Source organism: Fodinicola feengrottensis (genome assembly GCF_010993775.1).
Classification (GTDB): Bacteria; Actinomycetota; Actinomycetes; order Mycobacteriales; family HKI-0501; genus Fodinicola; species Fodinicola feengrottensis.
Window position 1 is genome coordinate 1 of the sequence record NZ_WOTO01000036.1, and the last position, 54,235, is coordinate 54,235.

The 54,235-nt window shown below is 66.2% G+C and carries 71 protein-coding genes, 2 tRNA genes and 8 pseudogenes (1 of these 81 cut by a window edge); 26 read left to right on the top strand and 55 right to left on the bottom strand.

All coding sequences use genetic code 11. From position 1 onward, the window contains the following. The 26 genes and pseudogenes from GNX96_RS29270 to GNX96_RS29385 form a co-directional block, all read right to left on the bottom strand. Positions 1–764 (bottom strand): DnaB-like helicase N-terminal domain-containing protein (locus GNX96_RS29270; protein WP_163571161.1); only part of this gene is annotated, 764 nt, incomplete at its 3' end. 91 nt (positions 765–855) lie between these two features. Beyond that, positions 856–1,086, bottom strand: coding sequence for a hypothetical protein (locus GNX96_RS29275; RefSeq protein ID WP_163571163.1), 231 nt, complete (start codon positions 1,084–1,086; stop codon positions 856–858). Positions 1,087–1,350: 264 nt separating this feature from the next. Beyond that, entirely contained in the window at positions 1,351–1,815 is a 465-nt protein-coding gene (locus tag GNX96_RS29280) for a hypothetical protein (RefSeq protein ID WP_163571165.1), read from the bottom strand. A 30-nt stretch (positions 1,816–1,845) separates the two neighbouring features. Then, positions 1,846–2,694 (bottom strand): DNA adenine methylase, encoded by an 849-nt coding sequence (locus GNX96_RS29285; RefSeq protein WP_279581777.1) that lies wholly within the window; start codon positions 2,692–2,694, stop codon positions 1,846–1,848. A gap of 64 nt (positions 2,695–2,758) precedes the next feature. Then, entirely contained in the window at positions 2,759–3,529 is a 771-nt protein-coding gene (locus GNX96_RS29290) for a hypothetical protein (protein WP_163571167.1), read from the bottom strand. A 25-nt stretch (positions 3,530–3,554) separates the two neighbouring features. After that, entirely contained in the window at positions 3,555–4,112 is a 558-nt protein-coding gene (locus GNX96_RS56025; RefSeq protein WP_279581778.1) for a hypothetical protein, read from the bottom strand. Positions 4,113–4,196: 84 nt separating this feature from the next. Continuing rightward, positions 4,197–4,562, bottom strand: coding sequence for a hypothetical protein (locus GNX96_RS29300; protein ID WP_163571169.1), 366 nt, complete (start codon positions 4,560–4,562; stop codon positions 4,197–4,199). A 57-nt stretch (positions 4,563–4,619) separates the two neighbouring features. Beyond that, positions 4,620–5,387 (bottom strand): GGDEF domain-containing protein, encoded by a 768-nt coding sequence (locus GNX96_RS29305; protein ID WP_163571170.1) that lies wholly within the window; start codon positions 5,385–5,387, stop codon positions 4,620–4,622. A 45-nt stretch (positions 5,388–5,432) separates the two neighbouring features. Then, a pseudogene (ssb, locus tag GNX96_RS29310) lies at positions 5,433–5,880 on the bottom strand (single-stranded DNA-binding protein). Between the two features lie 29 nt (positions 5,881–5,909). Further along, positions 5,910–6,407, bottom strand: coding sequence for a Pycsar system effector family protein (locus GNX96_RS29315; protein WP_163571172.1), 498 nt, complete (start codon positions 6,405–6,407; stop codon positions 5,910–5,912). A gap of 57 nt (positions 6,408–6,464) precedes the next feature. Then, on the bottom strand, positions 6,465–6,809 hold the full coding sequence (locus GNX96_RS29320; RefSeq protein ID WP_163571174.1) for a hypothetical protein: 345 nt from the start codon (positions 6,807–6,809) through the stop codon (positions 6,465–6,467). Positions 6,810–6,859: 50 nt separating this feature from the next. Then, positions 6,860–7,255 (bottom strand): hypothetical protein, encoded by a 396-nt coding sequence (locus GNX96_RS29325; RefSeq protein WP_279581780.1) that lies wholly within the window; start codon positions 7,253–7,255, stop codon positions 6,860–6,862. Between the two features lie 146 nt (positions 7,256–7,401). Then, positions 7,402–7,878 carry a hypothetical protein gene (locus GNX96_RS29330; RefSeq protein WP_163571179.1) on the bottom strand — a complete coding sequence of 159 codons (477 nt, stop codon included), beginning with the start codon at positions 7,876–7,878 and terminating at the stop codon, positions 7,402–7,404. Further along, positions 7,856–8,935: a P-loop NTPase family protein gene (locus GNX96_RS29335; RefSeq protein WP_279581781.1), complete on the bottom strand. Its 1,080-nt coding sequence runs from the start codon at positions 8,933–8,935 to the stop codon at positions 7,856–7,858. The genes GNX96_RS29330 and GNX96_RS29335 overlap by 23 nt, the downstream gene beginning before the upstream one ends. Beyond that, positions 8,854–9,471: a hypothetical protein gene (locus tag GNX96_RS56030; protein WP_279581782.1), complete on the bottom strand. Its 618-nt coding sequence runs from the start codon at positions 9,469–9,471 to the stop codon at positions 8,854–8,856. Before GNX96_RS56030 ends, GNX96_RS29335 begins: the two co-directional genes overlap by 82 nt. Before the next feature lie 95 nt (positions 9,472–9,566). Beyond that, the gene (locus tag GNX96_RS29340; RefSeq protein WP_163571183.1) at positions 9,567–9,863 is read right to left on the bottom strand and encodes a hypothetical protein; all 297 of its coding nucleotides are present in this window, start codon (positions 9,861–9,863) and stop codon (positions 9,567–9,569) included. Between the two features lie 50 nt (positions 9,864–9,913). Beyond that, the gene (locus GNX96_RS29345) at positions 9,914–10,342 is read right to left on the bottom strand and encodes a hypothetical protein (protein ID WP_163571185.1); all 429 of its coding nucleotides are present in this window, start codon (positions 10,340–10,342) and stop codon (positions 9,914–9,916) included. A gap of 10 nt (positions 10,343–10,352) precedes the next feature. Next, positions 10,353–10,745 (bottom strand): hypothetical protein, encoded by a 393-nt coding sequence (locus tag GNX96_RS29350; protein WP_279581783.1) that lies wholly within the window; start codon positions 10,743–10,745, stop codon positions 10,353–10,355. Positions 10,746–10,788: 43 nt separating this feature from the next. Continuing rightward, a complete protein-coding gene (locus GNX96_RS29355; protein ID WP_163571188.1) occupies positions 10,789–11,217 on the bottom strand; it encodes a hypothetical protein in 429 nt (142 codons plus the stop codon). Continuing rightward, positions 11,217–11,804, bottom strand: a complete 588-nt coding sequence (locus GNX96_RS65095) for a WhiB family transcriptional regulator (RefSeq protein ID WP_390624170.1) — start codon at positions 11,802–11,804, stop codon at positions 11,217–11,219. Before GNX96_RS65095 ends, GNX96_RS29355 begins: the two co-directional genes overlap by 1 nt. Further along, positions 11,788–12,324 (bottom strand): RRQRL motif-containing zinc-binding protein, encoded by a 537-nt coding sequence (locus GNX96_RS56040; RefSeq protein ID WP_279581784.1) that lies wholly within the window; start codon positions 12,322–12,324, stop codon positions 11,788–11,790. The genes GNX96_RS65095 and GNX96_RS56040 overlap by 17 nt, the downstream gene beginning before the upstream one ends. A gap of 26 nt (positions 12,325–12,350) precedes the next feature. After that, the gene (locus tag GNX96_RS29370) at positions 12,351–12,647 is read right to left on the bottom strand and encodes a hypothetical protein (protein ID WP_163571191.1); all 297 of its coding nucleotides are present in this window, start codon (positions 12,645–12,647) and stop codon (positions 12,351–12,353) included. Beyond that, positions 12,644–13,141: a hypothetical protein gene (locus GNX96_RS29375; RefSeq protein ID WP_163571193.1), complete on the bottom strand. Its 498-nt coding sequence runs from the start codon at positions 13,139–13,141 to the stop codon at positions 12,644–12,646. Before GNX96_RS29375 ends, GNX96_RS29370 begins: the two co-directional genes overlap by 4 nt. Next, positions 13,138–13,884, bottom strand: a complete 747-nt coding sequence (locus GNX96_RS29380) for a DUF2637 domain-containing protein (RefSeq protein WP_163571195.1) — start codon at positions 13,882–13,884, stop codon at positions 13,138–13,140. The genes GNX96_RS29375 and GNX96_RS29380 overlap by 4 nt, the downstream gene beginning before the upstream one ends. A 91-nt stretch (positions 13,885–13,975) precedes the next feature. Then, a complete protein-coding gene (locus GNX96_RS56045) occupies positions 13,976–14,104 on the bottom strand; it encodes a hypothetical protein (protein ID WP_279581785.1) in 129 nt (42 codons plus the stop codon). Between the two features lie 14 nt (positions 14,105–14,118). Next, positions 14,119–14,373: a helix-turn-helix domain-containing protein gene (locus GNX96_RS29385; RefSeq protein ID WP_163571197.1), complete on the bottom strand. Its 255-nt coding sequence runs from the start codon at positions 14,371–14,373 to the stop codon at positions 14,119–14,121. A gap of 129 nt (positions 14,374–14,502) precedes the next feature. Between GNX96_RS29385 and GNX96_RS29390 the strand changes: the two genes are divergently transcribed. The 5 genes from GNX96_RS29390 to GNX96_RS29405 all read left to right on the top strand — a co-directional run bounded on the left by GNX96_RS29390 (position 14,503) and on the right by GNX96_RS29405 (position 18,566). After that, positions 14,503–14,877 carry a GntR family transcriptional regulator gene (locus GNX96_RS29390; RefSeq protein ID WP_163571199.1) on the top strand — a complete coding sequence of 125 codons (375 nt, stop codon included), beginning with the start codon at positions 14,503–14,505 and terminating at the stop codon, positions 14,875–14,877. Positions 14,878–15,142: 265 nt separating this feature from the next. Beyond that, on the top strand, positions 15,143–16,006 hold the full coding sequence (locus tag GNX96_RS29395; protein ID WP_279581786.1) for a helix-turn-helix domain-containing protein: 864 nt from the start codon (positions 15,143–15,145) through the stop codon (positions 16,004–16,006). Between the two features lie 37 nt (positions 16,007–16,043). Next, entirely contained in the window at positions 16,044–16,373 is a 330-nt protein-coding gene (locus tag GNX96_RS56050; RefSeq protein ID WP_279581787.1) for a hypothetical protein, read from the top strand. Continuing rightward, the gene (locus GNX96_RS29400) at positions 16,370–16,906 is read left to right on the top strand and encodes a flavoprotein (protein WP_163571201.1); all 537 of its coding nucleotides are present in this window, start codon (positions 16,370–16,372) and stop codon (positions 16,904–16,906) included. Before GNX96_RS56050 ends, GNX96_RS29400 begins: the two co-directional genes overlap by 4 nt. A 100-nt stretch (positions 16,907–17,006) precedes the next feature. Beyond that, positions 17,007–18,566 carry a hypothetical protein gene (locus GNX96_RS29405; protein WP_163571203.1) on the top strand — a complete coding sequence of 520 codons (1,560 nt, stop codon included), beginning with the start codon at positions 17,007–17,009 and terminating at the stop codon, positions 18,564–18,566. A 66-nt stretch (positions 18,567–18,632) separates the two neighbouring features. Here the strand turns inward: GNX96_RS29405 and GNX96_RS29410 are convergent. Further along, positions 18,633–19,824 (bottom strand): annotated as a pseudogene (locus tag GNX96_RS29410) (ISAzo13 family transposase). 117 nt (positions 19,825–19,941) lie between these two features. Beyond that, a complete protein-coding gene (locus GNX96_RS56055) occupies positions 19,942–20,706 on the bottom strand; it encodes a tyrosine-type recombinase/integrase (protein ID WP_279581788.1) in 765 nt (254 codons plus the stop codon). A gap of 350 nt (positions 20,707–21,056) precedes the next feature. On the opposite strand from GNX96_RS56055, the gene GNX96_RS56060 reads away from it, so the two are divergent. Continuing rightward, positions 21,057–21,290 (top strand): hypothetical protein, encoded by a 234-nt coding sequence (locus GNX96_RS56060; RefSeq protein WP_279581789.1) that lies wholly within the window; start codon positions 21,057–21,059, stop codon positions 21,288–21,290. A 331-nt stretch (positions 21,291–21,621) separates the two neighbouring features. Here the strand turns inward: GNX96_RS56060 and GNX96_RS29420 are convergent. The 3 genes and pseudogenes from GNX96_RS29420 to GNX96_RS65100 all read right to left on the bottom strand — a co-directional run. Next, positions 21,622–21,697 (bottom strand) — tRNA-Arg (locus GNX96_RS29420). 26 nt (positions 21,698–21,723) lie between these two features. Continuing rightward, complete coding sequence (locus tag GNX96_RS56065) at positions 21,724–22,038, bottom strand: hypothetical protein (RefSeq protein ID WP_279581790.1); 315 nt, start codon at positions 22,036–22,038, stop codon at positions 21,724–21,726. Between the two features lie 29 nt (positions 22,039–22,067). Next, positions 22,068–23,264, bottom strand: a pseudogene (locus GNX96_RS65100) (cytochrome c oxidase assembly protein); the annotation flags it as partial. Between GNX96_RS65100 and GNX96_RS56075 the strand changes: the two are divergent. After that, on the top strand, positions 23,224–23,535 hold the full coding sequence (locus GNX96_RS56075) for a hypothetical protein (RefSeq protein WP_279581792.1): 312 nt from the start codon (positions 23,224–23,226) through the stop codon (positions 23,533–23,535). The pseudogene GNX96_RS65100 and the gene GNX96_RS56075 overlap by 41 nt on opposite strands. Positions 23,536–23,852: 317 nt before the next feature. Here GNX96_RS56075 and GNX96_RS29430 read toward each other — a convergent pair whose 3' ends face one another. The 5 genes and pseudogenes from GNX96_RS29430 to GNX96_RS29445 form a co-directional block, all read right to left on the bottom strand. After that, positions 23,853–24,158 (bottom strand): hypothetical protein, encoded by a 306-nt coding sequence (locus GNX96_RS29430; protein WP_163571205.1) that lies wholly within the window; start codon positions 24,156–24,158, stop codon positions 23,853–23,855. Between the two features lie 294 nt (positions 24,159–24,452). Continuing rightward, positions 24,453–25,092: pseudogene (locus tag GNX96_RS29435) on the bottom strand (DedA family protein). Positions 25,093–25,245: 153 nt separating this feature from the next. Then, the gene (locus GNX96_RS56080) at positions 25,246–25,398 is read right to left on the bottom strand and encodes a hypothetical protein (protein ID WP_279581793.1); all 153 of its coding nucleotides are present in this window, start codon (positions 25,396–25,398) and stop codon (positions 25,246–25,248) included. Further along, positions 25,395–25,775 (bottom strand): hypothetical protein, encoded by a 381-nt coding sequence (locus tag GNX96_RS29440; RefSeq protein WP_163571207.1) that lies wholly within the window; start codon positions 25,773–25,775, stop codon positions 25,395–25,397. The genes GNX96_RS56080 and GNX96_RS29440 overlap by 4 nt, the downstream gene beginning before the upstream one ends. Continuing rightward, the gene (locus tag GNX96_RS29445; RefSeq protein WP_163571209.1) at positions 25,772–27,079 is read right to left on the bottom strand and encodes a hypothetical protein; all 1,308 of its coding nucleotides are present in this window, start codon (positions 27,077–27,079) and stop codon (positions 25,772–25,774) included. Before GNX96_RS29445 ends, GNX96_RS29440 begins: the two co-directional genes overlap by 4 nt. A gap of 250 nt (positions 27,080–27,329) precedes the next feature. Between GNX96_RS29445 and GNX96_RS29450 the strand changes: the two genes are divergently transcribed. After that, on the top strand, positions 27,330–29,825 hold the full coding sequence (locus GNX96_RS29450; RefSeq protein ID WP_163571211.1) for a penicillin acylase family protein: 2,496 nt from the start codon (positions 27,330–27,332) through the stop codon (positions 29,823–29,825). Here GNX96_RS29450 and GNX96_RS29455 read toward each other — a convergent pair. Continuing rightward, positions 29,750–30,094 (bottom strand): antitoxin, encoded by a 345-nt coding sequence (locus GNX96_RS29455; protein WP_163571213.1) that lies wholly within the window; start codon positions 30,092–30,094, stop codon positions 29,750–29,752. The genes GNX96_RS29450 and GNX96_RS29455 overlap by 76 nt on opposite strands. Positions 30,095–30,277: 183 nt before the next feature. Between GNX96_RS29455 and GNX96_RS29460 the strand changes: the two genes are divergently transcribed. After that, positions 30,278–30,445, top strand: a complete 168-nt coding sequence (locus tag GNX96_RS29460; protein ID WP_163571214.1) for a hypothetical protein — start codon at positions 30,278–30,280, stop codon at positions 30,443–30,445. Positions 30,446–30,449: 4 nt separating this feature from the next. Here GNX96_RS29460 and GNX96_RS56085 read toward each other — a convergent pair whose 3' ends face one another. The 6 genes and pseudogenes from GNX96_RS56085 to GNX96_RS56100 all read right to left on the bottom strand — a co-directional run. Next, complete coding sequence (locus GNX96_RS56085) at positions 30,450–30,656, bottom strand: MscL family protein (protein WP_279581794.1); 207 nt, start codon at positions 30,654–30,656, stop codon at positions 30,450–30,452. After that, complete coding sequence (locus tag GNX96_RS56090; RefSeq protein WP_279581795.1) at positions 30,635–30,853, bottom strand: large conductance mechanosensitive channel protein MscL; 219 nt, start codon at positions 30,851–30,853, stop codon at positions 30,635–30,637. Before GNX96_RS56090 ends, GNX96_RS56085 begins: the two co-directional genes overlap by 22 nt. Before the next feature lie 28 nt (positions 30,854–30,881). Beyond that, entirely contained in the window at positions 30,882–31,397 is a 516-nt protein-coding gene (locus GNX96_RS29470; protein ID WP_163571215.1) for an RcpC/CpaB family pilus assembly protein, read from the bottom strand. A 163-nt stretch (positions 31,398–31,560) separates the two neighbouring features. Next, a complete protein-coding gene (locus GNX96_RS29475) occupies positions 31,561–31,905 on the bottom strand; it encodes an FmdB family zinc ribbon protein (RefSeq protein ID WP_163571216.1) in 345 nt (114 codons plus the stop codon). Between the two features lie 73 nt (positions 31,906–31,978). Next, complete coding sequence (locus GNX96_RS56095; RefSeq protein WP_279581832.1) at positions 31,979–32,209, bottom strand: 5-formyltetrahydrofolate cyclo-ligase; 231 nt, start codon at positions 32,207–32,209, stop codon at positions 31,979–31,981. Beyond that, positions 32,125–32,520 (bottom strand): annotated as a pseudogene (locus GNX96_RS56100) (hypothetical protein); the annotation flags it as partial. The gene GNX96_RS56095 and the pseudogene GNX96_RS56100, both read right to left, overlap by 85 nt. A 170-nt stretch (positions 32,521–32,690) precedes the next feature. Here GNX96_RS56100 and GNX96_RS29485 point away from each other — a divergent pair. The 11 genes from GNX96_RS29485 to GNX96_RS29530 all read left to right on the top strand — a co-directional run bounded on the left by GNX96_RS29485 (position 32,691) and on the right by GNX96_RS29530 (position 41,278). Next, positions 32,691–33,545 (top strand): hypothetical protein, encoded by an 855-nt coding sequence (locus tag GNX96_RS29485; RefSeq protein WP_163571217.1) that lies wholly within the window; start codon positions 32,691–32,693, stop codon positions 33,543–33,545. A gap of 543 nt (positions 33,546–34,088) precedes the next feature. Then, on the top strand, positions 34,089–34,760 hold the full coding sequence (locus GNX96_RS29495) for a GGDEF domain-containing protein (protein WP_279581796.1): 672 nt from the start codon (positions 34,089–34,091) through the stop codon (positions 34,758–34,760). A gap of 276 nt (positions 34,761–35,036) precedes the next feature. After that, entirely contained in the window at positions 35,037–35,975 is a 939-nt protein-coding gene (locus tag GNX96_RS29500) for a UTP--glucose-1-phosphate uridylyltransferase (protein ID WP_163571220.1), read from the top strand. Positions 35,976–36,009: 34 nt separating this feature from the next. Continuing rightward, the gene (locus tag GNX96_RS56105; RefSeq protein WP_279581797.1) at positions 36,010–36,591 is read left to right on the top strand and encodes a MoeA family protein; all 582 of its coding nucleotides are present in this window, start codon (positions 36,010–36,012) and stop codon (positions 36,589–36,591) included. After that, positions 36,588–37,259, top strand: coding sequence for a molybdopterin-binding protein (locus tag GNX96_RS56110; protein WP_279581798.1), 672 nt, complete (start codon positions 36,588–36,590; stop codon positions 37,257–37,259). Before GNX96_RS56105 ends, GNX96_RS56110 begins: the two co-directional genes overlap by 4 nt. 6 nt (positions 37,260–37,265) lie before the next feature. Beyond that, positions 37,266–37,880: a GNAT family N-acetyltransferase gene (locus GNX96_RS29510; protein ID WP_163571221.1), complete on the top strand. Its 615-nt coding sequence runs from the start codon at positions 37,266–37,268 to the stop codon at positions 37,878–37,880. A 313-nt stretch (positions 37,881–38,193) separates the two neighbouring features. Beyond that, on the top strand, positions 38,194–39,123 hold the full coding sequence (locus GNX96_RS56115) for an ABC transporter ATP-binding protein (RefSeq protein ID WP_279581799.1): 930 nt from the start codon (positions 38,194–38,196) through the stop codon (positions 39,121–39,123). After that, positions 39,032–39,922 carry an ATP-binding cassette domain-containing protein gene (locus GNX96_RS56120; RefSeq protein ID WP_279581800.1) on the top strand — a complete coding sequence of 297 codons (891 nt, stop codon included), beginning with the start codon at positions 39,032–39,034 and terminating at the stop codon, positions 39,920–39,922. The genes GNX96_RS56115 and GNX96_RS56120 overlap by 92 nt, the downstream gene beginning before the upstream one ends. 356 nt (positions 39,923–40,278) lie before the next feature. After that, the gene (locus tag GNX96_RS29520; protein ID WP_163571223.1) at positions 40,279–40,668 is read left to right on the top strand and encodes a hypothetical protein; all 390 of its coding nucleotides are present in this window, start codon (positions 40,279–40,281) and stop codon (positions 40,666–40,668) included. After that, complete coding sequence (locus GNX96_RS29525; RefSeq protein ID WP_163571224.1) at positions 40,665–41,153, top strand: hypothetical protein; 489 nt, start codon at positions 40,665–40,667, stop codon at positions 41,151–41,153. Before GNX96_RS29520 ends, GNX96_RS29525 begins: the two co-directional genes overlap by 4 nt. Before the next feature lie 51 nt (positions 41,154–41,204). Beyond that, positions 41,205–41,278, top strand: a tRNA-Ala gene (locus GNX96_RS29530). A gap of 350 nt (positions 41,279–41,628) precedes the next feature. Here the strand turns inward: GNX96_RS29530 and GNX96_RS29535 are convergent. Beyond that, a pseudogene (locus GNX96_RS29535) lies at positions 41,629–41,949 on the bottom strand (N-terminal phage integrase SAM-like domain-containing protein); the annotation flags it as partial. A 548-nt stretch (positions 41,950–42,497) separates the two neighbouring features. Between GNX96_RS29535 and GNX96_RS56125 the strand changes: the two are divergent. After that, a complete protein-coding gene (locus GNX96_RS56125) occupies positions 42,498–42,746 on the top strand; it encodes a hypothetical protein (RefSeq protein ID WP_279581801.1) in 249 nt (82 codons plus the stop codon). 16 nt (positions 42,747–42,762) lie between these two features. Here the strand turns inward: GNX96_RS56125 and GNX96_RS56130 are convergent, their stop codons facing one another. Next, positions 42,763–43,338, bottom strand: a complete 576-nt coding sequence (locus GNX96_RS56130) for an aromatic-ring hydroxylase C-terminal domain-containing protein (RefSeq protein WP_279581802.1) — start codon at positions 43,336–43,338, stop codon at positions 42,763–42,765. 88 nt (positions 43,339–43,426) lie between these two features. Then, positions 43,427–44,340: pseudogene (locus GNX96_RS65105) on the bottom strand (FAD-dependent monooxygenase); the annotation flags it as partial. A 260-nt stretch (positions 44,341–44,600) separates the two neighbouring features. Between GNX96_RS65105 and GNX96_RS56140 the strand changes: the two are divergent. Both GNX96_RS56140 and GNX96_RS65110 read left to right on the top strand, forming a co-directional pair. Then, entirely contained in the window at positions 44,601–44,996 is a 396-nt protein-coding gene (locus GNX96_RS56140) for a hypothetical protein (protein WP_279581804.1), read from the top strand. Then, the gene (locus GNX96_RS65110; RefSeq protein ID WP_390624171.1) at positions 44,920–45,198 is read left to right on the top strand and encodes a hypothetical protein; all 279 of its coding nucleotides are present in this window, start codon (positions 44,920–44,922) and stop codon (positions 45,196–45,198) included. The genes GNX96_RS56140 and GNX96_RS65110 overlap by 77 nt, the downstream gene beginning before the upstream one ends. On the opposite strand, the gene GNX96_RS29555 is transcribed toward GNX96_RS65110, so the two are convergent. The 8 genes and pseudogenes from GNX96_RS29555 to GNX96_RS29585 all read right to left on the bottom strand — a co-directional run bounded on the left by GNX96_RS29555 (position 45,103) and on the right by GNX96_RS29585 (position 50,445). After that, on the bottom strand, positions 45,103–45,570 hold the full coding sequence (locus GNX96_RS29555) for a nuclear transport factor 2 family protein (protein WP_163571228.1): 468 nt from the start codon (positions 45,568–45,570) through the stop codon (positions 45,103–45,105). The genes GNX96_RS65110 and GNX96_RS29555 overlap by 96 nt on opposite strands. Continuing rightward, a complete protein-coding gene (locus GNX96_RS29560; protein ID WP_163571230.1) occupies positions 45,567–46,460 on the bottom strand; it encodes an alpha/beta hydrolase in 894 nt (297 codons plus the stop codon). Before GNX96_RS29560 ends, GNX96_RS29555 begins: the two co-directional genes overlap by 4 nt. Continuing rightward, positions 46,457–46,801, bottom strand: a complete 345-nt coding sequence (locus tag GNX96_RS29565) for a helix-turn-helix domain-containing protein (RefSeq protein WP_163571231.1) — start codon at positions 46,799–46,801, stop codon at positions 46,457–46,459. The genes GNX96_RS29560 and GNX96_RS29565 overlap by 4 nt, the downstream gene beginning before the upstream one ends. After that, the gene (locus GNX96_RS29570; RefSeq protein ID WP_163571233.1) at positions 46,762–47,322 is read right to left on the bottom strand and encodes a hypothetical protein; all 561 of its coding nucleotides are present in this window, start codon (positions 47,320–47,322) and stop codon (positions 46,762–46,764) included. The genes GNX96_RS29565 and GNX96_RS29570 overlap by 40 nt, the downstream gene beginning before the upstream one ends. A 48-nt stretch (positions 47,323–47,370) precedes the next feature. Further along, positions 47,371–48,507, bottom strand: a complete 1,137-nt coding sequence (locus GNX96_RS29575) for a CBS domain-containing protein (protein WP_279581805.1) — start codon at positions 48,505–48,507, stop codon at positions 47,371–47,373. A gap of 17 nt (positions 48,508–48,524) precedes the next feature. Beyond that, positions 48,525–48,809: pseudogene (locus GNX96_RS65115) on the bottom strand (restriction system modified-DNA reader domain-containing protein); the annotation flags it as partial. A 95-nt stretch (positions 48,810–48,904) separates the two neighbouring features. After that, positions 48,905–49,522: a hypothetical protein gene (locus tag GNX96_RS29580; RefSeq protein WP_279581806.1), complete on the bottom strand. Its 618-nt coding sequence runs from the start codon at positions 49,520–49,522 to the stop codon at positions 48,905–48,907. Continuing rightward, positions 49,519–50,445, bottom strand: coding sequence for a ParA family protein (locus GNX96_RS29585; protein WP_452124493.1), 927 nt, complete (start codon positions 50,443–50,445; stop codon positions 49,519–49,521). The genes GNX96_RS29580 and GNX96_RS29585 overlap by 4 nt, the downstream gene beginning before the upstream one ends. A 583-nt stretch (positions 50,446–51,028) precedes the next feature. On the opposite strand from GNX96_RS29585, the gene GNX96_RS29590 reads away from it, so the two are divergent. Together GNX96_RS29590 and GNX96_RS29595 are read left to right on the top strand one after the other, a co-directional pair. Further along, entirely contained in the window at positions 51,029–51,904 is an 876-nt protein-coding gene (locus GNX96_RS29590; RefSeq protein ID WP_163571237.1) for a hypothetical protein, read from the top strand. Between the two features lie 429 nt (positions 51,905–52,333). Next, a complete protein-coding gene (locus tag GNX96_RS29595) occupies positions 52,334–53,323 on the top strand; it encodes a hypothetical protein (protein WP_279581807.1) in 990 nt (329 codons plus the stop codon). Positions 53,324–53,469: 146 nt separating this feature from the next. Here the strand turns inward: GNX96_RS29595 and GNX96_RS29600 are convergent, their stop codons facing one another. Then, positions 53,470–53,934, bottom strand: a complete 465-nt coding sequence (locus tag GNX96_RS29600; protein WP_279581808.1) for a TetR/AcrR family transcriptional regulator — start codon at positions 53,932–53,934, stop codon at positions 53,470–53,472. 57 nt (positions 53,935–53,991) lie between these two features. On the opposite strand from GNX96_RS29600, the gene GNX96_RS29605 reads away from it, so the two are divergent. Then, a protein-coding gene (locus tag GNX96_RS29605) for a nuclear transport factor 2 family protein (protein ID WP_163571239.1) crosses the window boundary here: on the top strand, positions 53,992–54,235 show its 5' portion. It continues 191 nt past the right edge of the window; 244 of the gene's 435 nt are visible here — the first part of the coding sequence; the start codon lies at positions 53,992–53,994; the stop codon falls past the right edge of the window.

A 54,235-nucleotide genomic window follows, 5' to 3' on the forward strand; every position in this document is an offset into this window, starting at 1 on the left:
AGCTCCACAAGCGCTGCCCTCGGGCGGCGAGCAGTGGGCGCTTTCAACGCCTTTAACACTGGGCTTTTCCTTGATCCGGGCGGCATCGCGGTCATGGTGAACACGTTGACGTGCTCGATCCAGTCGGGTCGGATCTGGATCTGCACCCGCCCACCGGCCGCCGTGGACAGCACCGATAGCGCGAGCGAGCCGGGCAGGTCGACCGGGACCTGGAAGAAGTCCGCGACCGCGGTGACATACTCCCCGAGCCAGTCCGGCAGCGCCTCGGTCGGGAACACCGGCAGAGCCTGCTTTTCCGGCAGTGGCAACGGTTCCGGCCACGCGCCGGTCGGCGCATCGGCGAGCAGTTCGCGGCCGGTGGCCAGCAGGTCGTCTGTGTCCCGACCAGACGTTGCGGCGTCGGTTATGCGGGTGCCGAGCGCGATCATCGCCCGGCGCCGGGTGTGATCGGTCAGGATCTTCGCGTAGTAGCCCGCTTGCGCCGGCACTACGGCACTCCGGTGGATGCCATGAATGGCCCCGATACCGCCGGCGCGGTCCAGTTCGCCGGCCGAAACCAGGTGGTTGACCAGGGCGACCGGTTCGGTGGGCTGGCCGGCGGTGTGCAACTGCGTGAGCGCGGACCAGATCACCGCGTGCGACGGCCGGTAGAAATCCTCGCCTGTCAGCTCGGTCAACTCGTCCAGCACGGCGCCACTGAGCATCACCGCACCCAGGACCTTCTCCTCAGCGTCGGCGTCGTGCGGCGGCATCTGCTCAGCCACGTCGCTCTCCCCCACCCTTTCTCGCGCCCATGATCATGCTCGCTCGCCGGCCGTACGCCGCCGTTTCCTTGAGGCGGCAAGGAAACCGGGTTCAAGCCGCCGCTGACGGCCGTAGTCGACCGCCCTCGGGCAGCGGCGGCAGCGGCGGCACCGTGCCGGCTGGCGCGAGCAGGTGCGCCGGGACACCGGACGCGTCCGCGACCCGCTGGCGCTGGTTGGTATCGGCGAGGTCGACCACGGGCTGGGCGTTGCAATGGCCGCACTGCTGCGATCCGTACGGCAGCCCGACGTACAGGTGCGCCGGGCAGAAAAAACCGGCCACACCCCCGATTACTGCCCGGGTAGTCACCACACAGGTGGAACAGGCCGCGGTGAATCGGGATACTGCACGCCGGTTCGGCGCAGACACTGACCACCTCAAAACCCGCCAGGCGCCCGTCAGGCATCTGGAATCGCGGCCGGTCCCACCGGCAAAACTCGCACACCTGGTCGGTGTCGGTCGGAGCGTTGTCGTTGCACATATCGAATTTCTCCTCTTTCGGGCGGCGATCACTTGCGGGTAGAGGTGGCTGTTCCGACTCTTTTCCTATCCAGCTTGAAAAGATGACCAAAGTGCGGTCGGGAAGTAGTCCGCCTGGGTGGGATCCGCTAGCCGTTCGTCGGGACCTGACAAGTCGAACCAGCTCCCGAAGTCATCGACCAAGCGGCAACGCGTGCACTCGGCGTTGAACGTCGAGTGGTCACGGCACAGTGTGAGTTCCCGGACGTACGTGTAGCGGAAGTCGTGCGCGTCGGGAACGTCGTCGTCGCTGAGTCCCAATGCAACGGCCCGGTCGTGCATTGCTGCCGTGATCTCAGCCATGGTCGGTGGGCCCAGGATGATGAGGTGGTCGCCATCCTCTCCGAGATCGAGGTACTTCAGTCCGTTTTTGGTGGTAGAAGCGCCCTTGACCACGTTGGTGGGATAGATCGAGGTGGGTTCGACTTCGTCCGGTAGCGCGGTTTCCGATACAGCGGTGGAAAACTCGGAAGCGATGATGGTTTTCGACATCAGTGTTGATCTCATTTCCGGTTGTATGAGTTAGGCGATCTGGTCGAACAGGCTGGCGAGCTGGTTACCAAACAGGCTCGGTGTGCTGATCTGACGGTTGCTCCACAGCACTTCGGTGCGGCGGCCGCCGGCGCCGCCTTGCGCGGTGACAGCGTGGAATTCGACGCGGTCCCAGCCCGCGTACAGCTGGTCGTAGAGCGGCGATGGGTAGCCGGACAGGACGACGCAGGCCCGGGCCGTGGTCAGAAGGGCAGCCAGCTCGCGGTGCGAGGCGTCACTAGTCATCTCGTGCCGGTACTTCACGCTGTTGCGCGCCGATCCGAGGTACGGCGGATCCGCATAGATCAGCACGTCCTTGTGAGCGCCGTACGCCTCGATGATCTCCAGAGCCGGCCGGCACTCCAGGCTGACGGCATGAAGCCGCTCGGCGACCGCGGCCATTCGCTCGACGTAGCCGGTGAGGTAGCCCGGCATCGAGGTGCCCGATCCGGCCGGATCGAGGTAGAGACGCCAGCCGGTGCGCGTGAAGCCACCGGTCCACCCTTGCGACAGCAACACCCAGATCCGCCGCGCCCGCTCGATTTCCTCGTCAGCACTGTTGAGGTCGTACGCCGCCTGGTGCTCGGCGCGGCCATGCGGTGTGAGTGCACAGGCACGAACAAGCTCGGCGGTGCGGTCACGCAGGACCCGCCAGAACAGCATCAGGTCGCCGTCGAGATCGTTGACCGTCTCCATCGCCGCCGGCCGCTTGGCCAACAGGACCGCCAGCGAGCCCGCGAACGGCTCGACGTAGTGCTGATGCGCCGGCATCCGCTCAGCGATCCTTGCGGCAATCCGGGTCTTCCCGCCGTAATACGCGAACGGTGGCTTGACGTTCACCGCGCCACCTCTTCAGCCACGCCGGAGCTGGATCCGCCGGCCCCGCAGAACAGGTCGGTGAGCCTCAGCACGAGCCACCACCGAGGCCCGCGTTTGGTGCGGCAACGGGCTGATTGATCGGTGGAAGAGTGAACGCGACCTGGTCGGGCACCCGTTCGCGACTGATCACGGCGATAGCCCCGACGAACCGACCAGCGCCCACGATCAACGGCATCGACCGGCTGGAGTCGTTGCTGTGACTGCCCGCCGCGCGGAGTTTGACCGGGCCGGTGAGCTTGTCGAACCTGGCCAGATATTCCGGCGAGACGTACGCGTCGAGCAGCGTGCCGACCGCGGTAGTACGTGCCGCGCTTTTCTCCATGATTGCCCGGAAATTCGGGTACGTCGCGGGGCGGGCGTAGTTGATCGGCGACCGGTAGCGTCCGGCGTTGACCTCCAGAATCCATTCGGTGCCGCGCCCGGCGTCCGGCGCGGTGTCGGGGTGAACGGCGTCGAGGGTGAGCTGGTGCACGTCGGGGTCGGCGGCCAGTCGGCGGATCAGGCGCAGGTCCAGGTGGGACAGCGTGAGTTGGTACGGCGCGCCGGTGGGTTGGCTGTCGCGGGCCGGTTGGAGGTGGTAGGCGCCCATCGTGAACCGGTCGGTGGCATAGAGCCACATGTCGGTGCCGGTGAACTGGACGAGCGCGTGCGTGAGGATGGGAAGGTCGTCCTGGTCGGGGCTCAGATGCGGAGTGATCACGCTAATCGCGTAGCGGAGCTGGGTGGCGTCGACAAGGAAGGGCATGGTCAACGGGCTCCTGTCTGGCGGGGGTGAGAAGGTGGCGGTGATCAGCACGTCGATGACGTGGGCGGCGCGCTAGCTACCACTTGCGTAGGCCGGCGAACTTACGGCGGGCGCCGATGGCCTGCTTAAGCACTCGCTGTCTCAGCTTTGTCTGGCTCAGGCTGTTCACGCGGGTGAGTCCCAATTCGGCAGCGATCGCGAGCAGGCTCGTCCGGTTCAGGTGCTGGGCGTCCAGGAACGCGGCGCCCGCCTCCTCGGTGTCTGTCGCCCTCAGATGCGCGGCGATGGTCGCCGCGGCGGTGTCGGGCTCGCTCGCGGTGATCGGTGGCGCGGTTTTGGAGTTCTCGTTGTCGTGTCGGTAGAACTCGGTTTTGGCTGCGTTGGGGGTGGTGTTGACGGCTTCTTCCATCGTTTGGTGGCGTCGGTTCAGGTTGTTCAGGGTGTGGTGGGCTACGTGGATGATGCTGTTGGTGGCCTCGAAAACGTCCATGAGGTTGCTCACCGTTTCGGTGTCCAGGTCGTTCGCGGACAGCGCTGCGGCCATGGTGTCGGCGGCGTTGGCGAATTCCAGTGCGGTGGTCGCGATGGCGTGTAGTACTGCGCGAGTTTCGGTGATATTTGGTGCGCAGCTCATGTGTTCACTCCTGGTTTTGTTGTGGGTGGAGGGAAGGTGTGCCGAATGGGGGCGTGGGCCGTGTACGGCCCACGCCGACGGGGGTTAGGGCTGGTGAGAGTTGGATTCGGTGGCGTGCTCGGCGGCGTCGGTGAAGTAGCGGCGATAGCGCAGCCAGCGGCGGAGTTCGCCGCTGCCAAGGGCCAGGATCATCACGCCGAGGGCGACACCGCCGGTGATGATGGCGATCCGCAGGACCAGGTCGCGGGCGATGGGGCCGGGGCCGGTGGCGTAGTAGAGACCGAGCAGGGCCAGGGCGCCGATGACGACCATGCCGGTGATGTCTGAGACCGCGCTGGTGATTTTGGTCAGCACGTACTGGGTGCGGGTGACCTTCATGACCCGGACGAGCTGGACCTCATCGGTGTACGGGTCGGCGTTGTCGTCGGTGCCGATGGTTGGGGTGTTCATATGTGCTCTCCTGAAAATGTCGTGGGAATTGGTGTGCGGGTGTGAAAAGTTGCGGGCTCAGGCGGCTGTCACCTGCCGGAATTGCAAGGGCGTGCCGGGACGGCGCTGGTCGCGGCGCCGGATGTTCGGCCGGTAGGTGACAACCGGCTCGTCGGCGTCGGTCGGTTGGTGGGTGACGGCGAGGTCCCGGTTTCGGGCTCGGTACATCGCATCGTCGGCGCGGGCGAGCAGGGCCTGCCAAGTGACGTATTGCGGGTCGGCGACGGCGATGCCGACGGTGATCCGTACGACGGGACCGCCGGCGGCCTGGGTGAGGCGGGTCAGGGCGGTGCGGCCCGCCCACGCCAGCCGGGTGGCCCACGCGTTCGGGTCCTGGTCGGTGGGTGCGGCGAGAATGGCCGCGAACTCGTCGCCGCCGATACGCGCGACCGTGCCGTACGAGTTGAGCAGGTCCTCCAGGACGTGCGCGGTGGTGATCAGGGCGCGGTCGCCGGCGGCGTGGCCGTGGGTGTCGTTGATCTGCTTGAACGCTTCGATGTCGATCAGCAGGCACACCAACGGCCGGCCGAACATTGCTCGGCACGTTTGCGCTGTGTCCCGGGCCGCTGCGTCGAACGCGGCTCGATTTCCCAGTCCCGTCAACGGGTCGGTAAATGCCCGCTGATTCGCGTCGGTGACCTCGACGTGCAGATCTGCGATGGTGCGGGCTGTACGGGTCAGGTACCACCCGGTCGCAGCTGCCGCGGCGCTGCCGGCGGCGAGGCCGGCGACCGTCGCGAGAACGTCGCTGTGGAGCAGGGTGTGAGTTGTGCCCCGGATGTTCATGATGGCTGTCCTTTCGTTGTCTCGTAGGCGGATCAGAAGGGCGGGTTAGAACGGCGGTTCGTTATCGACCGGTTCGCTGGTCCACGGGTCATCACCAGCCGCACCGCCACCGGTGGTGTGGGGGTTTGGTGCGGGTGACTTTTTTGGTGGTGGCGGTGGCGAATTTCAGGGACGGGCCGAGGTCGTCGACGGCGAGCCCGTAGGAGCTGCGTTTCTCACCGGTCGCGGTTTCCCAGTGCGACTGCTCCAACCGGCCGGAGACCACGACGCGGCTGCCGCGGGTGAGGGACGCGGCGATGTTCTCGGCGATCTCGCGCCAGGCTTTGCAGCGCATGAACAGCGGGTCGCCGTCGACCCAGTTGCCGGCCTTGTCACGGCGGCGTTTGTTGTGCGCGACGGTGAACACCGTCCACGCGGTGCCGTTGGGGCTGAACCGCAGTTCGGGATCCTCGGTCAGATTTCCGACGATCACCATGGTGGGGTCGATGGACATGCCGATCTTTTCCTTTCTCTGGAACGGATTTAGAGGACCGTGGTGATGCCAGCGAGGGCAACGACAGCGACGGTGGCGATGAGCAGGTCGACACCCGCGCGGATGAGGCGGTATTTCGACCGGGCAACGCCAGCGAGGTAGATCAGCTCCGCGGCGGCGTGTTCGTCCGCCTCCCGGGCGTACCGCTCGGCGATCCGGGGTAGGTCGATGGGATGGACGCCGGCGTACGGGTCCGTCAACTGCTCGACGGTGGCGCCGGCGTGGCCCAGGACTCCGCCGGTGCCGCCGAGCCGGGGCCGGATCGCGGCGGCCAACATTCCCGCGGCTGCAGCGGTGATGGCCCCGGCGACGGCGGTGAGCGTCGCGGCGGCCGTGGGTGGCTTCAAGGTGAGGATGGCCAGCAGGACGGTCAGGATGGTGCCGGCCAGGCCGAGCAGGGCGGCGGCTTTGCCGTCCGCGCGAGTCAACTCCGTACGGATGGTGGCCGTGTCGCCGGCTAGCTGCGCCCGGTGGTCGATGGACTGCACGAGATGGTTCCTTTCGATGAGAACGCGGAAAGTCGGGGTGGGTGGTTGGTTGGGTGGTCAGGCGGCCCGGAGTGGGGCGTCGGTGGGCTGGTGGTCGCCCGGTGTGGCTGGGTAGGTCGGGTCGTAGGTGAGGACCTGGCCGACGAGGTCGAACTGCGGGTGGCCGGTGCCGCGGTACGGCGTGCAGGGGTGGTAGGCCAGTGCGGCGCCGGCCGGCCGGTCGGCGGTGTCGCCGAGCCGGACCGCGGCGCTCTGTTGGATGGTGAAGTCGTCCGCGAAATACCAGCGGGCATCCAGTGGCCCGCCGGAGCAGACGACCAGGGGCTTCTGGATCGGCCACCGTGCAACGCACTGGACTGGAGCGCGGGTGGTCTTGCGGTGAATGGTTCTGGTGGTGGCCACGGTGGTGGTCTCCTTACTGGTCAGTCCGGTGACATGTGGGGGTGTGTGACTCATGTCTGGGTGGGGCAGTTTTTGTTGCTCAGCAATGGGTGGCAGTCCCAGACCACGTCTTCGACGCTCTCGGTGACGGTCACTGTGGGAGCGGCCGGGTCGGGGATTTCCTTTGTCACTTCCCGGATCCCGACGACGCGTCGGGTGCAGACCTCGGCGCGGTCGGCGATGACCAGGACGTGGAGGCCGTGAAGGGCGCCTTTCAGGTCGAACGCGACACCGCGAACGACTTTGTGCACCGGGCCGGGTAGTGCCCGTGCGATGTCGGCGAGAACGTTCCGCTGATCGGTGTCTCCGGCGAGGATCCAGGTGAGATGTCCGCCGAACGCGCTGCGGCCGCTGTACGGGAGTGGCACTTCGGGGTGTTTGTCGAGCAGGTCGGCTAAAGCCCTCAAACCGGCCGTGTACTCGCTTCGCTGACTCAAGGAGCTGTTTTCTGGCATGGCTTCGCTCACCCTTCCTTTCAAGGAATGTGTGCAATAGCGGGGAGAATGCGCGGTGCTGGCTCTGTTCCGAGATAGGGAAGACTCGTACCGCAGGGCTATGCGGCGGTGTCCTCTTCGGTGGTGTCCGGGTCGGTGAGGATGTAGCGGCCGTGGCCGCTTTGGCGGACCCGGCCGTCGGTGATCAGCTTGGCCAGCGCGTCGCCAACCGTACGCAGGGAATGTCCGCTGACCCGGTTGACGGCTTGCGCGATCTCGCCCTTTTTCATCTCCTCGCCGCGCTCGGTCAACACCTGGAGCACCACATCGGCCGCGGTGCCACCACCGGTGGCGTTGTCGGTGGTGTTGAGGGCGTCGGTCGTGCCGGCGGTGCGGTTCATAACCGCGGCGACGGCGGCGGGGTCGGTGAGGTCGTTGAACGCATCGACGACGGCGGCGAAGTCGTCGAATGCTGTTTTGCGGTCGGCTCGGGTGGCGTAGTCGGGGCCGGCGGCCATGACCGAGAGGTTGTCCAGCTGGACTGGGGTGCCGTGGGTGGCCCATTGGAACGGGTCATCGACGTAGTGGGTGCGCATTGGTGCCGGTCGGGAGGAGGCGCCGAGTAGGTAGCCCATGCCGCCGGTGGGTTGGCCGTTGGGGAACGTACGGGGCAGTCGGTGTGGGTCGACGGGGATGGTGCCGTTGAATGCCATGCCCCGAGAGTGGGTTGGCGGTGCGGAACACGATCACGTTGCCGCTGGCCAACGAGTCGCGGATGGTGGTTGACCCGCCGAGTTGGTCCAGGAGCGGGACCTGCACGATCAGCCGGAGCCGTACGCCGCATTTGCGGGACATCTTCGCGATGTCCTCAACCAACTCGCGGGCCTGCTCCAGGCGCAGCAGTTGGTGGGCTTCTTCGATGGTGACCGACAGCAGTGGGATGTCCGGGGTGGGGTCGAAGTGGGCTTTGCCGCGGCGCTTTCGGCCTTTGTCGTCGGTCCAGGACATGGTGGCGAAGTACGCGTTGCGGGTCAGCATCACCCGGTGCACCGCGCGGATCATCCGCATGCCTTCTTCCAGGTCGCGGGCTGACCAGGGCACGTTGTCCATCCAGTCCGGCAGTGACTGGCCGCGCTGCGGGTCGATCACCCAGGACACGATCAGTCCGGACGCCCGCTCGTACGCCAGCAGCTCGTCGACCAGGCGTGACTTGCCGGACCCGATCGCGCCGGCGATCAGGTCGTGCACCGCGCCGCTGCCGGGCTGGTAGAAGCGGTACAGCGCCGGCTCACCATCGGCGTAGATCCCGATCGGCGCGATCCCGGTCGCCGGGTCGAACTCGCCCGGGCCGGGCCACGGCAGCGTGTCGTGCAGCGGGTTCTGCGACAGCACCATCAGCCGGGCCTCGGACGCTCGACCGGACGCGGTCGGCTCGATGACCAGGGAGCCGGGTTCGGCGTCGTACGCGGACATCACCATCTCGGTCGCGCTGATCGCGTTCTGCGTCGCCAACTTCCCCGGCGGCAGCTTGATCACCCCAGCCCAGCCGTTCTTGATCGACGCGACATCGGTCAACTTCGCGCCCGGCAGGGCATAACCCGACGCGCCGACCCGCTCGTTGAAGATCTCGACCACCGAGCTGTCCGCGACCACCTGCACGCCCCGGATGCGGTGATGCCACCACCACGGAAACGCCACCGCCACCCCACCGAGCCACAACACCGCGGGCATCGGTCGCCCAACGCCGTACCCGGCGGCGACCGCGAGCCACCCAGCGGCTGCCAGGAGGGATACGACGGCGTACAGGCGCTCGGCGACCCGGTCCAGGTGCAACCACCGGCGCCCGCCCACCACAGCAACCCGGCGGCGATCGGAGCGATCACCAGCACCGACCTGGTCGCATCCGGCCGGCCCGCAATCACAGCACCGGCCAGCCAGGTCAGCACGATGCCCAGGATCGGCGCGAGCTGGCGCCGGTACCGCCACACCAACCGGCGACCGGTCCGCATCGCGCGCTTGCCGCGGGCGGGCTTGCTACCGCCCACCAGCACCATGGCCTGCCCGCCGGACATCTGCCCGGAGAACATCGAGGCGAAGTCCTGGGCGGTACGGCGGCCCTCCTTGTTCACGGCCTTGGCGATCTTACGCACCTGGCGGCGGTTCGCCTTTCCCAGTGGCTTGCCGATCATCGGGGTCTCACCTCCAAAGTTTTAGGTCCGTCTAACGAGAATGGGTGGCCGGCCTCGCCGGGTGCAGTGGTCCGGCCGGCCTCCCTGTGCGGAATCTAGGAGTGCTTGTAGAAGTCGGTCTTGGCCGCGTGCGGGGTGGCGTTGACCGCCTCCTCCATCGCGCCGTGGCGCTGGTTCAAACCAGCCAGCGCCTTGTACGCCGCCGACCGCAACCCGTTCGTGGCCTCGAAAATCTCCATCACCTCACCGATGGTGTCCGGATCCACGTCCTGAGTCGCCAAACCGGCGGCCAACTGATCCACCGTCTCGGTGAACCCCTGCGCCTGCTTCACTATCGCGTCCAACGCCTCACGCGTCTGAGCGATGTTGTTCGCCTCACCCGATACCGCCATGGTCAACTCCTTCTCGTCGTTCTTGGCATGCGTTGGCTGGTGCTCACCGGTCAGAACGCCGGCCGGTGTTTTCGCTGTCGTCTCCGGTCTCTTTTTTCCTCCTCCGTCGGAACGCCGCTGTGGCTTGCGTCCCACTCGGCAGCCGCGGCCTGCTCTTTCTCCTGACGGCGGGCCGCGAACTTGGCATGCTTCTTGCGGCCTTGCTCCCACCCATCGGCCCAACCGGCACGAATCGACTTGCCAGCCGATCGGCTGAGCCGAGTCGTAATCTTCAACGCGGTCAGGGCGCCCGTGCCAGCCGCCAGAGCCCAGCGCACCGGCGACAACCAGCTGTGCGAGCGGCGGATCTGAGCGGCTTTCCGACTGGCGTCCCGCTTGACCTTCGTGATCCCTTGCCGGATACCTGACCGGGTATCGGCCAGCAACTGCTTGCCGGCACCCATCAAGGCCCACGCCAGACACGCGCAAATCAGAATCATCACGCACCACCTAGAAAATCGATCCGATGAAACCTGACAAAAGACCAGCGATCATCGCGATCGCGCCGGTCAACGTCGCGCCGACGGAGCCCGGAATTCCCTGTGCCAAGATGGGCAGCACCAGTCCGATACCGGCCGTTCGCGTCTTTGCGCCCTTCTTGGGCCACATGTCGTGGATGTAGATGACCGTGAGTACCAGCGAGAGGACGAACGGAACTGCGATCCCAACTACCGTGGCGGTAACGTGGCCGACCATCGTCGATGTCCAGCTGACCGCCGAGGTCAAGATGTGACCGCCGATACCACCTGTAATGGCCGTGCCACCGACAAGCGTCAATGCGGCCGTAGTCTTCTTGAAGATCTTGAGGTAAAACAGCACTCCCGCCAGTGCGAGGGCGATCACCCCACCAATCGTGCTGAGAACCATCTCGAATACCCGACCTTTCCTAACTCGCCAGCCAGACAACGGCAATGACAAACAGACCGAACAACAAACGCATCGGACGCTGCAAAACCCACGCCAGCGCGTACAAGAGAACCGACGCAGGAATCCCGATTCCGATCGCATAAAGCCGCCCCAAAGCTGCGAGAACCGGCGAGTCGTCACCAGCCCACGGCGCAGCTTTCGCGTAACCAGCAAGGTCAGCTATCGATGCTGGCGCTTCGCGCCATAGCGATACCTGGACAGTTGCCGCCATGCGCTCTCGATCGGCGATCAGTGCACGCCATCGCGCAATACGCTCCGTGATCCAAACGGGCGGTATCCTCGCGCGCGTGCCCGCACGACGCGGCTCCGCGTTGGGCGCCGAGTCGACGGCCGATAGTGCTGCCGCATCTTCGGCTGCCTCATCACGCTTAGTGAACTCCACACTCATCAGGCCACCTTCGTTTTGTTGCTTGCAAGGGACTCGGTCGTTGCGATGAGGTCTCGGCAGATCGTCTGAGCGGCTCGATCCGCGTCCTCCTCGGGAAGCCTTTTCAGCGTCGCCTGGAGATATTCGAATGCGGCAGAGAGCTGCTCGGTGGGCGCCGTTCTTGACTGAATCCGATCCCGAAACCACGCCTGACGCCGAGATTCTCGGTCGCGTGCTCCCTTTTTCATTCGATTCCCCTTATGCCGCAGCCGAACGGCTGTTTGCCGCGCGAATTTTCTGCCTCTCTCGCTAACTGATTTACCGCCCCAGATCCCAAACGGCTCCCGATTTTCCACCGCCCATTCGAGACATTCGCGCTGGACAGGGCATATTGCGCAGATACGCTTCGCGTCTCGGAAAGACCCGCCCTTTTCGGGAAAGAAGATCTCCGGATCGACCTGCGCACATATGGCTCCATCTACAAACGGCGGGATAGTGACCGCTGTGCGTACCGGATCGCTTCCCTTGCGCGTCCTTGGCACGATCACACCGGTTACCGCCGGAGTGATGCGGTGGAGAGTGATCGCGGGCTTACGCAGCTTTGGCACTGGATTTCCCTTCGTAGCAGTCGATGCATCTGCCGCCGTAAACCAGCGGAAGTACGTATCCGGCATCTCGGCGGCAGTCGCAGCACGTACGTCGAGCCGCGGTTGCCTTGCTGATCGCGGCGAGCTGCGCTGCGGTTGGCTTGCGCTTTGGGACGCAGAGGTCGATCCGGTACAGCCACGCGAAAAGTCGGTCGCCGCCGCGGCGGATCGCACCAGCAGGTTCGTGCCCGCCGGGAGCGAGTCCGGTCTCACGGAGCTGGCGACGTGTCGCGTACCCCACCGGAGCGCATCTCCAGTCCCAGACTGGAAGCCCACGCCAAATGTTGGCGCTTTCCAGCTCCACAGCCAGGTACGTACCCGGACGCGCCGTTTTTGGCTGTTGAGCTGCGGAATTGTTGCGTACTCGCTCGGTCGTCACGTCGTGCCCGAGAAGGCGCGCGTTTCGCTCGATCTCGCGAACCTGTGTTGCCGTCAGGCCGGTGGACTCCGACAACGGAATCCGGCCCCACCAGGTACACACCCGGTACAGCGGTTCGGTCTGCGGGTTCATGCGGCACCGCCGACGCTGGCATGGGCGAGTTCGGCTTCGACGGCGGCGTGTACGGAACGGACCCGGGTCAACTTGTCCAGGGCCGCGAGGTACGCGCCGTCGTCGAGCACGGGCCTCTCTCCGGCAGTAGCGCCGGGTCGTACCTCGGCCTCCTGCCGAGTGAGGTCGACAACGACCTCGGTCTGAGTCCGTGCGGACTCGGCGACCCGCATCAGGGTTCGCAACGTGGCGGTCAGTTCTCGCTCGGCCCAGGCATGCCGTGCCTCGATGGCCGGCCGGCTGTCCGCGCTCATTGTTGGGCCGCCGCGGTGCACCAGTCGGCGAACAGCGTGACGCCCTCGGCGTCAAAGCTGCTGAGGTCACCGACTCGGAATGGAACTCGAACGGTGCTGAAGGTGCCCAGCAGACGGACCCTGGTCAGCTCGGAGCTACTCATCACAGAGATCGCGTCGACCTGCGGGGTACTGGATGGTCCGGCCGCCAGCCACTGGTCGTAGGCGGCATCGTCAGACGGGGCTCGGTGATCGCGCTCGTATCGCTTCCACGCCGATCGGTGCTGGTCCAGTGTCACCAAGGTCAGCGCGAGCTCGTCGAGGTCCAACCCGAGTCGCCCTTGACCGTCCCTGCTCACCAGGTCCGGAACGCGAGCGACCAGCCGCGCCAACATCGGGTGGCGACCGAGCAGCCACAGCGCCGCCGCGTACGGATGACCGGCAGGCGGAGTGGGAATGGCTGTGGTGTTCGGCCAAGCAATCAGGTCGGCACGCGGCCGGCGGTTTCTGGTCATGAGGTGGGTCCTCCGTTCGGGTTACGCAGCAGGTCGGCTTCGGCCAGTAGCCGGCGGGCGCGGTCGGCGCCGATGCCCAGCGCTGTCTTTGCGGCACGCACGGACACCGAGCCGTCGGCGTCGCGAGGGGTCAGGGTTGGATCGGCGAGGATGACCAGCAAGTCGGCATCTGAGCGCGCGATGACCGCTGCCGTCTTCGCCCGTCTCGGGCGGGTTGTCTTGGGCCGCTTGCGCAGCTGCACGTTCACCGGCGCCGTGACCTTGGCTGCGGCGGCGGCGACAGCTGGTGTGGAGTCCGGGACCTCGACCGGGCCAGTGCCGGCGGCCGGGGTCCCGGAAGACTTGGACGCCTTCTTGGTCGCCATCTGCGGGTGGCGTAGACGGTGCAGCAGGCGCATCAGCAGTTCGTACGAGCCGATCAGTGACAACGGCGGCCATGCGGCGATGACGGTCGCGGCGATCGGGTGGTGCCAGCCGTGCAGCACGTTGGCGGCCACACTCACCGCCGCGCCGGCGGTCACCAAGACATAAGCGAGCCAGTCGCGGCGGCGCCCCGCCAGCGAATCGGCGAGCAGCACGACAGATCCCGCAATGACCAGGCCATCGACCGAGAGCGGGAACAACGGCTGGCGCCACGCCGGCTCACCGTTAACGGCGGCCCAGTCATGCATGTGTCCGAAGCTGATCGCGCCGGCAATCAAAGCGACGCCGGCAACAGAGATCACCGATGCCGCAACCAGCACGATGCGATCAACGGCGACCTGATCGCGGTCAACAGGCGCCGACTGCGGGCGGCGATCGAACCAGCGCCGCCGAGCCCGCTCGGGCGCGGTCTCAACTGCCGCCGGTTTGACGACCGGCGCGCGCGACCGGAATCGCGGTGTAGTCGTTTATGGACTCGGTCAACTCGGCGAGCCGCTCCGGCGAGAGCCGTCGCGCCTCAGCCCGATCGAGTGACTTCATCGGCGGCCGCATGATCAGGCAGCTCCGTCCTGGGCGACCCAGTCGGAGGCGTCAACGAGCCCGTGAGCCTGAATCGCAGCAGCCACCATCTCGTTGATGGCGCGGGCCGGAATGACGAACCGACCACGGATACGTACGGCCGGAAACTCCGCGTTGTTGATCGCGGTGTAGAGCATCCGCGTCGAGATGCTGAGCATCCGCGCGACTTCGGCAACCGTGTAAAAACGCGGCGCCGGTGGCGCCATCTCCCGTTTGACCTCGGTCTTCATCTGGTTCCTCCGTAGGCGACGATTGGACTAGTGTGCACGAGAGTACACTAGGTCAATCGATTGGCAAGGGTTTGGCTGAGCGGGTTGCGAGACGGGAGTGCCCTAGCTCAATTACGGTCTTCGAGGACCGTGAAGGCAGATGACCCGCGTCCGGCGTTCGTGCAGGTGGCGGACGAGCTGCGACAAGACATCCAGGCCGGCACCTTGCGTGGCGGGCAGCAACTTCCGTCGTGGCGCGCACTCGGCAAGAGGTTCGGTGTTACGCCATCGACGGTCGAAAAGGGAATCAACATCCTGCGTGCTGAAGGTTTAGTCGAGGCCTCCCATGGCCGCGGCACCTTTGTACGCGACATGGACGCCGAACCTGAACCGAGTGCCGAATACGTGGCGATCATGACTGAGATCCGGGCTCTCGCCGACCAGGTTCGCGCGACGAATGCTCGCATGGCTGAGCTGGAGAAACTGGTCGGTCACCCGACTCAACCGCCGCCGTCAACTGACTGATTCGTTCGCGCATTGAGTCGCTGGCGACGGCAAGTGAACGCAGCTCACGGAGGATCCGTGCACGTTCCAGATTGGTCAATCCGTTGGCCGCCGGCTGCGGCCGGCGGGGCCGGTCGCGATCGGTGTTGGTCATCGTCGATCAGTCCTTCGTACGTCGTGGGTCGAACCGATGCGACGTACTCTGAGGGCATCAGACGCACACGATGCGCAACGTCGTGGGACGTACGAACGTGAAGTTGGGACCCGTACAAAAGTGCGGGTTGGCATGGCGAGGCCGGTGGAGAGTGGCGGGATGGTGATGGAAGGCCCGATCGGTGAGCGCATCCGTATCTACCGCCGCCGGCGCGGCCTGAGCCAGCGAGAGTTGGCCGAACTCGCCGGCCGTTCCGAGTCTTGGCTGTCGCAGGTCGAGCGCGGTATCCGCTCTGTCGACCGCCTCTCGGTTCTCGTCGACATCGCGAAGATCCTCAAGACGGACGTTGAGACGCTGTCCGGTCGTCGTATGGAGTTTGCGCCCAACGGCGATCCGGAACTCGACGGCATGGAGCGCGTACGCGAGGCGCTCAGTGCCTATCCGGCTCTGCTCGGCAGCGGTCCCGTAGTCGCCGATCTCGCGGACCTTGACCAGCTCACGGTCGAGGCTCACCGCCGCTACCAGGCCGCTGACTACGGTTCAGCCGCCCGGATTCTTCCCAGTCTCATCACGACCATCGACAGCGCCGTCGCGCAAGCAACCGGCGACGAACTCCGCCGAGCGCTCGTTATTCAGCACCAGGCGTACGTGGCTACCGCGAAGCTGGTGACCAAGGTCGGCGACGGCCGGCTCGCGTGGGTCGCGGCCGATCGAGCTGTGACCGCGGCTCTTCGTCTCGACTCGCCCATCTTGAAAGCTGCCGCCGCGTACCAGCTCGCGTCTGCGTTCTACCGGTTCGACAGGGGAGCGGCGGAGGGGGAGCGGATCGCGATCGAGACGGCCGAAAGCTTCACCGATGACTCGCCGATGGGCCTGTCCGTTCGCGGCGCGCTGTTCCTGATCACCTCGGTCATGGCCGGGCGGCGAAGTGACCGAGTGGCCTCAGCCGAGCGCCTCGGCCGCGCGCGGCAGCTCGCCGAGACACATTGGACATGACGGCAACCACGGCTGGACAGGATTCGGCCCGACGAACGTGGCCATCCACGAGGTTTCCGCAGCTGCGGAACTCGGCGACGCGCAGTTGGCGATCAGCATCGCGGAGGACGTTGACACGTCCGGCCTTCCCGAAGGCCTTCGCAGCCGTCGCGCCCAGGTCCACATCGACACCGCTTGGGCGTACGCCCAGCACCGCAACGACTCAGCCGTCGTCATCAACCTGATGGAAGCCGAGCGGGTAGCGCCGCAGACGCTGCGATACAACATCATCGTCCGCGAGATGCTGCGAGAACTCCTCAAACGGGAGCGAAAGTCCGCAACGCCAGGCCTGCGCCCACTTGCCCAGCGGTCGGGAGTCTTGCATTGAGCGAGGACAAAGTCATTTACCTGATCGCGGCAGCCGCGCCGCCGGTGCTGGAGATCGAGATACCCATATCTCTCCTTCAAGAATGTGGCTGGCAAGTCTGTCTCATTTTGACGCCTACAGCCGCTGGCTGGGTTGACGTACCTCGGTTGGAGAAGGCAACGAGGGCGGCCGTTCGAGTGTATCCGCGCCGTCCTGGTGATCAGGATCCGCTGCCTGAGGCAAATGTGGTGCTCGGAGCGCCATTGACCTTCAATATGATCAACAAATGGGCCATGGGCGTCAGCGACACCCTGGCCTTGGGAGTTCTCAATGAGTTGCTGGGGGTGGGAATCCCGATCTTTTCGGCACCGTGCGCTAAGGATGCCCTCCGCAAGCATCCGGCGTACGGAGCAAATGTCCGAACCTTGACGGCCTCCGGAGTCCATTTTTTAAACTCTGAGCGTCTAACATCCCGACTTGGCAATGGCCTGGTTACGTTCGATTGGCCGGCGGTTGTGGGTGTGCTTGACGCCGCCTTGTATCCCGGACTCTAGGCGTCTTCGAGATTGAGCCCAGAAAGGTTGGGGCCCGAGAATCGGACGCCGATGCCGCTTCTCGATTGGGACGGGAGTGCAGAGGTAGTATGAACTAACTATGACGCTACTTGATCCCGGTGACGCGAAGGCTCTCGTGGAGCTTCGGGCGATGTTGAGACATGCGCAACAATCCGCGCGTACGACGGCCCGGGTTGGTCAATTGACTGCCTTGATTCTCCTTGACGCGGTTAATGAGCGTATCACGCATATGGCTGCGCAGAGTCTGCAAGGGATTGAAATCAAGTCAAAAGATGGAATCGAAACCATCTATAGTCGAGTCAAGGGAAAACTCGCCACCTCCATGCCTGCAAATAACGGATGGGCCGAGGTGTGGAAGTTGCATCGTGCCAGAAATATTGCCCAGCATGAGGGGATTGGGCCCGACCCGATCAGGATGTCCGGTTGGATGATTGCAACCGAGCGCTATGTTTCGTCTATGGTTCGAGTTGTCTTTCAAGTAAATATCGAAAATGTGCACCTCGCGGAAGCTGTTGCTGATCCTGAGATGGCGGCGCACCTGCACGCTGCTGAAGACTTCCTTGAGCAAGGGGAGTCGGGCTCTGCTGTCGAAGAGGTCTGGCGCGCGTTTACCCCCGCATATAGGAAGTGGATAAACTATTTTGGCGACACGCACGCTAAGCGTCCTTTTCGTCTTCAAGCGGCGGGACAGCTAGAGTTAGATGAGATGATCGTGGCTGCACGGAATGCTGCAGCTGCTCAAGCCTTTGCGATGGAACCTGCCGAATATACCTGGTTTGCCGCCTTGCAGAAGACGCCCTCATTTATGATTGGTCTGGATGATGCACGACAGGCGCTGGTGTTCGCGTTCTGGTGGATTGTGAGATGGGAAGCGGTGGCTGCAATGATGGTCTCGCCCGGACTTCGACGCCAACGCTGGATGGAGAATGAACATAGTTCGAGGACCAGGGAGGCGGATGGGCCGGCGTATCTGGATGAGGTTGAGGTGCGACCGATCTCAGTAGGGCAAGGTCAAACTTCTTTCCAGGTGTCGTTTTCTCTTGTGAATCTGCCGCCGTTGAACCTCAGATTCTTTCAAGACTGGAGTTTAGCCGTTAACGATGGTCTCGCGGCGTTGGCGATTCCAGGATGCACGAAGTGGTCGGCTGCATCTTGGAACATTAATGCCGAGGTGACAAGTGGAGTCGATGTCGAAGCACTTGTGGCGGCGGTTGAGCAGGTACTGATTGATGCGGATGCCGTTGCGGCGCGTGTAGCGACTGGGCGAGTTCGTGACGAGCGGGAGCACCTCCGGGAATGCGATGAATTTGCTCAGCAGATAGATAGTCGTCGCGCTGAGCTTCCCAGCTGGGTGCAGGATATCTATTTGGCTCGGGAGAACGAGGTTGTTCAAGGAACTCGCTCCTCCCGCCTTCGGGTCAGAGTTGCAGAAGGCGCCAGACTGGATCATCAACGAATGAATAGCTGGTTACAGGCGGCGCCATTGGTGGAGAAGTGGGGATTTCCGAGTGACGACGTAGTCGCACTGGAGCCGGAACTGAATATCTCGCAAGTTCTCGGGCTTGTCAGTAGCTTGAGTCGTCCGTCATCATGGCAGCAACTTTCGAAACCGTCGATGAATTCCCTGAAGTTGAGTTGAAAAATGCGCTGGCACGTGCGATTCGCGGCCGAGATCGAAACTAAGGGGCTGGAATCATATAAGATTTCAAACAGTTGATTTGATTGTGTAGTTCCACTCGCCGTGGAATTCGTGCCTGGCTAGCGGGATTGATTCCTTTTGTTGTGTGGTGAGTTTGATTTTGGTGGGATAGAGGAGGTGGTGTCGATTTCGCAGCGGACGGTGAGTCCGGTGGTGGTTGTGGTGTTGGCGATGAGGTTGACGACGGTTTGGAAGGTTTCCAGGGGGCGGCCTCGCCAGTTGAGGCTGATGCGGGAGAAGAGACGGTGTTCGATCTTGTTCCATTTGCTGGTGCCGGGTGGATAATGGCAGACCTTGATCTCAAGGCCGGTTGCTTTGGCGAGTCGAGCTAGTTCGTACTTCCACAACCAGGGACGGGAACCGTTGGATCCGCCTCCGTCGTCAGCGGTGACGAGAAGGCGTGTGGCGTTCGGATACTTCTTGTGTCCCATTTCTCGCCACCAGGCTTCGATGGTAGCGACCGCGAACACGGACGTGTCGTGGTTGACTCCGACCGATACCCATGCACTGTCGTCCGCGATGTCGTACACGCCATACGGGATGGCTTTGCCGTTCGCGTTGGGAAAGTCATAGGTCGAGACCTTGACCGGATTGCCACTTTCCCGCCATTCCCGCCCGGCCTGCGTGAACCTCCCCCGACCAGCTCCTTCTTCTTCGTGTCCACGCTGATCACTGGATCGCCAGTGGTCAGGAAATCTTCGGCGAGTCCGTTGATGTAACGGAACTGGGCGTCACGATCAGGATGCTGTTCACCCTCCAGGGTTTTCCGGGTTCCTTGCAGGCTGTAGCCCATCCCGCGGAGAATATTCCGCACGAGCGTATGACTAGCCGCATAGCCTTGCTCGGTTGCCTCCTTGGCGAGATTGCGAGTTGACTTCGTAGTCCACCGCAACGGGGACTCCGGATCACCTCGCGTTCCAGGCTCAATCAAGGAATCCAAGCAATCCATCAAATCCGGGTCGGCGTCCTCGGCCTTCTTGCGACCCCCGCCAGGAATCCGCACACGACCCCGCGGGACACCATCACCCGCGGCATCCAACTCCCGCACACCCCGACGAATCGTCGGCATGGACACACCGGTCGCGCGAAACACAGCGGAAATCCCACCATACCCCCACGAACAAGCCTCCGTCGCCAACGCCAACCGCCGCTGACGTTCATCCAAAGCCGGCAGCAAACCGGCCAGACGCTCCGCCATCGCAGCAAATTCAACAGATCGATCCTTGGGCACCCCGACATAATACCAAATAATCAGCCAACTTGAAATGTTATTTCATTCCAATTCCTAAGGGCATAAATGTAACTGTTTCGCTCACTACTGTTCTCGATCGGCATTCTTGGCGCTAATGTGTTTGCCGTCTTGTGTCACGACTCCCCAATCCTTGAGTAGCGCTACCGCGCGGTGGGCCGTTCCGACGGAGACGCAAGTCGCCTCTGCTATCTGCTGGATCGTTGGCAGAGCAGTTCCGTCCATGATCGAACCGGACAGAATCTTCTCGCGGAAGTCGGCCGCGATTCGTTCATATGGGTACAGTGGGTGGGTTTTGGCTTGTTCGGATCTGGACTTCGGCGAGGTCGGACGAGCTGGAACGCGATTCGAAAGAGCTACCGAGGCTCGCTGGTCCGCTTCCTGGAGCCACGCCGAGTAGACCTTGAGGGTGGTGACGCCGCCGCCGCTGTGGCCGAGGCGGCCGGCGACGGTGCGTACGTCGACGCCGCCGGCGATCAGCTCGGTGGCTGAGTAGTGCCGGAGGGATTTCAGCTCGGTGTCGATGCCGAGCCGCGCGACCAGGCGGCGGTATCGCTGGCTTACGGATGCCGGCTTCACGTGTTCGCTGTGGTCAGGCGTTGTCGAGAAGACGAAGGCCTCCGGTGAGACCGCGACCTTGAGCTGGTCTGCTCGCTCGTCGAGGCGGGCCAGGTGTTCACGGAGGATGTCAACGGTGACGGCGTCTAGGACGATGTGCCGGCGCTGGTGGGTTTTTGTGTCCTTGATGTACAGCTCGTCGTTCTCGTCCTTGGCGACGGCCCTGCGGAGGACCAGGACGCCGCGGTCGAGGTCGATATTTTTGCGGCGCACAGCGCGCATAGCTCACCGCGGCGGGCGCCGGAAATCATTGCGAGCCAGACGTACGTTCCAAAATCGGGATCCTCGTGTCCGCCACCGTCGAGCCATGCAGCGTTGATGATTCGCGCGGCCTCTTCGGCTGTTGGTGGTTGGGGGTCCGGTGGAGGAGCGGACGGCGGTTCAGCCTGAGAGATTGGGCTGACGCCGATCCACTTCCAGCGGACAGCGCGCTGGTACGCACCGCTGAGCAGGTAGTGGATCTTGCGGATCGTGCCTGCTTTGAGTGGCTGGCATTTGTGTTTTCGACACAGGCGCTTGCATGCGTCGCACGTTGGATCGGCTGGTGAGCAGGCGCGTCCCTTGTGCTCATCGCACTTGTGCTTGCGAGTCGTACGGTGCTGGATTCGCGAGCGCTGTTGTTTGTCACAGTGCTCGCGGCACCGAGCCAATTCGGCGTACAGCGAGTCGAGGATGAACGCGTCGACTTGGCCAAGCTTGAGATGACCGATCAGCGGATCGATGTGCAGCCTGACGTACCGGCGGTAGTCGCCGACGGTGCCGCTCGCGATCGTGCCGCTGTTCGAGAGCAGGTCTAGATGGCGTTCAAGCAGCTGTCGAACGGTTGCGCTCGTTTTCGGGGCTCGTTGTTCGTCGAGTTCGTTCAGCAACCGGGTAAGGGCCTTCTCAGCAAGGTCCCACGCGTTGGGGCCAGCCGGAATCACTTCGGTCAGGTCGTGTCGGCGTTTGCTCACCGGATCAATCCCTGCGTAGACCTTCACTCTTAGTGAGCCGCTGGAAAGGATCTCGATGCTGCCTCGGGAACGGGCGGATCGCCCTGTCGTCGTTTTCACGCGGGCACCATAGGCACCCTCGTGCCACGAACCGTGCCATGACACGCGCTCTGTCAGAAAGACAGGGCATCTGACCTGGTGCCCCCGGGCAGATTCGAACTGCCGACACCCGCTTTAGGAGAGCGGTGCTCTATCCCCTGAGCTACGAGGGCGGACCACCACTACCGTACCGGACGGCCTATCGGCGGGGACGCATGCGGGCGTCGGCTTCGGCGAGGGCGGCGAGGCGGCGGTTGTACGCGCCGAGGGCGTCGTCTTCGTCGATCTCGGGCTCGGGGGCGCCGTCGACGTGTGGTGCCGCCGCGGCGCGGGCGGCCGCGCGGGCGTCGGCACGGTCGGCGGCCCGGTCGAAGCGGCGCTGTTCGCGCTCGTCGGAACGGATCCACTGGTAGAGCAGCGCGAGCACGATGACCAGGCTGGGCACCTCGCCGAAGGCCCACGCGATGCCGGCGCCGGCGCCGGCTGCTGGTCGACCAGCGCTGGTACGCCCCACGGACGGGCCAGCGCCTGATACCAGTCGGCGGCGAGCAGGGACGTGCTCTGCATCAGGGCCAGGCCGAAGAAGGCGTGAAAGATCATCGAGACGAAGAGCAGCGGGATGCGGACCGGATATGGCAGCGGGCGCGGAGCCGGGTCGACGCCGATCAGGATCCAGAAGAAGAGATATCCGGCGACCAGGAAATGCGTGAACATCAGCAGGTGCAGGGCGTGTGTGCGGAGCATCTGCTCGTACAGGCCGGTGAAATACATGCCGTAGAACGACGCCACGTAGATGGTTAGCGCCACCAGCGGGTTCGTCAGCAGCTTCGCGAGCGGGGTGTTCGTCGCCCACAGCAGCCATTCGCGCGGGCCGCGTAGGTCCTTGTTCTTCGACGGCGCAGCGCGCAGCGCGCGCAGGGCGAGGGTGGTCGGGCCGCCAAGGACGAGCATGGCCGGCGCGAGCATGGCCATGGACATGTGCTGGACCATATGGACGCTGAACAGCACGTAGCCGTAGCGGGCCAGTCCGCTGGACGTCACGATCAGGACGACCAGCCAGCCGCCGACCCAGCAGGCGGTACGTACGACCGGCCAGCTGTCGCCGCGCCGCCGTAGCCGCCAGACCCCGGCCAGGTAGAGCCCGATCGCGACGAGTGCGGCGGTCATGAACAGCGGCTCCGGCAGCCAGTCCACGACCAGCGCCTTCGCGGTCAGCGGGCCAGGCATCGGGAAGCCGAGCAGCGCGCCCGTACGGTCCAGGTCCTCGGGCGTACCAGCCGGGGGAGTACGCGCCAGGGCCGTCGCGAGGCCGATGGTGGCGGCGAAGACGACCACCTCCACGGCGGCCAGCCGGACGAACGCGCCGCGGGCGCCGGCGGCGAGGGCCGGCAGCGTACGGCGGCGGTGCCACCAGCCGAAGCCGCCCAACACCACCAGAGCGGCGAACTTGAGCAGCACGATCCGGCCGTAGCCGGTGCCGAGCAGTTCCCCCCACGACTGCACTCGCAGGGTCGCGTTGACCACGCCGCTCAGTCCGACGATGACGAAGCTCGCGAGCGCCGCGGTTGAGTAGCGATGGGCGGCGGTGGACAGCGCCGGGGTCGCGAGCCGGCGGCACAGCAGCAGGGCGATCAGGCCGCCGGCCCAGATCAGCACGCCACCGACGTGCAGGAGCATCGTCGACACGGCCATCTGATGGTTGCCGGCCGAGGCCGCGTGGCCGCTGAAGACCGGTGGCATCGCGGCCGCCAACGCGAGGATGGCCAGCACAGCGGCGCCGGTCGCGGACAGCACGATCCGGCCGGCGACCGCGATCACCAGCGCGCCGAGCAGCATCAGCGCGAGCGCCTGGCCCAGCTCGTACGTCGTGACGAAGCTGAGCAGCGACAGCTTGGTGATCGCCTGGGTGACTGGCTGGCCGAGCACGTCGGAGAGGGTGAAGCAGAGCTCGACGGCGGTCGAGATCGTCCACACCAGGGCCGATATCGACGCGAGTCGCAGCATCCGGTAGCCGTGTGGGGAGACCCGCCGGCGGTTGTCGGTGAGCTGGGTGGGGATCCCGAACGCGGCGGCGGCCAGGCAGCCGACGGTGGCCGCGGCCGCGAGCTGGCCGAGCACGGTCGACAATGGCAGCGCCCAAGGCGTGATGGGCCCCGGGTCGGGCAGTCCCGGGATCTGCTGGGTGACCGCGCCGCCGGTCCAGAGTGCCGCCACGGCCACCGCGAACCCGGCCAGCAGGGCGGCCACCAGGACAGTGGGCACATGTACGGGGGCGGCGGACCGCTGGTCCGTACGCTCGGCCTGGGCTGGCGGGCTAGTCATCGACTGTCAGTATCCGCCGCTAGCGTTTTGCCTTGCGGGGGGGCGCCGCCGCTTTGGCCCGGTCGCGAGCACTACCCCGATGACAATCAGGATGAGCATCAGTGCGCCGAAGATGACGTACGGCCACCACGGCTGGCCGCCGGCGAGCTGCGAACTCGGGCACCGCACCGACGGATAGCCGCTGACCGGCGCCCGCGGACTCTCCCCGGGCCCGGGGTCGTCCGGCGCGAGATTGCACGCCGCCAACAGCACGGTGGTGGTGAGGAAGAGCCCAACGGCGACGATCCCGCGGCGAACTTGGCTGCTACGCACGGTTTCCCAGTCTCACAGAGCCCCCCACGCCCTCCCGCGCCCACCCCTGCGCCCGACGCCCCAACGCCCGGTGCGGCTCGAAACTGTCGTACCCCTCCGGCAGATTTGCCCCCACCCAGTGACGGGTGGGGGGCGGGTTCGAGGACCAATGTCCAAACAAAAAATCAAGGTCCACCTCTCAACCCACCCCCCGCCCGTTCAAAGGGAGGGGGAAAGAAAAACAGACACCTACGACAATTTCGCGCCCCACCCAGGTTTTTCGGCTGAAAAGACCGTCGTAGGAGGCGCCGCGGCCTACTCGCTGTGGCTGGGCTCGTGAGTGACCGAAGCGTCGTCAACAGGCGAAGCGGCGTGCAGTTTCGCGGCGCGGTGTCGGAGATACATCGTGGAGACGACGCCGGCCAGCAGGGCGATCGCGAGTGCGGCCCATGAGAACCGGGACAGCCACTGCTCGGCGACCTGGCCGAGCGAGAAGATCAGGAATGTGGTGCCAAAGGCCCAGCAGATCCCGCCGGCCGCGTTGGCGATCAGGAAGCGTGGATAGGGCATTTTCATCGAGCCGGCCAGCGGTCCGGCGAAGATGCGCAGCAGGGCTACGAAACGGCCGAAGAAGACCGCCCAGGCACCCCATTTGGTGAAGACTCGCTCGGCTTGCGCGAGCTGAGGTGGGCCCATGTGCTTGGGGAATTTGCGGCCTAGTTTCTCCAGCAATGCGCGCCCGCCGCGACGGCCTATGTAATAGCCGATGGAGTCACCGACAATGGCGCCGGCGGCCGCGCCGATGGCCACTCCCCATGGGCTGACGTGCCCGGTGGTGGCCAGCAGCGCCGCGGCCAGCAGGACGACTTTCGCCGGGCAGCGGTACGCCCATGCTCTCGACGCCGATGACCAGCGCGACCAGCAGGAACACCACGATCGGCGGGACGCTGGCCAGATGTTCCGCGACCCAATGCACCGGCTCCGCACCTCCGCAAACGCACCCGTTGGATCCGGCGTACCGCCGCTGGGCAAGCGCAGGACCGGGGAGCGGCGTCGACCGCCTCCGGGATAAACGCTATCGGGATCCGGCCGGTCCGCGAATCCAACTTCAGTAGGTGTTTACCCGGGAGCGGGTCCATCTTTGGAGCCACCCGAGCAGTTCGTTTGAGGGACCCGGCACGGGCGTGACCACGCACGCGACGCCGAAAAGCAGCAGAAGTACGCCAATCGCGAGCAGCGGCACCGCCGGTGGTCCGGTCATCGGCAACGAGTTGTCGGCGCCCGTCCGTGGACCGACCGCGGCCTTGGGCTGGCCGACACCAGCGTGAGCGCCGTACGCGCCGTACGCCCGTTGGGCCGCCGGCAGGCCACCGCGGTCGCGGTCAGCCCGAGGATGGCCTGGGCGGTGGCCTGCCGGACCCGATCCGCGTTGTCGCCGGATGTCCAGTACGCGACTGGGGTGGTCACCAGCGCCGCCAAGTCCGCCGGCGACGGGGCGATCGCACCGCGCAGCTCGGCCTGCGTGCTGGTGACCGGCAGCTGCAACCGACCGAGCCAGCCGGTGCAGCCGGCCGGCTCCTTGCTGTTCCCGGCGGCCGCGAGGGCCAGCGACGCGAGGCCGGTGCTGCCGGCGTTCACGCTGGTGGCGATGCTGGCGGCGGTCCGGCTGTCGGAGCCGTAGCCGCCGCTGCGGTCCCGTTTGGCGGGCCAGCCAGCGCAGCGCCCGCTCCAGCGCCGCGCCCTGGTGGCCGGCGGTGACCAGCGCCCAGACAGCCATCGCGGTATTGGTGACGCTCACGTCGGCGTTGTCTGGCCCAGCGCAGGTGCCGGCCGGCTGGCCAGGCCCGGGTGCGGACCGAAAGCCGCCTAGGGCACTGCTGGCGGAGCAGGTACGCCACCGCGGGAACCTCGTCGGAGGTGGCGCCGGACCGGTGCAGCGCGACGATCGCGAGGGCCTGCGCCTGCATGCCGGAGAGGTCGTTCTGGGCCGTGGAGCTGGCGAATCGGCCGTTTCCGTCCACTGTGGACAGCAGCCGGCGGACCAGGTCGACCGAGCGGCCGTCGCGGTCGGCGTCCCAGCGGTGCGCGTCCACTCCCTGGTCCAGCGCGACCAGCAGGTATTTGGCGATCAGCCCGGCCGACGGCGGGCCAGCCGGGAAGGCGGTCGCCCGCAGCCCCGCGGTGGCCGCCTTGGCCTCGGCCGGCGCCACGCCGGCCGCGTGCAGGGCGAGCACCACGTCCGCGACCAGGCCGGGATCCCCGTACTTGTCGCCGCTGCGGTACAGGTCATCGGCGAGGAAGGTGGCGGCTCGTACGGCCGAGGGCGGGATCGTCGCGGGCCCGGCCGCCGGCGACGGGCTGGTCGACGGCGTCGGCGACGCGCTGCCGCCCGGGCCGGTCGACACCGGTGGGGTGGTGGTCATCGCGTCGCGTGGCGAGACGCTGGGCAGGTTCGGGTTGGTGCCGTACGAGAAACCGAGCAGCGCGCCGGCCGGCGGTCGGTACTTGTCGACGGCCTGGCCAACATGCTTCCACTCCGTCGAGTTGGCGTCGGGCACCGAGAGCGCCCACCCCGGGCCACTTTGGTAGCCGGTGCACCCGTCGGCGGCCGGTAGATCGGTGATGCGGCAGAGATATTCGTACGTCCCGTTGCCCTTCTTGCCGGTGCCGCGGGCCGGCGCCAGGCCGACCTCGGCGAGGGCCTGGAACGCGGAGGAGGGCTGACCGGGATCGCACCGCCGGACCACCGCACCGCCGTCGAAAGGCGTGAGGTCCGCGACCACGGTCACCCCGCTGCCGCCCACGCAGGGGCCATCGGTCCAGGTCTGCCCCGACCGCGCGGTCGGGGTGGGGCTCGGCACCGCCGGGTCGGCGGCGGCCGGCGGGACGCCGAGACTGACGACGCCCAGCGCGAGCAGGGAAACAGACAGGACCGCGCTCACCACTGTGCGGCGGCGCCGTCGCCCGGCCATGGGCACTCTTGGAGCACTCCTTGCGCGTGCGGCCCGGACGTCCGGTGCCAGCAGGTCGATCCCCGACGGTCATTTCGATGACGCACTGTTTAGACGCTCGGCGGCCCTGAATGGTTGCGCGCCGTCGCGCGACGCTAACACGCCACTACGACAACTTGATGGTACGGGACAGCTGGACGGTCGTCTGCCAGCTCTTTTCCGGTCACCATAGGCTGCGGGCATGAGGCGTTGGGGTCGGATCGTCAAACGTGTGGTCGCCGGTGTTCTCTCGGTGTTGCTGTTCGTGGGCGCCATCGCTGGAATTGGTGGGACGTTGGCTGTCCGGGCGTCTTTTCCGCAGACGACCGGAACGTTGGCATTGCCGGGATTGTCGGCACCGGTCACCGTTCTGCGCGATGCCGGCGGAGTGCCGCAACTTTACGCGTCTACCGCGGTGGATCTGTTTCGCGCGCAGGGATATGTGCATGCGCAGGACCGTTTCTGGGAGATGGATTTTCGCCGGCACATCACCGCCGGTCGGCTTTCGGAGATGTTCGGCGCCGGCGAGGTGGAGACCGACGCGGTGGTTCGCACGATGGGCTGGCGGCGGGTGGCCGAGCAGGAATACAGCCAGCTGGCGCCGCAGACAAAGGTTTTCCTTCAGGCGTACGCGGCTGGCGTCAATGCCTATCTCGCCGGTCATCAGGGCCTCGCCCTCAGTCTGGAATACGGCGTACTGAAACTGACAAACGCGAACTACCGGATCGAGCCGTGGAATCCGGTCGATTCGCTGGCCTGGCTGAAGGCGATGGCCTGGGACCTGCGGTCGAATCTGATTGACGAGCTCACCCGGGCACAGTTGCAGGCGTCGGGCATGCCGAAGGACCGGATCGACCAGCTCTGGCCGCCTTATCCGTACGCGGACCACGCCCCGATCGTGGCCACCGGTGGGGTCGTCGCCGGGTCGTTTCGTACGGACGGGACCATCACCGCGCAGCCGGCGGCGGCTCTCGGACCGCTGGGACGCGCGGCTGGTGCGGTCAACGCGTTGAATGTCCTCGGGCCGGCGATCACCGCCGGCATCGGATCCAATTCCTGGGTGCTCGCGGGTTCCCACACCAGCACGGGGAAACCGTTGCTGGCCAACGATCCGCATCTCTCGCCGACGATGCCGTCGATCTGGTACCAGATGGGACTGCACTGCCGGACAGTGTCCGCGGCCTGTCCGTACGCGGTGGAGGGCTACAGCTTCTCCGGGCTGCCGGGCATCGTGATCGGACACAACGACCGGGTCGCCTGGGGATTCACCAACCTCGGCCCCGATGTCACCGACCTTTTCCTGGAAAAGCTGGACGGCGACAAATATCTGGTCGGGAACACCTGGCGGCCGCTGACGACCCGCCGCGAGACGATCCAGGTGGCCGGTGGTGCGGCGAAGACAATGGTGGTCCGCAGTACCGACAACGGGCCATTACTGTCCGATGTGGACAGTGACGTGAAGGCGGCCTCGAAGTCGTATGCGGTGGCGTTGCGATGGACCGCGTTGGATCCCAACCACACGATGGACGCGGTTTTCGCGATGGACACCGCCCACAACTGGGCCGACTTCCGGGCCGGTGCCCGGCTTTTCGCGGTGCCGGCACAGAATCTCGTCTACGCCGACACGTCCGGCAACATCGGCTACCAGGCGCCTGGCGACATCCCGATCCGCGGCGCCGGCGATGGCCGCTGGCCGGCGCCCGGCTGGGATCCAAGATATGACTGGAAAGGTCGGATCCCGTTCGATGCGCTGCCGAGCGTGTATAACCCACCTGCCGGATTCATCGTCACCGCCAATCAGGCGGCAATCGGCCCGTCGTACCCGTACCTGCTGACCACCGACTGGGAGTACGGCTACCGGTCGCAGCGGATCCGCGACCTGATTTCGGCCGCGGGCAACAAGATCAGCGTGCCGGACGTGCAACGGATGCAGTTCGACAACCGCAGCTCCAATGCCGCCGAGGTGGTGCCGGCGCTGTTGAAGGTGCGTCTTTCCGGTGCCGCCGCCCAGGCGCAGAGTCTGCTTCGTGGTTGGGACTTCACCCAGCCACAGACTTCGGCGCCGGCGGCATTCTTCAACGCGACCTGGCGGCATCTGCTGGCGGACACTTTTGACGACGACCTGCCGGCCGCCGAGCAGGGCAGCGTGGACGGCGGTGAGCGCTGGTTCGCGGTGGTCAAGACGCTGTTGCCGCAGCCAGACTCGCCTTGGTGGAACGACCGGCACACCAGCCGCGTGGAACACCGGGACGACATGCTCGTACGCGCGATGACCGAGGCCGCGAGCGAGCTGTCGGACAGTCAGGGCGGCGACCCGGCCAGCTGGCAGTGGGGCCGGATGCACCAGTTGACGCTGCGCAACCAGAGCCTCGGCAACTCCGGCATTGGGCCGGTGGAATGGCTTTTCAACCGCGGCCCGTACGCGCTGGGAGGCGGTGGCGGCCTGGTGGACGCGACTGGTTGGGCGGCCCCGAAGGGCTACGGTGTGACGACCGCGCCGTCGATGCGGATGATCGTCGACCTGTCGAACCTGGACGCCTCGCGGTGGATCGACCTGACCGGCGTCTCGGGGCACGCTTTCGCCGCTCACTACGCTGACCAGGCGCCGCTCTGGCAGCACGGTCAGTTGCGGGCGATGCCTTTCAGTCCGGCCGCCGTACGGGCGTCCACTGTGGACACTCTGCAGCTGGTTCCCTGAGAAGGCCAGCAAAAACGACCGGAGCCCACGTCGCAAGACGCGGGCCCCGATAGGGTCGGACGGTTACTGCTGGTCTGCTGCTGGTTCTGCTGTTGGGTGGTGTCGCCGGAGCCGGTGTGCTCCTGGGCGAAGTCGACACCCTGCTTGATCTGGTCGCCGAACTTGCCACCGGTCTGCTCGTTGGCGAAGTCACCAGCCTTGTCGAGAACCTGGTCGACCTGCTCGTCGTGTTCGTCGGCGAACTTCTTCGCGTCGTCAAAGAGTCCCATGATGACCCCCTCATCCGCCGGTCCAACTGAGCTGACCCGACAGCTTTGTCAGTAGCCCTCGTTGGATACCGGCATGTGCTCTGGTGCGGACCGTCCTAGTCTCACAGAAGGGCCCGGACCGCACCACTTGGGCCGCCGGCAATGTCCCTGTTTGTCGCCCAAAAAGTGAAACGGAGTCTTTTCATGACTGCGCCCGACGCGGACCGTGAGGTCCCGCTGGCTGACGATGACCTCGACATTCTCCCCGACACCACCTCGGACGAGCGGGACGAGGGCTGGGGCGACCACTACGGCGACGAGGCCCAGGCCGCCGACCAGCGACTGCTGGAAGACCGGCCGCCGCACTGGTGACGGGTCACTTGGACCGTACGAGCGCGTCCCGGATCTCCCGCAGCAACGCCACCTCCTCGCTGACCTCCTCTTCTTTCGCCGGCACCGGCGCCTTCGAGCGGGCCCGCAGCTCGGCGATCTTGTTCATCGGCACCACGAACGCGAAGTAGACCACCGCGGCGATCAGGATGAACGTGATCAACGCGTTGATCACGTTCCCGTAGCCGAGCACCACGTCGGTGCCCCCGGGTTGTGCTGGAGAACCAGCCCGCCCTTGGAGCCGACGCCCGGCACCAGCTGGATCAGCGGCTTGATCAGGTTGTCGACGATCGAGGTCACCACCGCGCCGAAGGCCGCGCCGATGACGACGGCGACGGCGAGGTCGACGACATTGCCTCGCAGGATGAACTCCCGGAACCCCTTGAGCATGTTTTCCCAGCCCTTTCCTCAATGTCTGCTAGCGAGAGAGTACGGCGACGGTTATCCGGGCTTCTGTCGGGATTGCGGCGATCCGGGCGGCCGCGTCTGGTGGTATGGCGATAAAGATCGCCTCCGCATGATCTGCGGTCGCGTCGGCGGCCCGTACGGCCAGCACCTGCGCGTCGGACGCCACCACCACCGCGGTGGCCGACCCGCCCGGCTGGGTCGCGGCGAGCACGTCGATCCGGTCGCCCACTTGCAACGCCTGGGCCGCCGAGGTGCCGATCTCGACCGTCAACCCGACCTGCCCCGGCGGCACCAGCCGCGGCCGCGGCGCGCTGGGGGTGGGGGAGGGTTGGCTGGCCACCGGGTCGGGGCCGGCCGCCAGCAGCACCAATCCGGCGAGGCACACCAACGCGGCCGCCACTGCCGGGCGCACCACTCGCCCGGGTCGCGGTAACCGCACCCAGAACCGCCACGACCGGCGGTCCGGTCGGTCCGGTCGAAGGTCGGGATCGCCGCTGTTTCGCTTCGTCCACGTGAACATGCCCATGGCTGCGACCGTACGGAGATCGGAGCCAGCCGAGCAGGCCGGAGCGGGGATCTGTGGATATGAAATCGCACTGTGGATAACCCGGTGTCGGCTGTGAAATCTGCTATGCGAACACGGAAATCCCCTGCTCCCGAATCCGGGAACAGGGGCTGAGGTGCACGTCTTAGCTGGCCGCGGCCGCAGCTGGCGTGCTGCTGGCCGGCTTGGAGCTGCTGGTCGAGGAGTCCGAAGAAGAACTGGCTGGCTTGCTCGCGCCGCTATCGCTGGAAGACGACGTGCTCTCGCTCTTGGCGCTGGTGGAGGCGGCGGCCGGCGCGACCGATTCCTTGGTCGACCGGGAGTCGGTGCGATAGAAACCGGAGCCCTTGAAGACCACGCCCACCGACGAGAAGACCTTGCGCAGCTTGCCCGAGCAGTTCGGGCAGCTTGTCAGCGCATCGTCGGTGAAAGCCTGCACGGCATCGAACCGATGACCGCATTCGGTACAGGCGTACTGGTAGGTTGGCACGGGTTTCCTCCGTCTGGCACTCAATCTCTTCGACTGCTAATCGTGCGTCAAAGCCGCCGATTCGTCCAGCCGTTCACTGTGTGGCATTCAACCCGATCGGGGCTCGGCGGTCGCGCGCAGCCGGCAGGGTCAGCCAGCCCCCGGACGGGGTCACCACCGCGGTGATCCGCTGGTCGTGAGGCTCGGTCGGCACCACGTCCATAAGTTCGTTGTCGTAGGTCAGGGCCACGATCGGCACTCCGGCCGGTACCCGCGGCAGGCTCCGGTCGTACGAGCCGCCGCCGCGGCCCAACCGGCCGCCCATCTCGGCCGACCCGCGACCGCCGGCACCACCACCGCGCCGACTCCGGCCACCGCGTCGACGCCGAGGCGGCGCCCGACCGGCTCGACCAGCCCCGACCGCCGCGCCGCCGCCGCGAGGTCCGTCGGTGCCCGGTAGTTGGCCCAGTCCAGGTCGTTGTCCGCCCGTACGACCGGCAGCAGCACTCGGAAACCGGCCGCCAGCAACGCGTCCGGCAGCGGCTGCCCGGGCTCCGAGCCGATCGGGGCGTAACCCGCGACCGTACGTACTCCCAGATGGGACAGGCCAGCGGTCAGCGCGGCGATGATGTGGGGCCGAGTCCGCGCGCGGGCGGCTTTCGGGGCGCTCGCGGCGAGCGGCGAGGAGCTCCGCTCTCAGCGTGCGTTTCGCGGTGGAGTGGGTCATGTGCGTAGTGTGCATGCCCGGCCGCGTACGCTCCGATCATCGCGGCTGCTGTGCTGGCCCACCGGACAGGGAGGCAGTGGTGACGATGCGCGCGCGGCTCACCGCCGCGTTCCTCGCGGTCGTGCTGGGACCGCTGGTTCTGGGTGCCATTTTCGTTGGCATCAGCGTACGAAGCGTCAACGACCAACGGACGGCCGATCGGCTGGAGCTGGCCGTCAGCACCGTGTCGACAACCGTCTCGGGCCTGTGCCGCAGCGCGTTGTCGGCGGCGACCATCGTGGCGACCGCGCCGGAGAGCGGCCGCAACGACGCGATCAACACCGTCCTTCGGCAGGGTTTGGCCGACGCCGTGGTGGTCCGCAATCCGGCTGGCACGCAGCTGGGCAACGGTGGTCTGGCGCTTACCTTCGAGGCCAACTGTGCGAGCGTCCCGGACGCCAAAGCGACCTCAGGTACCCAACCGGGCATCGCCGCCTCGGTGCAGCTGCGAACCGCTGACGGAGCACCGGCCGGCACCGTCGAGGCCGCGTTCATCCTGAACCCCAAGCTGCTGAACCAGCTCTCGGCGATCTCGTCGGTGGACGTGACCGCGCTGTCCAGCGGCGGCAACTCCGGCCTGACCACAGTGGAAAACAACAACGCTCCCGGAGTGGCGATCTCGGTCGTACAGCAGCTGTCGTCGCCGACTCCGCAGGTCGCGCAACGGACCGACGCCAACCTGATCGTGCGCGCGGTGCCACCTCGGCAGGGGCAGCCGCTGCTGTTGGGATTGAGTACGGACGGGCCACAGCTTCAGGGCATCTACGGGCTGCTGATCCTGGTGGTGCTGGTGGTGGTGGTGATCGCCGTGCTGGTCGCGTGGCGGCTGGCCCGGGCCACCACGATGCCGATCATCGAGGTCGCCGCGCGCCGCCGAGCGAGTGGCAGCCGGTGACCTGGACGCCCGGGTGCCGGTCCGCGGCCGGGACGAGGTCGGCCAGCTGGCCAGCACCTTCAACCGGATGACTCGGGAGATGCAGTCGTACACGACCGCGCTGACGGTCAGCCGCGACCAGTTGCGCGGCAACCTGGCGCTGCTGGGCGACACGTTGTCGTCCACCCACGACCTGGACCGGATCCTTGAGGTCATCCTGGAGACCGCGATGGCCGCCACCGGCGCGCAGGCCGGTGTCGTGCTGCTGCTGGATCGCAGCGACGGCAGCTGGCCGGGCACCCTGGTTGGGCGCTCTGGGCAGAACCTGTCCGGCCGCGGGGTGAACCCACGGGACCTGCGGCTGGCGCTGGGCGAAGGCGTGCTGGGCGGAGTGGCTGAGAGCGGCGAGCCGCGGCACGGCCGGGTTCGCAACCCCGCCACCGATCTCGCACCGGTCGAGCCGCGTTGCCAGACGTACATCGCGGTGCCCTTCTCCGGCAGCGGCCGCGGTGCCGTCGGGGGGGCGGCGGCAGTGGTCGTGGTGGAGAGGGTCGGCTGCTCGGCGTGTTGGCCCTTTACGACCGGCTCGGCGCTGACGACTTCGACGACGGCGACCTGGTCACCCTGCGTACGTTCGCCGGCCAGGCCGCGGTGGCGGTGGAGAACGTCATGCTGCACTCGGAGGCCGAGCGGCTGGCGCTGGCCGATCCGCTTACCGGCTTGTGGAACTACCGCTACATGCGGGTGTCTCTCAAGCGCGAGATTGAACGAGCGGCCCGTTTTGAGCGCTCCCTGGCCGTACTAGCCGTCGATGTGGACCGCTTCGCCGGTGTCAACGAACAACACGGCCACACCGTCGGAGACGCGGTCCTGGCCGGCGTCGCGAACCGGCTGAAGGCGGCCGTACGCGAGGTGGACATGTCCTTCCGGCAGGGCGGCGAGGCCTTCGTGCTGTTGCTGCCCGAAGCCGACAGTGCCGCGCGCGCCCAGACCGCCGCCCGGCGGATCTGCATGTCGCTGCGCTCCACCCCGATCACGCTGCCGGCCTCCGACCCCACCCGTCGCCCCACCGAACTGTCCGTACGCGTGACCGTGTCCGTCGGTGTGGCCCTCTACCCGCACAACGGCGCCACCCCCGAAGACCTCCTGGAAGCCGCCGAGGGCGCCCTGGTCGCCGCCAAAGCCGACGGCCGCGACACCTGGCGGGTCGCCGGCGTGCCCCGCCGGGTGCGGTAGGTCGCTCACTTTCGCTCGGCCGGGCGTGCGTTTTTTTTTGGGGTGGGTACGACAGTTTCGTGCCGCACCTGTCCCGATAGCTGGACAATCATCCCAACAGGTGGCCGCGGACCCGCGGCGGACGTCGCTGAACAGCGGAAATGGGTCGTACAGGCCGAACGATCGGCAGAAGGCGGAGCGGACAGTAGCCAAGGAGAGCGGCGACACTACCCAAAGCGACTGGGCGTGCCGGACCGCGTCCACCGAGATCCACAGCACATGCCATAGCCTGCACGCATGCCTGAGACTCGTACGCATGCCGGCCGTGCCACCAAGGCTGTCATCCCAGCCGCTGGGCTGGGCACCAGATTCCTGCCCGCGACCAAGGCGGTTCCCAAGGAACTGCTGCCTGTGGTGGACAAGCCGGCGCTTCAGTACGTCGTCGAGGAAGCCGCCGCCGCCGGCCTGACGGACGTGCTGCTGGTGACCGGACGCGGCAAGTCTTCGATGGTGGACCACTTCGACCGCAAGCTGGACCTGGAGCAGTCGCTGGCCGAGTCCGGCAAGTACGACCTGCTGGAGGCGATCCGGCGGCCCTGCGAGCTGGCCTCGATCCACACTTCCCGGCAGCCGGAGGCCCTCGGCCTCGGCCACGCCGTGCACTGCGCGGCTGCGCATGTCGGCCAGCAGCCGTTCGCGGTGATGCTCGGCGATGACCTGATCGACGAACGTGACCCGCTGCTGCCGCGGATGCTGGACCTGCAGGCGCAGACCGGCGGGATCGTGGTCGGGTTGATCGAGGTGCCCAAGGAGCTCACCAAGTTGTACGGGATCGCGACGGCCACCCTGACCGACGAGCCGGACGTGGTGGCGATCTCCGAGCTGGTGGAGAAGCCGGAGCCGGACGAGGCGCCGAGCAACCTGGCGGTCATCGGGCGGTACGTGTTGCCAGGCGAGATCTTCGAAGTGATCGCCCGGACCAAGCCCGGCCGCGGCGGCGAGATCCAGCTGACCGACGCGATGGCGACGATGGCCGCGGAAGGTACGCCGGTGCACGGCGTGCTTTTCAGTGGCCGCCGCTACGACACCGGCGACCGCCAGTCATATCTGCGTTCGGTGGTCAAACTTGCCGCCGACCGCGACGACTTGGGGCCGGATTTTCGGGACTGGCTCAAGTCCTATGTGGACAGTGGATTTCAGTCCACTTTCGACTCTGGTCCCGGCGGCGCGCGATGATGTCCGGGTTGGCGTGAATTTCCGGGGGGGCGTAATGAGTTCCGAGGTGAGTTCCGGCGGAGTCGGACTGGCTGACTACCTTTCCGGGGTGCTCAGCGAGATCAACCCGCTGCGTCCGTTCGACCTGGCGCTGCACGACGCGCATGCCGGCGTGCTGGCCACCGACGTGCAGGCGCCGGGGCCGCTGCCGCCGTTCGACATGGCCGCCGTCGACGGGTACGCGCTGCGCGCCGACGACGTGTCCGGCGCGACCGAGCGGCTGCCGGCCCGGCTGTCGGTGATCGGTGACGTGACCTCGACGTCGTGGAAGCCGACCCGGCTGACCGGCGGCAGCTGTTTCTCGGTGGCCGCCGGCGCACCGTTGCCGGCTGGCGCCGACACTGTCGTGCCTACCAGCTGGACCGACGGCGGCCTCGTCGTCATCGAGGTGGCCGACGCGCCCCGGCGTGGCTCGTTCGTCCGCCGGACCGGCGATGACGTGGCCGCCGGCACGGTGATGATGCTGCCGGGCCGGGACGTACGTGTCGGCCGGGGTTGTCGGGTTGCTGGCCGCTGCCGGCATCGACCATGTGGCCGTACGACCGCGCCCCCGGATGGTCGCGGTGGCCACTGGTGACGAGCTGGTCAACACCGGCCGGGTCGGCTCGCCGGGCCAGGTCGTGGACGCCAACTCGCACACTCTCGCGGCCGCTGCGGTGGAGGCCGGCGCGCAGGCCTTCCGGGTCGGGATTTGCCAGGACGACCCCGGAAAAACTGCGTTCGCTGCTGGACGACCAGACCATCCGCGCGGACCTGGTGGTGCTCACCGGCGGCACCGGCACCGGCCCTGGGGACATGGTCCGTCGCACGCTCACCCGCGAGGGCGTAACTTTCACCGATGTCTCCGTTTACCCGTCGCAAGTGTTCGGCTTCGGCCGGATCGGCGACGACGAGCGCACCCCGGTGATCTGCCTGCCGGGCGACCCGGGCTCCGCGCTCGTCGGTTTCGAGGTGCTCGTACGGCCCGTCCTGCAGCGCCTGGCCGGCGCCGAGCCGGTTTTCCGGCCGTCGGTGAAAGCGCACCTGACCGAGACGGTGTCCTCGCCGCGCGGCTATCGGGAGTTCCGGCCGGCGTACGTGACCGAGCGGCGCGGCGGCGGCTACACGGCCGCACCGCTGGCCGGCGGCCCGCACCTGCTGTCCGGATTGGCCGCCGCGAACGCGCTGATGGTGCTCGGCGAGCGGATCGCGACTGCGCCGGCAGGGACCTCAGTGGACGTACTGCTCTTCGATCGGCGACGATAACCGGCCGTGTATCGACACCCTGGGTGGCCCGCGACCCTGACCGACGGCCCTGTCACGTTGAGACCGCACCGCTCTCGTGACGCGCGCGCGTGGAGCGAGGTGCGGCTGGCCAACGAGCGCTGGCTGGCGCCTTGGGAACCGACCCGGCCGCAGCCGTGGCGGGTGTCCAACGACGTGAGCCAGTATCCGAACCTGTTCCGGTCGCTCAAACGCGGCGTAAGGACCGGCGACACGCTGCCGTGGGTCATCACGTACGAAGGCGCCTTCGCCGGCCAGATCACGCTCTCGAACGTCGTTCGGGGCGCGTTCTGCTCGGCATCGGTGGGCTACTGGGTGGATGGCCGGCTGGCCGGCCGCGGGATCATGCCGACCGCTCTCGCGATGGTCGTCGACCACGGCTTCACCGCCGCCAGCCTGCACCGGATCGAGGTCAACATCCGACCGGAGAACGTCGCCAGTCGTCGGGTGGTGGAGAAACTGGGCTTCCGCGAGGAGTCCCTCCATGAGCGCTTCCTGCACATCGACGGCGCCTGGCGGGACCACGTCGGCTACGCGCTGACCGTCGAGGACGTGGCACCGTCCGGTCTGGTCGCGCGCTGGCGGGCTTCTCGTACGCCCTGATTCGCCGCTGCCGTCGAGGTTGGTTTCGTCGCCGCCAGCCGAAACCAAGATCAACTTCTTCGCGCGCGCGTCCTCAGACCCACCCCCACCCGATATGGGAGGGGGCCAGAATGAGGTGGGGGTACGACAGTTTCGCGCCCCATGGGGTGTTGGTTGCAAGATGGCCCATTGCGGGCGGTCGTTATCGAGCGGGTACGGCGTGACCTGCGGATCTATCGCGAATAGGTAACAGTCCGGCGACTGAATCGGCGTTCGGGCCACGAGGGCTGTCGCGGGTGTTCTATGCTGCCGCCGTTCCCAGAGTGAGGTGAGGATGTCGAAACTGACCAAGCCGTCCGACGCGCCGGCGGGGCCCGTGCTGGAGGTCAAGGACCTTCGGATCACGTTCCCAACCCAGCAGGGTCCGCTCAAGGCTGTTGATGGCCTCTCGTTCGAGTTGGATGCCGGCAAATCGCTGGGCATCGTGGGCGAGTCCGGCTCCGGCAAGAGCGCCACCTCGCTCGCGCTGCTCGGACTCCATCGGCGCAGCCGGGCGAAGATCACCGGCGAGATCGTGGTGACCGGCACCGACATGCAGTCGGCCAGCGACGAGCAGGTCCGGCAGATGCGCGGCAGCCAGATCGCGATGGTTTTCCAGGACGCCCTGTCGGCCCTGAACCCGTATTACACGGTCGGCGACCAGGTCGCCGAGGCCTACCGGTCGCACGTGCAGTGCTCGAAGAAGGAGGCCTGGGCCAAGGCCGTCGAGGCGCTCGACCACGTCCGGATCCCGGACGCGGCGCGCCGTGCGAAGGCCTATCCGCACCAGTTCTCCGGCGGCATGCGCCAGCGTTCGGTGATCGCCATGGGCATCGTCTGCCAGCCCCGCGTGCTGGTCGCGGACGAGCCCACCACCGCGCTCGACGTGACTGTTCAGGCCCAGATCCTGGACCTGCTGGAGGACCTGCGCCGGGAGACCGGCATGGCGCTCATCCTGGTCACCCATGACCTTGGCGTGGCGGCCGGCAGCACCGACGAGATCCTGGTCATGCAGAAGGGCAAGGAGGTGGAGCGCGGGCCGGTCGGTGACGTGCTTCGCCGCCCGGTGCACCCGTACACGCAGGCCCTGCTGGCCTCGGTGCCGCGGCTGGCTGGATTCGCCGTCGGCGAAGGTGACGGCCCGGCTGGAGGCCATCAAGGCCGGCACGATCGACAAGGACGACGCGCTCGTCCAGGTCATCAACCTGCACCAGACCTTCCGTAGCGGCCGAGGCTTCCTGGGCAGCAACCGGATCGAGGTCAAGGCGGTCGACGACGTCACGCTCGACGTGCCCCGCGGCCGTACGCTCGGCGTGGTCGGTGAGAGCGGCAGCGGCAAGTCCACGCTGGCGCGGTCCATCATCCGGCTCCTGCAGCCCACCTCCGGCAAGGTCATGTTCGAGGGCAAGGACATCTCGAACCTGCCCAATGGCCAGCTCAAGCCGGTACGTCGGGACATCCAGATGGTGTTCCAGGACCCGGTCTCTCGCTCAACCCGCGCATTCCGATCGGCGAGAGCATCGCGCTGCCGCTGCGGATCATGGGCGGCAAGAACAGCCGACAGATCCGCCAGGAAGTGCAGGACATGCTGGAGCGGGTGGGCCTGGACCCCGCAGCGCTTCAACGCTTATCCGCACGAGTTCTCCGGCGGCCAGCGCCAGCGCATCGGCATCGCCCGGTCGCTGATGCTGCGGCCGAAGCTGCTCATCTGTGACGAGCCGGTGTCCGCGCTGGACGTGACCACCCAGGCGCAGGTGCTCCGGCTGCTGGACGACCTGCAGGAGGAGTTCCACCTCACCCTGATGTTCGTCTCGCACGACCTCGCGGTGGTGCGTCAGGTGTGCGACCGGGTCGCGGTGATGCAGCACGGCAAGCTCGTCGAGCACGCCGACACCGAGGAGCTCTACAGCAACCCGCAGCACCCGTATACGAAGAGTCTGCTGGCCGCCGTACCGCTGCTGGACCCGGACGAGGCGCGCGAGGCGCGTCGTGTCCGCCGCCAGTTGCTCACCGTCGCCTCCTAGCTCGCTGCTTCGTCCGCAACGCCCCGTTCCCTGCGTCCAGCGCAAGGAACGGGGCGTTGCGGCCTTCACGGCCGTGACACGCCGTGATCACCTCCCAGATCGGGAACTGGTAGGCACGTAGCCTCGTGTGACAGTTGAGGCAGACGTGACGGAGGTGTCGATGCTGCCCTCGTCGATCCTCCTGTTGATCGCCGCGGTCGGGGGACTTGCTGCCCTCGTGCCGTCCCTGGTGCGCCGGTACGACCGGAAGCTGCGCGCCGATTTCGAGCTGCGTACGTCGATGATGCGGGTGCTGCGCCGGCGCCGTCGTCGTACGACGGTGCCTGGCCAGGTGCCGGTAGCGCCGCCCCAGCGCGGTGCTGGAGGAGCCGGCCGACGAGCCAGTCACGCAAGCCTTGCCAGACCTCAGCGGGTACGTGCCGGGCGCCTCCGGCCGGGCTGTGGTGTCCGGTGCGCTGGTGCCCGGCTCGGTCGAAGACGACGCGGCTGTGTACGAGGCTCTTAAGGACGCCGACGAAAGTTTCCGGCAGACCGGGCCGATCGACCTGCGCCCCGACACGATCTCGCTGCCCGCCGCGGCCTGGCTGCACCTGCGCCGTGCGCTCATCTGGCTGGTGTCGCTGCAGAAGGAGCAGGTCACCAGGGTCGGCGCCGCGCAGAAGCCGGCTGCTCGTACGACCGGACGCGCCGCCAGCGGCCCGGAGCCCAGCCACTGGTGCGCCGCCGCCGCCGGCGCCGCGTGGTGACCGTCCTCGCGCTGCTGGTCGCCGGTCAGGTCGCCGGCCTGCTGGCGGTCGGTCCAGGTTTCCTGGTCGGCCTCAGCGTCTCCGCGATCCTGCTCATCGCGTACCTCAGCCATCTCCGGAACCGGGCCGTCGCCGAACGCCGTCGTACGCTCGCCCTGCTCCGCCGTCGCCGCCGCGCCCGCGACTTCGCCGCCGTGGTGATGACTGTCGCCGGCGCCGCCGAACTCATCGGCTCCGACGCCGAACGTTCCCTCGTCGCCTGGGTAGCCACCCCCGCGTCGGCCCGCCGCCGCCCCCCAGACGACTCCACCATCGCGCTGCTCGCCCGCGGCGGCTACCAGGTCGTACAGACCACCGATGGCCGCATGGGGGCCGCGCGCCGCGCCCCGGCCCCACCCGAGCCACCCCGCCGCGCCCCGGCTCGTACGGACAAACCCGCCGCCACGACGCCACCCTTCGAGGAACGCAAGGTCGCCAACCTCTGACCCGGCCGATCAAGGCTTCCTAGCCTGCGTGCTAATGTTGGCGCCGTTCAAGGGGCTGTGGCGCAGTCTGGTAGCGCACCTCGTTCGCATCGAGGGGGTCTGGGGTTCGAATCCCCACAGCTCCACAAATTGGCGGCTCGTGCTCGCGAAGAGCGCGAGCCGTTGTTGTTCCGCGATTGCCCTGGGGGCGGAGCCCCCAGACCCCGCCCCGGGGGCAAGCCCCCGGACCCCCAGGTGTGGCTGGGTCGGGTGTTGATCTTCAGTCGGGTTCGAATTCTGTCCCCTCAGGTCCACGCATTGGTGGTCCGTGTCCGCTGAGGACGCGGACCTTTGCGTTCCGCATTGCCCTGGGGGCCAGCCCCCCCAGACCCCGCCCCGGGGGCAAGCCCCCGGACCCCCGCGTGTGGTTCAGTTACGTCGTTGGGTGCGGTTTGGGTTCGAATTCTGTCCCCTCAGATCCACCTGGTCAAAGGCCCTATCCGCATTTCGCCGGATAGGGCCTTTGAGGTGAGGCACGCAGGTAGTTCCGGATGTTGGTTAATGTTCGTGACGACACCACCATGCCGCGGCAATCCGGCGCCGACCTTGCGCAGCACTGCTTTTTGATTGGCCGCTGGGCATCCGTACGTTGCTCACAACACTGACATGTCCTCGCGACCCGGTTGATCCACGTCTGAACTTCGCGTTTCTGTAGTTTGCTCAGCCGTTTGTCGCCGAGCCCAGGCACGATGTATAGCCGCATGAACATGTCGTAGTTGGCGTACGTCGACGGGGCGCGGTTGGGCTTAATCACGTCCTCAAGCCAGTGTCACATCAGTCACTGGTGCCTCCTACGTCCCGGAGTCACACCGTTAAAAGTGCAGTCCCCACTTGAGTGCGGCACGCCCTGCACGTCACGCCCTGTTACCTTTGACCGGGCGTCAGAATCAGTCACCTCAGCCACTCCAGCCCTGTGTTGATCTTGGTTAGTTGGTCTAGCCGAAACGGACATTCACTCGATATGTCCGCTTCGGGTAGACCAACTAACCAAGATCAACAACGGAAACAGCGAACCCCCGAAATCGAGCGTTCACGAGAGCACCGACAAAACGGTGCCTGGTTCGTTCTCCCCGTCGGTGGGCAGGATGTTCGGTTCGAAGAAAAGCTTAACGATCAGATGGCGCAGCTCAGGCCCGACCTGAGTCGGGAATCGCTCGGCGTCGGGCCCGACTTCCGGGCGTCACCCCGAACCCGCTCCTGAGCGGTGATGCACGCAAGCGCAATGCGGAACTGCGTACGGGGGCGCTTGCGCTCGGCGTTCTCGTCGACTGGCGGGAGGTCAACAGCAATCCACGCGTGGTCCTGATGTTCGACGTGGAGACCGCCGGCGGCATCTCGTTCCGCGGTATCGCGGACGAAAACCTCACGATCACCGAGCTCACCCGACTCGCGCCAGGACAGACGTTGCCCGTGCGCTACCGGCCGGCCGTCATGGACCACTACATCTCTGCCTTGCCCGGGACGCGGACCCCGCCCACGTACGGCAGCTCTCTGACGAGATCGCGAGCCGCAAGCGGACCTGACCCGAAGCCATGGGTCAGCGGCACGGATTGATCGTCACCACCATCAGTCAGCTCAGGTGGTGTGCAGCGGGCTGCCGGACATCCAGCGGCCGGTGGATCTGTTGATCGTGGACGAGGACGCGCAGTCGCTTGATGAGTGCGGCCGCGTCGTCGCCGGATGCGCGGGTGGCGAGGTAGCCATCCGGGCGCACCAGAATGAGCTCGCCGGGCCGGGCGGCGTAGATCCGCTGGAATTCGCCGTCAGCGTCGAAGATGCCGCTGCCCTTCGTGCTGTTGATCCGGTGTACGTGCAGGTGCTCTGCGGGCATCGCGAGGTCGGTCACGACGGGCATTTGCGCGTCGAATGCAAGCAGGTTCCACTGCGGGCCCCGCAGCAGGTCGAACACGTCGACGGTACGGTCGGGGCCGATCAGGCCGATCGCGTTCGGCGCCCGGTCTCCCGCACCGAGGCGATCGGTCTCGTGGGACGCGGGCCCGGTGCGGTAGCGAATGCCCAGGCCAGAGGTGAGCGAGTCGTCCGCGAGCTGGGTGAGCGCGGTGGTCACCACGTCGATGCCGCCTTCGGCCTGGTCGGCGGTGTTCTGGTATTTCTCGGTGCTGATCGCGAGGACCTTGCGGGCCACCGGAATCCGTTCCGCGCGTACGTGTCCAGTCCAGCAGCTGCGGTTTCGTACCTGTCAGGACCGCGGCGAGCTTCCAGCCGAGGTTGTAGGCGTCCTGGATCCCGGTGTTCATGCCCTGACCCCCCGCTGGCGAATGTACGTGTGCCGCGTCGCCGGCCAGGAACACCCGTCCGCTGCGATAGTCGTCGACCATCCGTACGTTCACCCGGTAGACGGACAGCCAGCTCGCCCCGGTCAGCCTGACCCCGGCACCGCGCTCGTCGAGCAGCTGCTGATAGAAGTCCAGGCTCGGCGTCTGGGTGGCGGCGCCCGCCGGGATGAGGCACTGGAGCTGCCAGTTCTGCGTGTTGGGCAGCGGGGTGAGGATGAGCATGCCCTTGTCCGAGGTCCAGACGTGGGCGTGATCGCGGCGCAGGTCGGCGACGGTGACATCGCCGAGATAGAAACGCTGCTCTTCGTGAGTCTCGCCGTTGAGTGTCAGACCGATCAGCTTGCGGATGGTGCTCTTGCCACCGTCGGTTCCCACTACGTACCGCGCTCGTACGGTGCGGTGCGCCCGCCCTGCGGCGCACGCAGTGTCACGGTCACCCCGCCCTCGTCCTGCGTGAGGTCGAGCGCCTCCACTCCCCATTCGACCGCGCCGCCGAAGTCGGCGAGGCGCTCGCGCAACGCGTGCTCGACGTCGAACTGCCCGATCCACAGGAGGTTCGGATACGGCGTGTGGAAGCTGTCCTTCGCGGGGACTGTGATCGACGGGTGCTCGACGGTGGTGCCGTGCTCGTCGTGGAACCACATCGGCAGGTCGGCGATGCCGGTGCGTACGACGTAGTCGACGGCGCCGAGGTCGTCCAGCACCTCCAGCGAGCGGGACTGGATGCCCTTCGCCTTGGACGCGGTGTTGGGCATCAGGTCCCGCTCAACGATGCGAAAAGCCACGCCGCGCCGAGCCAGATCACAGGCCAGCGTGAGCCCGGCCGGCCCCCGCTCCGACAATGAGGACATCGGTCTTGGTCATCTCGTACTCGCTCATAGCGTCCCCTCGCTTGCTCGATTAGATGCCGCACTGCATCTAATAGCGACACTACGACGAGCTGATAAGATGCGCAAGTGCATCCAAAAAATTCCACTCCCTCGCATCGTCGGCGCGGCGCCGCGCTGGAGGAGGCGCGCTGCTCGGCGGCGTGGGCAGTGCTGCGTGAGAACGGGTACGCCGGGTTCACCCTGGAGGCCGTGGCCAACCGGGCCGACACCAGCCGCGCCCAGTGCTCGCCCGCCGGTGGGCGACCCGGCATGACCTGCTGCACGCGACGATCGCGTACGCGGGCACGGAGTCACCGATCCGCACACCGAACACCGGCAGCCTGCGCGAGGACATGATCGCGCTGTTGCGACAACTGAACACGCGTACCGACCTCGCGGCCGTGCTCGGAGTGCAGCTCGGCGGCTACTACCAGGAGACCGGCGAAACCCTTGCGGACCTTCGCGACGTTATCCTCAACGGCCAGGATCCGGTGATGGCCAGCAGCTCTCGCGCGCGCGGTCGAACGCGGCGAGGCGAACCCCGATCGCCTGACGCCGCTCATTCGGTCACTGCCCGCGGATCTGCTCCGTCACCACGTTTTCATGAATCTGCGACCAATGCCGCAAGAGGGGCTTGACGAAATCATCGACACCGTCTTTTCTGCCGCTCGTACGACGAGATGGAGGGGCGGCCGACTATTAACGACAAACGACTCGGCGAACAGACCAGTAGGGCGTGTCTCCTCATCCGCCTGGGATGAGGAGACACGCCCTACGTCTTTTGGGCTGGTTCAGTGTCGTGGCGAGGTTTTTCGCGCGCTCGAGGGCGGCGGCCGGTAGGTCGCGATTTCCGTCCTGATAGAAGAGCCGCAGGGTCAGCGCGCAGATGCGGTCGTCCCGGAGGTCGGCGACGTAGTGGCCGTGTACGCCCCATACCTCGTCGCCCAGTACGTGGACGGCCCGGACGTGGGTTTCGATCCGATCGTCCGCGGTTTCCACCACCGGACCGGTCAGGTGCTGGGTGGCATCGAACCCGGGAAGCAGGCCGCTCCACTGTTCGAGCAGCGTGTCCGCGGCGATGGTTTGCGGCTCGCCACCGAACAGTGACGTGTAGTCCAGTTCGACCTGGTCTGCGAGGCATTTTCGTACGGTGGCCCAGTCCAGGGCGTCGATCGCAAACAGCATCCGGGTGATGACAGTGGTGTCGGTCATGCGCTGAGGGTCCTCTTGAAATGGGTGGTGGCGGCGTCCACGGCCAGGTCGACCTGGGCTGGTTGGTCATAGAAGTCGGTCTGTCCGCCGTCGGACCAGACCATCTCGGTCGGTCCGCTGAGCGTCTTGCCGATCCGCCGGACGTTGTCTGGCAGCACGCAGTCGTCGCCGTGCACGAAAAGACTCGGCGTCGACACGGCGGACGCGGCACTCAGGCCGTCGAAGGTGAGCCAATAGTGCCAACTCAGTTCGGCCATCTGATTGGTCCACGCCGGCACGGCGCCGCGGTCGGCGTCGGCGTAGTAATCCAGCGGCAACGACATCCCAGCGCGGTCGTTGCCATCTTCGTACGCGGGCACCGTGCGGACTGAGCCAGTGCTCAGGTAATCCTGCAGGGCTTCCCGCCCGCGGCCTACGCGCAGGTCGACGCCAGCGGCTCCGCCGTAAAACGGCGCCACCGACTCCATGTCGTGGAACCAGCCGGCGACGCTGGCGAATGCGGAAATCGGGGCGCCGGCGGCGATCGCGGCTAGCGCGTACTGAGCGCTGGCGCAGATGGCCAGGTAGCCGACCTGCCGCGGATGGACGAAGGAAAGCGTCGACACGTGTTCGGCCGCGGCCTTGATGTCAGCGATTTTGCGCGCCGGTAGCTCGGCCTGTCGTGGGCCGCCGCCGCTCTCCCCGAATCCGGCGAAGTCGAATGTGAAAACCGTGAAACCGCGGGCCGCGAGTGCTCTCGCGTAGCGGTCTGCCATTTGTTCTTTCACGGTCAGCCACGAACCGGTGACAATCACCGCCGGTTGACGGACGAGAAGGTTTTCGGGCTCACGATAGATGCGAGCGGACAACGACACGTCGCCGTTGACGATGAGGTAAGGATCAACATTCACCCGGAGAGGATCGCACGCCGGGACTGGGGTTTACAGGGTCGGATCTTGCGGTTTCGGCGTAGCTGGCCGGGAAGTACGCCCAGCTGCGCGCGGAACAATTGCCGGAAATGCCGCACGTTGGACAGCCCCACCGCGCGGGCGATGTCAGCGACACTCGAAGGCGTGTCCAGCAGCAACGCCCTGGCCCGGTCGATCCGCCGGGAGGTGACGAACTGATGCGGCGCCATCCCGGTGGTGGCCTTGAAACCACGGGCGAAGTGATAGGGGCTGAGCGTCGCCACCGTGGCGAGCGCGTCCAGGGTCAACGGGCCAGCCAGCCCGGCGTCGACGAACTCCGCCACCCGGTCAACGGTCGCGAGGGGCAGCCGGCCCACCCGCCGACGGAGCCGCAACCCGCCGTAGCGTTCCAAAAAAGGTGGCTGCCCAGCCGGTGCGCCACCGTACTGGCGGCGACGTCGCTGATTGCGGTGCCGGTCAGGTGCGCGCGTCGCAGCATCGACGCGACCGCCAGTACGGTCGCGTCTGCGACCGCCATCGCCGGCTCGATCGCGTCGAGGCTTCCGCCCAGCGACCGGAGCAGGTCCTGGGACGGATAGATTTCCAACGACTCACTGGGTTCGCGAACACTCGCCCAGGTGATCTCCTCGGCACCGGTCACGAACACCGCGCCGGCCCGGATGTCGGAGTAGCCCAGCCGCCCGTCCAGCCCGTAGATGGCGGTCCGGTGCGCGGTGAACGAAACCCCGATCTGGTACGGCTTGGTCTGGGTGGCCGTGACGGTGGGTGGCAGCCAGGCGTACTCCGACCGCATCCCGGGCCAGTGTCGTACACCCATCTGTACGGTGCCGCTGGCTGGTGGCACACACTCCTCGTTGATCTGTATTTGGCCACTATAACCGCTGTTGACCGATCAAGAACCCGATAAGGGGAGTCGACCGGCGGAGGTTAGGCGAGATCGCGATAGCGGTGGATGAGGCTGTTGAACCGCCGTAGCTTGTTGACCGCGTCCGCGCGGGGACGGGTCAGGGTGGAAATGCATGACCTTGTTGCGGATCAGCCGGATTTCCTCCAGGCGGTTGATGAAGGTGCGGCGATCCAGCGGCCAGCCGAGTTCGACCCACACCTGCTGGTTCTCCAGTACGCGTTGGTAGTCGCCGATCGACAGCTGGTCGAAGGTCGCGACGGACCTGTTGCAGTGCCGCCGGATGGTCTGGATGTCGAAGGCGCGGCTCAGAACCCATCGCAACGTCTGGTCCAGTTCGCCCAGTTGGAAGAACGGAGTGGCCATCTCGCCGTAGCGATCCGCCACGTCCGCAGTGGTGACGATGCCGGCGATTTCCTTGGTTTCGTTGCGGACGAACACGAACTCTCGCTGCTGCAAGGTGGGAAGAACCTCGAACAGGTCGCGGTCGTAGTCGACGACGTCGACTCGATGGTCGATCGCGTCAGCGAAGCTCGCATCGGGCTTCTGGTGTCTCGCGTGCGCGATGGAGCGCCAGGTCACGGCGCCACGCAGATTGCGAGATCCGCTGAGCACGGCGAGCTGCGAGAAGTCGTTGAGAAGCATTTTCGTGATCGCTTCGTCGAACGTACTGTTCGGCTCGACGGACATGACACCGTCCAGCGGCGACAGGTTTCCCACTGTCAGGCGGACATTCAGGTCGCCGCCGCCCTCATCGTCCTCGGCAACCGCCGCGTCGTCGATGCCAGCGACCTCAGCGATCGCGGTCACCTCGGGCTCGTCGGGCGGTGTGGTCAGCGAAACCATCGTGTCCAGAGTCACCGCGCGGAAGCTGGGAGACGTCACGAGTCCATGGTTGGCGAGGTCGGCCTCGATCTGGCTGACCTGATCGCCACGGTCTTTGGCGCCCCACAAAGAAAGGAGGTCGCGGACCGAAATACGTTCCGGCTGCTGGTCGTCGGCCCGCCTGCGGGCCACCCGCAGGCGCTCATGCAGGCGTTGGAGTTCGGTGTCGGCATTCTGCGGATGGGCCGCGTCGGCCGCAATCGCCTGGTCCAGCAACTCCTGACGTACGGCGTCCAGCATCGGCCCTGGTCGACTACCAGCCACGCCAGCCAACCGTCGACTGCCCGCATGCCCGCCGCGACCATGGCGGCGCGGGACGGCGAGCGGAATTCCTCGCCGTCCGGGTCAAGCCGGATCCGGCCTTTGTCGGTCACCGTCGCGTGGTACGTCTTGCCAATCCGATTGCGCGTAAACCTGAGATTCGTACCGGCCTTCAACAGTCCGGCCCCCAGGAGGTCGGAAACCGTGACGCGGCGACCGTCGATCAAATACATCGAGCGGCCGGCCGGTTCGTCGCGCTCGTCCAGCCTTTCGTCAGCCATCTCTGCTCACCACTTTCGCAGGCCATCGAATTTGCGCCGAGCGCCGATCGCCTGTTTGAGCACTCTTTTCTCCAGTTCTGGCTGGCTCAGCCGGTTCACTCGGCTGAGCCCCAACTCAGCGGCGACCGCGAGCAGGTGATCTCGGTCGAGGGCCTGCGCACGAAGGTACGCGGCACCCGCTTCCTCGGTTTCGGCTCGCGCAGGCGGACGGCAATAGCCGCCGCTGCGGCGTCCGGCTTCGTGGGGAGCGGCGGTGGCGCTGAGCTTTTGACCGGACCGGCGGACGACGGTGCCGGGGTTTTTGGTTCGGCGGCGGGCGTACGAGCAGGGGCCGCGCCGTTGCCAGCCAGTAATTCCACGAGCGCGGTTTTGTTGAGACGGCTGTAGCCGCTCAAGCCGCGTAGCCTGGCGATCAACCGCAGGTCGCCCATGGGCAGTTTGGACGCGGTCACGTAGGCCCGTCGATCGTTCTCCGACGTCAGTCGGGCGAGGTCCCGCGCGGCCTGGGCCGGATCGTCGGATGGCTCGATGCGATGGTGGACCGGTGCCGGTTCGCCGGTGTTTTCGCGGGAGCCGACGGGCGCCTCGTCAGCGGGAGCAACGGCCAACTGTACGGTTCCGCTGACGATCGCCTGCAGCGTGCTTTCGTCCTGCCGTGCGAGAAACTCGTACACCCGGGCCTGCAGGCTCGCGAATTTTCCCAGCTCGTTCACCGATGACCACCCGCCGACAACGTGAGCGCGCCGAGCACCTCGTCGGCCAACTGGTCGAACTCCCGGACGACCTCGTCTTTGCCGCTGGCGCTCAGCATCGCCGGTATGCCACTCTCGCCGGCATCGCCGAAATGTCGAGGGCTGTTGCGGATTCTGCTTTCCAACACCGGGACTCGGGAGTTCTGGCGCACTTCCTCGATGTAGGTGTGCTGGGCAAGGGTCACCTGCTGTGAGTAGATCTGCACCATCGTGAAGACGACCCCCAGAAAAGCCGGATCGATGGGACGGTGACCACTGGTTTCGGGCTTGTGGTTGACATAGTCGTTGAACTGCTGCACGAGCGCGGCGCAATTCCCCACCAGGTAGTCCAGCCCGAGGGTGGACAGGTAGTCCGCCTTGGCTGGCACCAGAATGTGCTCACTGGCCGCGATCGCCGTCTTGGTGACGAGCCCGAAATTCGGTGCGCAGTCGATGAGCACCAGGTCGTACTCGCTGAAATTCTCGTCTTCGAACGCATGGCGCAGACAGCCGTGCAGGTCCAGGAACCTGCGTTTGGATCCGTCGAGAGTGGTGGTTCCGCCAAGTCGGGCGGCGAGCTCAAGATCGATGTCGATGAGACCGAGGTGAGAGGCGATCAGGTCAAGCTGTCCAGTGGTGTTCTTGAGTGCCTCGTTGACCCGCTTCGGTGTGACGACGAGGTCTGCCAGCGAAATGTCTCGCCCGGGTATTTCGGCGCCGTACCACTGTCTGATCGTCCGGTGGTCCTTCAACTGATCGTGCCAGTCGTCGATGGTGAAAAACGAGAAGGTCAGATTGGTCTGTGGATCGAGGTCGACAAGCAGCACCCGCAGGCCACGACTGGCGGCGACTGCACCGAGATTCGCCGTAAGCGTCGTCTTTCCCACTCCACCCTTGTAATTCATGACCGCCACGATTCGCATACGCTTCTCCCCGATGGTCCGGTGCCCGACGGTGCTGGCGTAAATCGATCAGCCCGCTGCGCTGATCTGGCGTGTTGACTTTCGCAGACACCGCAGGCGAAAAGCAACGGCTACAAGGTGTATCAATGTGTGTCAATACGAATGTGCACCCGCGATGGGCCGTTTGCGCTAGCCACCGGGCTGATCCGGTGGGCACCGCGGGTCCAAGGTCACTGGTGACCACACGACCGAATTCGTGGTAGACGCCTGCCGCTACGGCACTCTTACTCATCTGAAGAATGTCGGAACGTCGCGCGGATGGAGAACGTCCCTGACGATTTGGCTGTCCGGCGACGAAAGTGGTCAGCCAATGGTCGAACGAGCAATCGTTCGCTGGGGACTCGATCGCGTCGGCGAGACCTACGTGGAGGCAAGATCGACCGCCACCCTCGTTCGGTCCGTGATGACAGCCTGACAGTCCGTATCCGGCGGATGTCCGGCCGATGCTGCTCCGGCGTTGCCGCGGCTAGCCTGGCGACACTCATTTACGGCTTAACAGAGCAATTCATTCATCGGAGGGTGCGCGGTGATCTCGGTCAACGGCTCCAGCAGTGACTACGCGATCCTGAAGCAGGTCCACCAGATCAAGCTCGGCCGGCTCGACCAGGAGGTCAACGAGCTCAAAACCGGCGTCGACTTCTCCGAGCTCCGCGAGCTGGAGGCGCTCTACGTGGCGAGCCACGGCAATCCGTCCACCGGCGACTTGGGCAGCATCGACACGAAGAAACTGCTCGAGCTGCTGACCGCTCCGGGACTGGGCATCCCAGCCACGTACAAAGGCACCATCGTGCTGCTGTCCTGCTACAGCGGCCAGCAATACAGCGGGACTTCATTGGCCGAAAGAGTCGCCGCGGGCCTGCGGGGAAAGGTCACCGCCGGCGCGAAGGTCGTTGGCGCGAACGGGTTTTCCTTCGGTACGAGGAAACTGCGGGATGGTGCGCGCCGCAGCAGTGTGCTGCTCAACGCGACAGGCATCAGAGACTTCTACTTCCTGGACAGTCCCAAGAACGCGACTTTGTCGGCCACCTGGCTGGCGCTCAAACCCACCCACGCTGATGGCGTACTGAAGACCAAATTCGTCCGCGCTGCCGAGGTGAACAAGACCATCAAGGAGAACCTCACGCAGCGGCTCCCCGGCGGCCAGACTCCGCAGGACGCGGCCCTGAATATCATCACGAGTTTCACGGCCACTGCGAAAAAGATCCAGGACACCCTGGACAACCTCGCCGCGAAGAAGTTCCCCAGAGGCACCGTGGCCGAGGTGGTCAAGCATTTGCTCGACCACCCGAAGGACGCTGACGTGACGGCCTGGACTCAGAGCATCGAGGAACAGTACGAACTGTTCCAGGCACATTATCTCTGGGCCTCGGATGTGGACGCATTTACGACCGTGCAGGTTTAGCTGGAAATCGCCTTAACAGACCGAAGAATCCGGCTGATACGGCAGGTTTCCAACGGTTGCAAGAATTTTTGGTCTGAAGGGCGACAGTGCGCGTACCGTCCCCGGTGTCGGCGTCGGCCAGACCGGGGCCGCACACCGGACCAGGCGGGGAGGAAACGTGCAGCCAGGCCAAAACCAGCATGGCGAGAAACGTAAGCTCGACGAGTCTCAAGGCAATCAGCCAGCGCAAAAACACCCGGCGAGCCAGCCTCGAAGAAGCAGCGTCGGGGCACCGATCCGCCGCCGCCCGATCCCGTGCCGGGGCCTGGCCCGGGGCCTGCTCCCGGTCCTGGAGGGCTGCAGTTGGTCGTTGGTCAGACGTACCGGTTCGTCAGGTTTGTTCACGATGAGCAGGAAGACACCGTCGAGTTCACTGACCACACAGGGCCGTTGACGCAAGTCCAAGATGACTTATGTACGTTGCAGGACCCAACTGATGGTGTGGTCACGGTGCCGACCGCGGATGTTGTTTCGCTGGTCCCACCGTTGCTCTGGCCGACGCTTCAAGTCCAGCTCGCCCCGGTCACCTGCATGGTCATCGGATGTGGTCAGCGGTTGCTGCTGGCGGCGAAGGCGACGGCGTACGGGATCGGCTTCAACCAACTGCTCTCCATGGTGATCGAGGTGGATCTCACCCAAAACTCGGACGACGATGATGATGTTTATCAGGAGATAGTGCAGGGGTCGGTCCCATCGCTGGCGGCGGGCAGTCACGAGCCTTCCTGCTACAACGCGGCGACGGTCATCTACAACCTGCTCGCGGCCGCGCCGCTGCCGTCCATACCGGGGGACAGGGGCGCACTCGGACCAGCCTCGATCAGCGGCGCGAAAACCGCGGCTGGCTTCCAGGGACGCGAAAAGCCGGCCGCGGACGACGGCCAAAGCACCATCCAGCTGACCACGGCATGCGACGGTTTGGCCGCGGCCCTGACGACCGCCGCCGGCACCGGCAATCGCTGGGTTTTCGGCATCAACTTCGGCATTCACGGGTTTGTCATCGCGGTGTCGGGGGCGACGGCCGAGATTCTGCAGAGCTTCGCCGGCGACAACGGCGAGATGTTGATGAGTTTCCTGGAGAAAACCCTCACCCACGGCCGGGTTTACACCGTGGGCCAGCTGATCGGGCTGTTCTACGAGATGATCGAGGAAGGCGATGAGGACGCCGATCCTGGCGCCTTGCGTGCCCAGTCGATCCTTTTCGGCGGGCGCGCCGACGAGGGCCTGACGCTCGCGCCGTTTCGCTGGGTGGCCTGCCAAATGAAGACTGACCAGGCGATCCAGCAGGCATTGACCGCCTGGATCCAGGGCGGCATCAGCTTCTACGACGACGTGAAGGCCGCCAAAGACAAAGCCGAAGAATCAGACGACGACAGCGACTAACACAAGGTGGCCGGCAGCCGCGTTCGTACGCTATGACGTACGCGGCTCGCCGTCCACTGGCCGTAGCCCGGCGAACACCACGTCCAGCATCCGGTCGCGGGCCGTCTCGTCGAGATCCATCGCGGCGACTCCGCGGGACGCGCCGATCAGCAGCGCGTAGAACTCGTCCAGCCCCAGGTCGGCGCGCGTACGGCACCGGCTTCCTGAGCTCGGGTAAGCAGCTCGCCAACTGCCGCATGCAGTGCGTACGACGCGCGTTCGGCGTCCGTCCCGTCGCCGCCACTGGCCTGCAACGCCCCGGCGATCGCGAGCTTGCCGGCGGCGTCGGCGACCAGGTGAGCGAAGAACCCCGTCAGCGCCGCGCCGGGGTCGGCCGCCCCCAACAGCGCCTGCGCCTGCTCGCGTAGGCGCTCCAGCCGGGTGACCAGGACAGCCTCCAGTAACGCCGCCTTGGTGGGGAAGTGCCGGAAAACAGTCGCGATCCCGACGTGGGCCAGTTCGGCGACCCGTTCGGTCGAGGCGTCCTCGCCGGAGCCGTACACCTTTTCGGCCGCCGCCAGAATCCGCCGCCGGTTGTCCTGTGCGTCCGCACGCATCATGTCGTTTGCCATCCGAAGTCGTCACTCCGTATAATCGGAGTCGTCACTTCGGATCATAGGAGCACGCTGATGAGCGCCAAACCTCGGGACGTTTTTCTGCAGTTGATCAACGGCGTCGTGGACGACCGGCTGGACGGATTGGCCGACCTCTACGCGGAGGAGACTGACGTACGTCATCCGTTCGCGACGCCAGACCGGCCGCCGCTGCTCAGCCGCGCGGATGTGCGGGAACATTTCACCTTCGCCGACGGACTCCGGCCGGAGTTCACCCGCCGGGTGGTCGACCTGGTCCTGCACGACGGCGCCGACCCGG

Coding starts and splice junctions, on each gene's coding strand:
- GNX96_RS29280 (WP_163571165.1), bottom strand. CDS start 1,815: ATGTCGAAAACCATCATCGCTTCCGAGTTTTCCACCGCTGTATCGGAA.
- GNX96_RS56025 (WP_279581778.1), bottom strand. CDS start 4,112: ATGAGCTGCGCACCAAATATCACCGAAACTCGCGCAGTACTACACGCC.
- GNX96_RS29300 (WP_163571169.1), bottom strand. CDS start 4,562: ATGAACACCCCAACCATCGGCACCGACGACAACGCCGACCCGTACACC.
- GNX96_RS29305 (WP_163571170.1), bottom strand. CDS start 5,387: ATGAACATCCGGGGCACAACTCACACCCTGCTCCACAGCGACGTTCTC.
- GNX96_RS29330 (WP_163571179.1), bottom strand. CDS start 7,878: ATGCGCACCCACTACGTCGATGACCCGTTCCAATGGGCCACCCACGGC.
- GNX96_RS56030 (WP_279581782.1), bottom strand. CDS start 9,471: ATGATCGGCAAGCCACTGGGAAAGGCGAACCGCCGCCAGGTGCGTAAG.
- GNX96_RS29340 (WP_163571183.1), bottom strand. CDS start 9,863: ATGGCGGTATCGGGTGAGGCGAACAACATCGCTCAGACGCGTGAGGCG.
- GNX96_RS29345 (WP_163571185.1), bottom strand. CDS start 10,342: ATGATTCTGATTTGCGCGTGTCTGGCGTGGGCCTTGATGGGTGCCGGC.
- GNX96_RS29355 (WP_163571188.1), bottom strand. CDS start 11,217: ATGAGTGTGGAGTTCACTAAGCGTGATGAGGCAGCCGAAGATGCGGCA.
- GNX96_RS29370 (WP_163571191.1), bottom strand. CDS start 12,647: ATGAGCGCGGACAGCCGGCCGGCCATCGAGGCACGGCATGCCTGGGCC.
- GNX96_RS29375 (WP_163571193.1), bottom strand. CDS start 13,141: ATGACCAGAAACCGCCGGCCGCGTGCCGACCTGATTGCTTGGCCGAAC.
- GNX96_RS56045 (WP_279581785.1), bottom strand. CDS start 14,104: ATGAAGTCACTCGATCGGGCTGAGGCGCGACGGCTCTCGCCGGAGCGG.
- GNX96_RS29385 (WP_163571197.1), bottom strand. CDS start 14,373: ATGAAGACCGAGGTCAAACGGGAGATGGCGCCACCGGCGCCGCGTTTT.
- GNX96_RS29395 (WP_279581786.1), top strand. CDS start 15,143: ATGGCGAGGCCGGTGGAGAGTGGCGGGATGGTGATGGAAGGCCCGATC.
- GNX96_RS29405 (WP_163571203.1), top strand. CDS start 17,007: ATGACGCTACTTGATCCCGGTGACGCGAAGGCTCTCGTGGAGCTTCGG.
- GNX96_RS56080 (WP_279581793.1), bottom strand. CDS start 25,398: ATGACCGGACCACCGGCGGTGCCGCTGCTCGCGATTGGCGTACTTCTG.
- GNX96_RS29450 (WP_163571211.1), top strand. CDS start 27,330: ATGAGGCGTTGGGGTCGGATCGTCAAACGTGTGGTCGCCGGTGTTCTC.
- GNX96_RS29455 (WP_163571213.1), bottom strand. CDS start 30,094: ATGGGACTCTTTGACGACGCGAAGAAGTTCGCCGACGAACACGACGAG.
- GNX96_RS29460 (WP_163571214.1), top strand. CDS start 30,278: ATGACTGCGCCCGACGCGGACCGTGAGGTCCCGCTGGCTGACGATGAC.
- GNX96_RS56090 (WP_279581795.1), bottom strand. CDS start 30,853: ATGCTCAAGGGGTTCCGGGAGTTCATCCTGCGAGGCAATGTCGTCGAC.
- GNX96_RS29470 (WP_163571215.1), bottom strand. CDS start 31,397: ATGGGCATGTTCACGTGGACGAAGCGAAACAGCGGCGATCCCGACCTT.
- GNX96_RS56095 (WP_279581832.1), bottom strand. CDS start 32,209: ATGGGCGGCCGGTTGGGCCGCGGCGGCGGCTCGTACGACCGGAGCCTG.
- GNX96_RS29500 (WP_163571220.1), top strand. CDS start 35,037: ATGCCTGAGACTCGTACGCATGCCGGCCGTGCCACCAAGGCTGTCATC.
- GNX96_RS56105 (WP_279581797.1), top strand. CDS start 36,010: ATGAGTTCCGAGGTGAGTTCCGGCGGAGTCGGACTGGCTGACTACCTT.
- GNX96_RS56115 (WP_279581799.1), top strand. CDS start 38,194: ATGTCGAAACTGACCAAGCCGTCCGACGCGCCGGCGGGGCCCGTGCTG.
- GNX96_RS56125 (WP_279581801.1), top strand. CDS start 42,498: ATGTTCGACGTGGAGACCGCCGGCGGCATCTCGTTCCGCGGTATCGCG.
- GNX96_RS29555 (WP_163571228.1), bottom strand. CDS start 45,570: ATGACCGACACCACTGTCATCACCCGGATGCTGTTTGCGATCGACGCC.
- GNX96_RS29575 (WP_279581805.1), bottom strand. CDS start 48,507: ATGCTGGACGCCGTACGTCAGGAGTTGCTGGACCAGGCGATTGCGGCC.
- GNX96_RS29585 (WP_452124493.1), bottom strand. CDS start 50,445: ATGAATTACAAGGGTGGAGTGGGAAAGACGACGCTTACGGCGAATCTC.
- GNX96_RS29600 (WP_279581808.1), bottom strand. CDS start 53,934: ATGGCAAACGACATGATGCGTGCGGACGCACAGGACAACCGGCGGCGG.